Annotated in this window: 49 protein-coding genes and 1 pseudogene (1 of these 50 running past the window's edge); 7 read left to right on the forward strand and 43 right to left on the reverse strand. The window is 49.9% G+C overall.

The genetic code is table 11. From position 1 onward, the window contains the following. The 3 genes in view from NST96_RS26955 to NST96_RS26965 are tightly spaced (at most 4 nt apart) and all read right to left on the reverse strand, a layout consistent with a single transcriptional unit that may run on beyond the window. Positions 1 to 3889, reverse strand: partial view of a TIGR02680 family protein gene (locus tag NST96_RS26955; RefSeq protein WP_171506849.1) — the 5' portion only. It extends 377 nt beyond the left edge of the window; the window shows 3889 of its 4266 coding nt (coding positions 1–3889); its start codon is at positions 3887 to 3889; the stop codon falls past the left edge of the window. Between the two features lie 4 nt (positions 3890 to 3893). Continuing rightward, positions 3894 to 5093, reverse strand: coding sequence for a TIGR02678 family protein (locus NST96_RS26960; protein ID WP_024985534.1), 1200 nt, complete (start codon positions 5091 to 5093; stop codon positions 3894 to 3896). Then, positions 5090 to 6655, reverse strand: coding sequence for a TIGR02677 family protein (locus tag NST96_RS26965; protein WP_024985535.1), 1566 nt, complete (start codon positions 6653 to 6655; stop codon positions 5090 to 5092). Before NST96_RS26965 ends, NST96_RS26960 begins: the two co-directional genes overlap by 4 nt. A gap of 237 nt (positions 6656 to 6892) precedes the next feature. On the opposite strand from NST96_RS26965, the gene NST96_RS26970 reads away from it, so the two are divergent. Beyond that, on the forward strand, positions 6893 to 7099 hold the full coding sequence (locus NST96_RS26970) for a YjzC family protein (protein WP_171506850.1): 207 nt from the start codon (positions 6893 to 6895) through the stop codon (positions 7097 to 7099). A gap of 240 nt (positions 7100 to 7339) precedes the next feature. Here NST96_RS26970 and NST96_RS26975 read toward each other — a convergent pair. The 4 genes and pseudogenes from NST96_RS26975 to NST96_RS26990 all read right to left on the reverse strand — a co-directional run. Then, positions 7340 to 8254, reverse strand: a pseudogene (locus NST96_RS26975) (IS256 family transposase); the annotation flags it as partial. Between the two features lie 201 nt (positions 8255 to 8455). Continuing rightward, positions 8456 to 10498, reverse strand: a complete 2043-nt coding sequence (locus NST96_RS26980; RefSeq protein ID WP_342405117.1) for an AAA family ATPase — start codon at positions 10496 to 10498, stop codon at positions 8456 to 8458. An 82-nt stretch (positions 10499 to 10580) separates the two neighbouring features. Further along, a complete protein-coding gene (gene rlmH / locus NST96_RS26985; RefSeq protein ID WP_122957868.1) occupies positions 10581 to 11060 on the reverse strand; it encodes a 23S rRNA (pseudouridine(1915)-N(3))-methyltransferase RlmH in 480 nt (159 codons plus the stop codon). A gap of 4 nt (positions 11061 to 11064) precedes the next feature. Continuing rightward, entirely contained in the window at positions 11065 to 11307 is a 243-nt protein-coding gene (locus NST96_RS26990; protein WP_031932442.1) for a CxxH/CxxC protein, read from the reverse strand. A gap of 231 nt (positions 11308 to 11538) precedes the next feature. Here NST96_RS26990 and NST96_RS26995 point away from each other — a divergent pair, with 231 nt between their 5' ends. Beyond that, on the forward strand, positions 11539 to 11721 hold the full coding sequence (locus NST96_RS26995) for a small acid-soluble spore protein H (RefSeq protein WP_003388806.1): 183 nt from the start codon (positions 11539 to 11541) through the stop codon (positions 11719 to 11721). A gap of 67 nt (positions 11722 to 11788) precedes the next feature. Here the strand turns inward: NST96_RS26995 and NST96_RS27000 are convergent, their stop codons facing one another. From NST96_RS27000 to cls, 4 genes are all read right to left on the reverse strand, one after another. Continuing rightward, positions 11789 to 12943 carry a DUF4179 domain-containing protein gene (locus NST96_RS27000; protein WP_342405118.1) on the reverse strand — a complete coding sequence of 385 codons (1155 nt, stop codon included), beginning with the start codon at positions 12941 to 12943 and terminating at the stop codon, positions 11789 to 11791. A gap of 18 nt (positions 12944 to 12961) precedes the next feature. Further along, positions 12962 to 14122, reverse strand: coding sequence for a DUF4179 domain-containing protein (locus NST96_RS27005; RefSeq protein ID WP_342405119.1), 1161 nt, complete (start codon positions 14120 to 14122; stop codon positions 12962 to 12964). After that, positions 14088 to 14663, reverse strand: a complete 576-nt coding sequence (locus NST96_RS27010; RefSeq protein ID WP_031932439.1) for a sigma-70 family RNA polymerase sigma factor — start codon at positions 14661 to 14663, stop codon at positions 14088 to 14090. The genes NST96_RS27005 and NST96_RS27010 overlap by 35 nt, the downstream gene beginning before the upstream one ends. A gap of 405 nt (positions 14664 to 15068) precedes the next feature. Next, positions 15069 to 16520: a cardiolipin synthase gene (gene cls, locus NST96_RS27015; RefSeq protein WP_122957871.1), complete on the reverse strand. Its 1452-nt coding sequence runs from the start codon at positions 16518 to 16520 to the stop codon at positions 15069 to 15071. Positions 16521 to 16746: 226 nt separating this feature from the next. Here cls and NST96_RS27020 point away from each other — a divergent pair, with 226 nt between their 5' ends. Further along, positions 16747 to 18171 carry a methyl-accepting chemotaxis protein gene (locus NST96_RS27020; protein WP_170208404.1) on the forward strand — a complete coding sequence of 475 codons (1425 nt, stop codon included), beginning with the start codon at positions 16747 to 16749 and terminating at the stop codon, positions 18169 to 18171. Positions 18172 to 18249: 78 nt separating this feature from the next. On the opposite strand, the gene ltrA is transcribed toward NST96_RS27020, so the two are convergent. The 8 genes from ltrA to NST96_RS27060 all read right to left on the reverse strand — a co-directional run bounded on the left by ltrA (position 18250) and on the right by NST96_RS27060 (position 28961). Next, entirely contained in the window at positions 18250 to 19515 is a 1266-nt protein-coding gene (ltrA, locus tag NST96_RS27025) for a group II intron reverse transcriptase/maturase (protein ID WP_024985202.1), read from the reverse strand. A gap of 638 nt (positions 19516 to 20153) precedes the next feature. Beyond that, positions 20154 to 21374, reverse strand: coding sequence for a trypsin-like peptidase domain-containing protein (locus NST96_RS27030; RefSeq protein WP_342405120.1), 1221 nt, complete (start codon positions 21372 to 21374; stop codon positions 20154 to 20156). Positions 21375 to 21530: 156 nt separating this feature from the next. Beyond that, positions 21531 to 22319: an MBL fold metallo-hydrolase gene (locus tag NST96_RS27035; RefSeq protein WP_003388813.1), complete on the reverse strand. Its 789-nt coding sequence runs from the start codon at positions 22317 to 22319 to the stop codon at positions 21531 to 21533. Between the two features lie 217 nt (positions 22320 to 22536). Next, the gene (yycI, locus tag NST96_RS27040; RefSeq protein ID WP_024984460.1) at positions 22537 to 23322 is read right to left on the reverse strand and encodes a two-component system regulatory protein YycI; all 786 of its coding nucleotides are present in this window, start codon (positions 23320 to 23322) and stop codon (positions 22537 to 22539) included. Then, a complete protein-coding gene (gene yycH / locus NST96_RS27045; protein ID WP_003388817.1) occupies positions 23309 to 24688 on the reverse strand; it encodes a two-component system activity regulator YycH in 1380 nt (459 codons plus the stop codon). Before yycH ends, yycI begins: the two co-directional genes overlap by 14 nt. After that, positions 24685 to 26532: a cell wall metabolism sensor histidine kinase WalK gene (gene walK, locus NST96_RS27050; RefSeq protein WP_052259670.1), complete on the reverse strand. Its 1848-nt coding sequence runs from the start codon at positions 26530 to 26532 to the stop codon at positions 24685 to 24687. The genes yycH and walK overlap by 4 nt, the downstream gene beginning before the upstream one ends. After that, entirely contained in the window at positions 26529 to 27236 is a 708-nt protein-coding gene (yycF, locus tag NST96_RS27055) for a response regulator YycF (protein ID WP_003388820.1), read from the reverse strand. Before yycF ends, walK begins: the two co-directional genes overlap by 4 nt. A 228-nt stretch (positions 27237 to 27464) precedes the next feature. Next, positions 27465 to 28961 carry a M23 family metallopeptidase gene (locus tag NST96_RS27060; RefSeq protein ID WP_338463057.1) on the reverse strand — a complete coding sequence of 499 codons (1497 nt, stop codon included), beginning with the start codon at positions 28959 to 28961 and terminating at the stop codon, positions 27465 to 27467. Positions 28962 to 29231: 270 nt separating this feature from the next. Here NST96_RS27060 and NST96_RS27065 point away from each other — a divergent pair, with 270 nt between their 5' ends. Then, the gene (locus NST96_RS27065; protein WP_003388822.1) at positions 29232 to 29600 is read left to right on the forward strand and encodes a hypothetical protein; all 369 of its coding nucleotides are present in this window, start codon (positions 29232 to 29234) and stop codon (positions 29598 to 29600) included. 96 nt (positions 29601 to 29696) lie between these two features. Here the strand turns inward: NST96_RS27065 and NST96_RS27070 are convergent, their stop codons facing one another. The 10 genes from NST96_RS27070 to ychF all read right to left on the reverse strand — a co-directional run bounded on the left by NST96_RS27070 (position 29697) and on the right by ychF (position 38771). Continuing rightward, positions 29697 to 29903 carry a hypothetical protein gene (locus NST96_RS27070; protein WP_031932433.1) on the reverse strand — a complete coding sequence of 69 codons (207 nt, stop codon included), beginning with the start codon at positions 29901 to 29903 and terminating at the stop codon, positions 29697 to 29699. Between the two features lie 232 nt (positions 29904 to 30135). Beyond that, positions 30136 to 31422 carry an adenylosuccinate synthase gene (locus NST96_RS27075; protein ID WP_003388824.1) on the reverse strand — a complete coding sequence of 429 codons (1287 nt, stop codon included), beginning with the start codon at positions 31420 to 31422 and terminating at the stop codon, positions 30136 to 30138. Positions 31423 to 31642: 220 nt separating this feature from the next. Continuing rightward, positions 31643 to 32992: a replicative DNA helicase gene (gene dnaB / locus NST96_RS27080; RefSeq protein ID WP_003388825.1), complete on the reverse strand. Its 1350-nt coding sequence runs from the start codon at positions 32990 to 32992 to the stop codon at positions 31643 to 31645. A 45-nt stretch (positions 32993 to 33037) separates the two neighbouring features. Further along, the gene (rplI, locus tag NST96_RS27085; protein ID WP_003388826.1) at positions 33038 to 33481 is read right to left on the reverse strand and encodes a 50S ribosomal protein L9; all 444 of its coding nucleotides are present in this window, start codon (positions 33479 to 33481) and stop codon (positions 33038 to 33040) included. A 30-nt stretch (positions 33482 to 33511) separates the two neighbouring features. Beyond that, positions 33512 to 35449 carry a DHH family phosphoesterase gene (locus NST96_RS27090; RefSeq protein WP_003388827.1) on the reverse strand — a complete coding sequence of 646 codons (1938 nt, stop codon included), beginning with the start codon at positions 35447 to 35449 and terminating at the stop codon, positions 33512 to 33514. Positions 35450 to 35453: 4 nt separating this feature from the next. After that, positions 35454 to 36362, reverse strand: coding sequence for a DUF2232 domain-containing protein (locus NST96_RS27095; RefSeq protein WP_031932432.1), 909 nt, complete (start codon positions 36360 to 36362; stop codon positions 35454 to 35456). A 106-nt stretch (positions 36363 to 36468) separates the two neighbouring features. Further along, a complete protein-coding gene (gene rpsR / locus NST96_RS27100; protein WP_003388829.1) occupies positions 36469 to 36699 on the reverse strand; it encodes a 30S ribosomal protein S18 in 231 nt (76 codons plus the stop codon). A 56-nt stretch (positions 36700 to 36755) separates the two neighbouring features. Further along, a complete protein-coding gene (gene ssb / locus NST96_RS27105; RefSeq protein WP_003388831.1) occupies positions 36756 to 37214 on the reverse strand; it encodes a single-stranded DNA-binding protein in 459 nt (152 codons plus the stop codon). 29 nt (positions 37215 to 37243) lie between these two features. Further along, entirely contained in the window at positions 37244 to 37531 is a 288-nt protein-coding gene (gene rpsF / locus NST96_RS27110) for a 30S ribosomal protein S6 (RefSeq protein WP_003388833.1), read from the reverse strand. 139 nt (positions 37532 to 37670) lie between these two features. Beyond that, positions 37671 to 38771, reverse strand: a complete 1101-nt coding sequence (gene ychF, locus NST96_RS27115) for a redox-regulated ATPase YchF (protein ID WP_003388835.1) — start codon at positions 38769 to 38771, stop codon at positions 37671 to 37673. 387 nt (positions 38772 to 39158) lie between these two features. Between ychF and NST96_RS27120 the strand changes: the two genes are divergently transcribed. Continuing rightward, positions 39159 to 39695 (forward strand): GNAT family protein, encoded by a 537-nt coding sequence (locus NST96_RS27120; RefSeq protein ID WP_024983209.1) that lies wholly within the window; start codon positions 39159 to 39161, stop codon positions 39693 to 39695. A 53-nt stretch (positions 39696 to 39748) separates the two neighbouring features. Here the strand turns inward: NST96_RS27120 and pepF are convergent, their stop codons facing one another. After that, complete coding sequence (gene pepF, locus NST96_RS27125; protein WP_003388837.1) at positions 39749 to 41659, reverse strand: oligoendopeptidase F; 1911 nt, start codon at positions 41657 to 41659, stop codon at positions 39749 to 39751. 350 nt (positions 41660 to 42009) lie between these two features. Here pepF and NST96_RS27130 point away from each other — a divergent pair, with 350 nt between their 5' ends. Next, positions 42010 to 42099 (forward strand): YjcZ family sporulation protein, encoded by a 90-nt coding sequence (locus NST96_RS27130; RefSeq protein ID WP_031932431.1) that lies wholly within the window; start codon positions 42010 to 42012, stop codon positions 42097 to 42099. Between the two features lie 125 nt (positions 42100 to 42224). On the opposite strand, the gene NST96_RS27135 is transcribed toward NST96_RS27130, so the two are convergent. From NST96_RS27135 to NST96_RS27145, 3 genes are all read right to left on the reverse strand, one after another. Then, positions 42225 to 42434, reverse strand: a complete 210-nt coding sequence (locus tag NST96_RS27135) for a DUF951 domain-containing protein (RefSeq protein ID WP_003388838.1) — start codon at positions 42432 to 42434, stop codon at positions 42225 to 42227. Between the two features lie 72 nt (positions 42435 to 42506). Then, positions 42507 to 43424: a mechanosensitive ion channel family protein gene (locus NST96_RS27140; protein WP_003388839.1), complete on the reverse strand. Its 918-nt coding sequence runs from the start codon at positions 43422 to 43424 to the stop codon at positions 42507 to 42509. Then, the gene (locus NST96_RS27145; protein ID WP_003388840.1) at positions 43421 to 43702 is read right to left on the reverse strand and encodes a DUF3343 domain-containing protein; all 282 of its coding nucleotides are present in this window, start codon (positions 43700 to 43702) and stop codon (positions 43421 to 43423) included. The genes NST96_RS27140 and NST96_RS27145 overlap by 4 nt, the downstream gene beginning before the upstream one ends. 377 nt (positions 43703 to 44079) lie before the next feature. On the opposite strand from NST96_RS27145, the gene yyaC reads away from it, so the two are divergent. Then, entirely contained in the window at positions 44080 to 44688 is a 609-nt protein-coding gene (yyaC, locus tag NST96_RS27150) for a spore protease YyaC (RefSeq protein WP_031932430.1), read from the forward strand. 164 nt (positions 44689 to 44852) lie between these two features. On the opposite strand, the gene NST96_RS27155 is transcribed toward yyaC, so the two are convergent. The 10 genes from NST96_RS27155 to mnmE all read right to left on the reverse strand — a co-directional run bounded on the left by NST96_RS27155 (position 44853) and on the right by mnmE (position 57229). Beyond that, the gene (locus tag NST96_RS27155) at positions 44853 to 45752 is read right to left on the reverse strand and encodes a diacylglycerol kinase family protein (RefSeq protein WP_003388843.1); all 900 of its coding nucleotides are present in this window, start codon (positions 45750 to 45752) and stop codon (positions 44853 to 44855) included. A gap of 163 nt (positions 45753 to 45915) precedes the next feature. Next, the gene (locus NST96_RS27160; protein WP_003388844.1) at positions 45916 to 46632 is read right to left on the reverse strand and encodes a DUF554 domain-containing protein; all 717 of its coding nucleotides are present in this window, start codon (positions 46630 to 46632) and stop codon (positions 45916 to 45918) included. Between the two features lie 20 nt (positions 46633 to 46652). Next, positions 46653 to 47813, reverse strand: a complete 1161-nt coding sequence (locus NST96_RS27165) for an aminotransferase class V-fold PLP-dependent enzyme (protein ID WP_024983208.1) — start codon at positions 47811 to 47813, stop codon at positions 46653 to 46655. An 18-nt stretch (positions 47814 to 47831) separates the two neighbouring features. Next, complete coding sequence (locus NST96_RS27170) at positions 47832 to 48674, reverse strand: ParB/RepB/Spo0J family partition protein (RefSeq protein ID WP_122958765.1); 843 nt, start codon at positions 48672 to 48674, stop codon at positions 47832 to 47834. Beyond that, on the reverse strand, positions 48671 to 49429 hold the full coding sequence (locus NST96_RS27175; RefSeq protein ID WP_003388847.1) for an AAA family ATPase: 759 nt from the start codon (positions 49427 to 49429) through the stop codon (positions 48671 to 48673). Before NST96_RS27175 ends, NST96_RS27170 begins: the two co-directional genes overlap by 4 nt. 562 nt (positions 49430 to 49991) lie before the next feature. After that, positions 49992 to 50843, reverse strand: coding sequence for a nucleoid occlusion protein (noc, locus tag NST96_RS27180; protein ID WP_003388850.1), 852 nt, complete (start codon positions 50841 to 50843; stop codon positions 49992 to 49994). Positions 50844 to 51878: 1035 nt separating this feature from the next. Further along, the gene (locus tag NST96_RS27185) at positions 51879 to 52442 is read right to left on the reverse strand and encodes an MgtC/SapB family protein (protein WP_003388852.1); all 564 of its coding nucleotides are present in this window, start codon (positions 52440 to 52442) and stop codon (positions 51879 to 51881) included. Positions 52443 to 52998: 556 nt separating this feature from the next. Then, positions 52999 to 53715, reverse strand: coding sequence for a 16S rRNA (guanine(527)-N(7))-methyltransferase RsmG (rsmG, locus tag NST96_RS27190; RefSeq protein WP_003388853.1), 717 nt, complete (start codon positions 53713 to 53715; stop codon positions 52999 to 53001). 197 nt (positions 53716 to 53912) lie between these two features. Then, entirely contained in the window at positions 53913 to 55811 is a 1899-nt protein-coding gene (mnmG, locus tag NST96_RS27195; RefSeq protein WP_003388856.1) for a tRNA uridine-5-carboxymethylaminomethyl(34) synthesis enzyme MnmG, read from the reverse strand. A gap of 41 nt (positions 55812 to 55852) precedes the next feature. Continuing rightward, positions 55853 to 57229, reverse strand: a complete 1377-nt coding sequence (gene mnmE, locus NST96_RS27200) for a tRNA uridine-5-carboxymethylaminomethyl(34) synthesis GTPase MnmE (protein WP_003388858.1) — start codon at positions 57227 to 57229, stop codon at positions 55853 to 55855. Between the last annotated feature and the right edge of the window lie 442 nt (positions 57230 to 57671).

Here is a 57671-nt window from a genome sequence, read left to right on the forward strand (position 1 = left end):
TGGCCATTGCCTTTTCTCCGCCGCTAAATGTGAAAAAGATGCGATCTGTCAGCTCTTTGTTTGCTTCTCCTTCCCGCTTATGGAACAGTTTAAAGGTGAACCAGTGGCGATAATCCAGAATCCTCCTCATGATTTGGTGGAGGGTTTGTCCGCCACCTTCCGCAGAGTCTGCCAGATCTCGCTTGGCCCGCTCGATACGGGAACGGAAATGGTTGGTGATTCGCTCGATGTCTTGATCCCTCATCAAGGCTGGGTCTTTTCGCAAATACTCGACCAGCTCAGCCGTGTCTATCTGAGACTCGTCTTCCGCAGTTCGGGGTATCCATTTTAAGGAGAAGGTGAGGCCGCTCGAACTGTTCCGCTGTCTCATCAGTTCATTCATTCTTTCAACCCATTTTTCCGCACGGTGAATTCGATGTTTGATCACCCGTCCAACACTCTGCAGGATTACCTCTTCAAAGATTTTCCGATCCTCTGCGGTCAGATACAGGCGGTGCAAGTCAATCTCGTGATCCAGCCTTTCCAGCAGCATGTACGGGTGGCATCTCTTTCCTTCATACTCTAACAGCACCGTGCGACGTCTTGCTCTTGTTTTCAGCTCGGTCCAAAGATGGGACAGCGACAGCGCTTCCGCTTGTTCCTCCCATCCTTCTTCCACCTTGAACTGTAGCGCGTAATCGAGTGATGGCTGATACTCAAGCAAGTTGATTTGCCGTTCTGTTTCAAAGATCCTTTGCAGTTGATTGTTAAAAGTTTCTCGCTCACGACTAGTCATTACTGCTTGCAACTTTTTCAGTACGCGAAATGCCACGTCATCCAGCCTGTGCATTTCACCTTCTGCCGGATCACCATCTTCCTTAAAGCCGTCGAGATAACCCCAGAGCCCAAGCGCATATTCGTCAGAGAAAACTTTCCACCAAGCGGTCTGAAGTTGTTCTCGCACTTCTGCGACCTTTTCCGCTTCGAGCAGATTTTCCTGAAGTTGCTTACTGCTGTTGTCGGCTTCCCCGATTGCCCTCGATGTGGCTTGCAACTCGTCGGGCAGCCTGTGTAGTCTATTCTTACAATAGCGGATTCTTTCCCGGATCTCTTCGGCTCCCTGAGTGGCCAGCATGCGGTCAATCGCTTGCAAGCGTTGCTTCTGCTTTTCCACTTCCCCCTCAGCGACATTAACCTCTCCGCGCAACCGATCCCATTCATAGTTCGTATCTTCCAGCATCTCCTCGGTCTCTCGCTGCCGTAGGAGCAGGTTACACTTTTCGCGGTAGGCGGTTTCCAGTTTGCGCAGATCGTCCATGTAGTCCTGCATGGACAGAAGGGCATGGCGAAGCGTATCTACATCCAACGGGATCGTCAGCCCCTCTGCTGTTTGTTTCAGGAGATCACGTTCCTTATAAAGCATTTCGATCGCTTCTCGCACTCTTTGGTTGCGTCTGTGTACTTCCTCCTGCCATACTGTCAACCGCTGTTTTGATTGTTCCACCGCTTGCAAAGCGTCCAACAAATCCTTTTCGGAGGGAATGCCCTGAAATTCTTCGGCAAGAATCTGGAGACGTTTTTCTATATCACTCATTTTTTCCTGAAGGCTTTCCAGTTCCTTGTCCAAATCCTCCAAACGCTGTTTCCAGAGCGCCAATTGCTCCTCACGATACCTGCGTCTCGCTTCGCGTCCCACATATACCGACTTCTCAATGACAGGAGCATGTCCGCTCAAGACGCCCACTCCAAAGCTTCCGCTTGCTGTAACAAACGCAGGTAAGGATGACCCGGTAGTTCTTTCCGCCAAAATTGTATGCAGTACCGCTTCAATCTCCTCTTGAATAATTCCTGTCCCTTCCGTAGGGGTTGGTATCAACCATTCGCTGATCGTATACGAAAGTAGTTGAGGATCCGGCACGATCACTTTGTCTTTTACATATTCGGCCCAAACATCTATGTGATCCAGATATGACGTGGGAATGATCAATGCGTCCAGCAGTCCCGCTTCCGACAAAGCAGATTCTATTGCAGCGCGTACCATCTCCGGCACTTCCTGTCGAAACTCCACTGCAGCATAGAGCGGCACATGTGGAATTCCCTGCTCACTCAGCCACTCTCTCGCTCTGGTTGTTTGCTCATGGCGGGGTGGTTCTGGATCTTTTCTAGTTTGCCACATGCGATACTCTTCTTCGGCTTGCTCACGCTCCCGTTGCTTTTCCTGCACCTGCCTTTGCACATTCCCATGGAGATCGCGCAAATCCTGGCGCAGTAGCTGATAGGCGTAAACGATCGGATCTCTAACCGTTTCAAAGCGAACTGACGATTCGAACTGAGCAATCTGCCGAATCGTTTCACGCACCGTCTCGGGTGATAGCAGAAGCTCGCTCACCTCTCCCTGCCATTGGTGCATACGGGCGATCAATTTCTCTTTTTCCTCCTCTACCACAAGTTCCCATTTTTCTTTTTCCCGTTGATATTCATCCACCTGCTTTTGAGCGTCACCCAGCGCACGCTCCGCTTCCATGCGAATCCGTTCCGCCTCTGCTGTCTTTACGGCCTGATGATGAGTCAGCTGTAGTTGGTTCCGATATTCCCGCGACTCCTTTTGCCACAGTTCCATCGAATATCCTGGCTGCGCCTTTTCAAACTCCCTGCGGGCCATCTCATGCGCAGGAAATTCGTTTTCCTCCACCGCCTGCTCCATATCTTCGAGCAGATCGGCCATTTGATCTTCGGCGTTTTTGATATTCACACCGATATCTTCAATGGTCAGTCGCAACTGATTGACCTTTACCCGTTTGCCATCGCTTTCTTTCTGCTTATCCTCCAAGCGACGCTGTTCCTGCTGTAGCTGCTGCTTAACCTTGATCCGTTCTTCTTCCGCCTTTGAGATGTCGTGATCCTGTAAACGCTCATGTTCTTCTGTAAGGGTTTGCTGTTCTATTCTGAAGGTATCCAGTTGGGATTGCAATCGAATTCTTTCATCATCCTTTTGGACTAGCAGGTGCCGGTACTCCTCCACCTTGTTTTGCGCAGCCCGAGCTGCGTTGACAGCATCGGCCAACCCCTTCGCTTTATCGTACCAGATATACCGGTTGTATTCGGTGTACTCCCTAGCAATCCTCGAGAGCGCCTTCTGGTCCCGCTCCAATTGTTCCAGTTGCAGTTTCGTACGGTCCATTGATTCAATCGCCTCGGACAAAGGGCGCAGCTCTTCATCAGAGAGACCCGGCAACGAATTTTCCAGGATATTGTAGATCACAGTCGGTTTAAAGTCTTTGGACAGTTTGGGACTCCGCAAATGAATCAGAAGCTTGATCAAATCTTCATAAGCTTCCAGTGAAGGGAACCCAAAAAGAAGTTTGTTCACCATCTCCGCGTAATCGCTTTGCGAGAAAACGACCCTGCCCCCGGGGCCGATCTCCTTCTCCAGTTCCCGTTTACCCAGCGGAATGCGCTCTTGCTCCTGCTTTTCCGCATTGTATACCAGCCGGTACAAAAACAGGTCATGCCCAATCCTTCTGTTGTCCTGAACGGAAAAGCCCCAGAAGTCCATCTGCGCATTGCGCTTGGCTCTTAAACCGATCCCGATCGTCATGAATTGATTCGTGTACGGTTTGCAAAATTCCAAATACAGATAGCCGGTTCTCTCATCACGGCCGGTTACTTCCTTTTCCCCCAGCAAGTAGTCTTCCATCCGCCTTGCCTTGGAACCAAAAGGGTCCAGGCGATCCGGACTTTTTTTGCCGTCCAGTACTACCGGCAGCAAACTTTGCATCGTTACCGACTTTCCAGAGCCGTTGGTTCCACGCAGCAACAGCTTGCCATTGGCAAATTCAAAACACTCGTCATCGTAATACCAGAAATTGACCAAACCCGCTCTGGACAACTGCCATCTATTCGCTTCCATCCTGCTACTCCTCCCCTTCCTTTCGCTTCTTCAGGTAATCTTTCGGATATTGGGACATAATTCTCCCCAATCGTGGCATGATCGCGATCAATTGTTCCATTTCATCCCGATAAGCCAATCTCCATGCCTCCATCTCTTCCAGTAACTGATGCGCCAACTGCCTGGTCGACATCTCACGCAACGCTTTTCCCCAGCCATGGCCATATTCAGCCTGGCATTGATCCAAAAGCATCTCATAATCCACTTGTGTCAAGAGCAGACGGCCGTCGTTCTGCAGGGGAAAAGAGCCTGCTTCAACCGCTGCGCGAACAGTCCCGGCAAAAAAGAAAACCACATCGCTGATCGCTCTGGTATCAGGATAAAGTGTGCTTCCCAGGCTTCTCCCATGATGCACCAGCATTGCATCTTGTCCATAGATCTCCAAATCAAGTCCCACTGTCTCTTCAAAGTCTCGCATTATTACATTTCGCTGGTTGCGAAGATACGTCCAATCCCCATCCGCCATCTCTTCCTCCCGTATTCCGGGAGTTAGCAACAATTGGCGGTAAACACGATGCCTCCGCGCCAATGTTTCGTTTTCGGTGTCAACGATTTTCAAAAGATCCTCTGTCGTCTGGAATTGCATCAAGTCACGCGGATATGCTCGTAGAAAATATTTCACCAAAGGGGTAGACTCATACAAGACATCCGATTGTTCTGAAGCCGCAAACCCTTGATCGTCGCCATCCACAACAACCAGTAGCTTCCATTCACGGGCAAGCTGCAGGACGCGGACTAGCGACTTGCGATGGTTGTAATTGGTCCAATCCACCGTACCGGGGCCCGAGTAGGTGACTTTTATTTCCTCGCATATATCGGAAAGCAAGAATTGATCGTCGATGCTTTTTGCCTCCAAATACGCCATCAACAAAGAAAAAAACGTATAATCCCGGACTTCCACAAACCCAGGCAATCCCATGCACGGTTCTATTTGCCTGCTCACAAACTTTTCCAATTTGACAAATTCGTAATGTATCAGCAGACGAAACCCCAGCTTTTCATTAAAAAAGGGTCTTAGCACATGCTCGCGATCTCGAACCGCCTGATACCAAACCATGTCGCTGCGTGGAATCCAGAATCTCTCCAGCAATTCCCACGCCGCTTGCTGAGCCAACTCATCAAAACGAGGTGTATACTTCGCGTCGGTTCGCTCAACCTGGCTCATCTCTTCACCTTGCTTTCATCAAGAAAGTAAAGCACATAATCGGGCATTTCCAGAATGCCGTCTGTGCACCGCAAACGCACCCGTTCTCCTGTACCAGACTCGACCACTTTGAACCGTCTGCCGTCGTCTGTCTTTCCTTCTCTTCCTGGTGACGCCATACTTTTACCGATCCATCCAAGCAAGGTTTGCCGTACAAATGGTTCGATGACCGGAAGCTCCCGCACACTCACCCGATACCCTGCAAATATCTGATTCAATCTGGCTTGCCGCTCCGCCTTCTGTTTCAAATATTCAGCCAACATCGCTTTTTTCTCCTCTTCTTTCGAGTCGATTTTGCTTGGTCTCGTTCTCTCGCGGTATTCTTGCACGCGCGGCTTCACCACATATTCGGCTGGCTTCATGTCCCAGATGGTGGAGTAGATGTCTTCCGTAACCTTCGGTGTATCTACCCACATATGCCTCATCCGGGAAATACCGAATACTGCTGCCGATAAACAATGGGCCTCTTTCACATCTTCTAAAGAGGCAAACCATTTTGCGAGATACAGGTAGTCTGCCCTGCGGCTCCGCATGCTGGATTGCCGTTCCCCCATGCGCTGAGCATAACGGGTGATGCGGCGTATCGCTTCAGTAGTCTCCCGCTGCAAGTCTTCCAGATCACTGCCCCGACCGCTTCCGTCTCCCAGAAACCATTGCCAGATTCCTTCCCACTGATCGTAATAGCGCTTCACAAGATCCTCTTTTACCAGGGGTGTCGTTTCAAAACGAGGGATAGAGACTTCGTAATCTGCTATCCTATGGAAAATGTCATTCAATAAGGCCCGATTCACTTGTTCGAGCAAGCCTTCTATCTGGTAAGAGCTTCGCTGCAATCCCATCATGAAGCGTCTCAGGTAGTCGGTCACTTTATCTTTGTAAAGAAGAAACTGTTCCGTCATCATTACATCTTCAACTTGAACGCTATCTAGGTTCGCCATATAGTCCCGGGCGTTATTGGTCACCTTACGAAACAATTCGTACAATTCCGTCCACCAATGGTACATTTTCTCATCTGTCCAATCTTCTATCTCAAAACGCGGACGCTCTCCCGGTTTGTGAAAGGAGGTACGAGCCAGTCGTGTCAAGAATCTCAAGGTTTCTACCAGTTTATCAAACTGGGTAGACTCCAGAGAGCCACCGTATGTATCTCCCATTTCTTCCAACTCTTCGATCAAACGCTCGAACTTAATTGTGTACGGGCTCGCTTGATAGCGATACCTTTTTTTCTTGAAATCTTCTATTTTGTTCACCTTGCCCGATTGTTTTCGCTGCAAGTTTCCCCAATCGTGCAACTGTTGTAAATCCAACTGAAGCAAGTCTTCGGTGTATACGGATGCCTCGCTTGGCTCCATCCGTTCTTTTACCGCTTGCAAAATTTCTTCCGGTCTTAGCCAGTAGCGAAGTCGCTGTTGTTGCTCGTAGAAATAGCGCAAGATTGGTCGGTAGCGGTATGCGTTTTCTACTGACAGGTATTTGGCTTCGGTTATGGCTTTATAGTTGGCAAGGGAATGATTATTCGACAAAAGAGTACCTCCCCCATGAATGTCTATATGAAGTAACCTATTTGGTTGGCAAGCTTTCTTTTATTATCTCGCCGTTGGTTATGTATATCTCTTTTGGTTACATAGCTCATTCTTATCTTACCATCTTTGCTAAAAATTGTTTGATAGTTTTGCGAGGAAATGCTTGAAATAATTGAATAGGAATTTTACAATATCACAGGAACGTATGTTCTATATTATCTAAGGAGTATTTCTACCATGGCAATTGGGGATCGTTACAAAACCGGACAAAAATCCTCGGCAAATGGGTATTATGCATGGGATGGTTACACCGATGGGACTTATTCACCGAGACCTATAGATGAGGAAATAAAGATTAAACTGGAGAATGATGAAGTTTTTCCACCTATCAATTCTGCAGATATAGGTGCTTATTGGAAGATGACGTTGTATGCTAAGTGGTAACAAATGGAAACAGGAACAGCCTTCAGGTTGTCCTTGTTGTGTTAAAGTCGTGTATTTTTGGGGGTCTGTCAAGATTTTTGTGTAAACTCAGTCAACCGAGATATGAAAAGATTTCATCCCCCTAATTGGGGCGTCTTTTTCGAAACCAATAGAGTCAAGGGCGTAAGGCGAAGTGAACCCTTGACGTTTTGGTGGGGAGAAAGATCACCCCTTCGGGGATGAAGCCTTTTATTTGTTAACTGGAGGATATCTAAAGAAGGTGGCAATCTCGTCCCAGTTATCCCCACCAGAAACGAACCATCAAGGGATATTTACTGCCCCAGATTTGTTCAAACTGCTCGAGTTCTTCCAACGCGGCTTGCTACGTTGGAGCTTTATAGATGAGTTTTAGCTCGGACGTGACCTTTTTGAGATCCTTATTGGAAACATACTTGATGGAGCTTCGGATTTGATGGATGGGATTACATATTTCTGAATCTCCGTTGTCGGATAACATTCTAAAATGGCTTCTGTAAAGCTGCGAAGGTTATCGACCCTTGTAATGAGAATATCCTGGACCCCACGATTTTTCAGTTCATTGGGAACATTCATCCAGAATTTTGCCCATTCATTCTCCCCAATCCAGATCCCAAGTACACCTTTATGACCGTCAAGGTCAATACCCATTACCATAAGGGCTGCTTTGTTGACGATAGCTCCGTCCTGCTTTACCTTAAAGTGAATGGCGTCGAGGAAAACAACAGCATAAACCGCTTGCAAGGGGCGATTTTGCCACTCTTTGATCAACGGTACAATCTTATTAGTTACATTCAACATGAGCGTTGGTGAGACTTCGATGCCATAGAGCTGCTGCAGATGGTCTTGGATAGCGCGAGTGGGTACGCCTTTGGTATAGAAGGCAAGAATTTGATCTTCGATCCCTGTAACATTGGATTGATGTTTCTTTACAATGTTCGGTTCAAAAATGTCAACATCCCCGTTCTCAGAACGGACGGTTTTCTTGCCATACCCTTTGCGGCTGTTGGTTGTCGGCTTGTTTTTCATGTCATGCTTGGCGTATCTAAGAGAGGACTCTATTTCAGCTTCCAGCATTTCTTAGATTGTGTCTCCGAATAGATCCTTTAACGCTGACTGTACATCGTCCACTGACTTCATGTTTTTCTCTTTGATCCACTGCTTGATCTGCTCTTTGACATAATAAAAATCTCCCAACCTTTCTATTTCCTAAATGTAGTTTAGAGGTTGAGAGTTTACACAAAATATTTTACAGACTCCAAAAAAAGAACACTATTATAACTATTCTCCTTTAATTTTTTCCTGCAGGAACAACACGCGGTTTTTTGGAGGGGTTTGTCGCTAATTAACAACCCCCACAGACATCTCGGTCGTTGGAGTTAGTTTCTTGAGTACATCTTCTTTAAAAAAGTCATTAAGACTTTCAAAAACAGGAGGCGGCTGAATTACTTCTTTGGATAATGAAGTATTAAACTCCTCTACATATAGATAAGATATCTCTGATTTCTTAGATTCAATAAATGAAACTAAATTATTCTTCCCTTCACTAGCTTTATGTGACTTACAAAATAAAAACTTTGTTTCTCCTCGAAGATTGGTAAAAAAAGATGTTTCTATAAATTCGTATTCATCAAATAATATGTCCTGATACTCTCCCCTGTACTTATCTATAATGAGTTCAATTACTTTCTTGTATATCTTCGGGATTAGGACATCTTCAATTCTTGTAACCGTATAAACCATACTTGGATTATAACTGTCAAAGCTAACCAAATCTACTTTATTACTCTCATGATTTATTTGTATACGTTTCAACTGTATTTTTCCAGAAGGATCTTTGCCAAAGTCTGTGCTGTCCGTAAGATTCGGATCAGTATCAGTCAAACAAAGAACTCTCTTAACACTATTCGCTCTCTTGTCAATTTTAAGGGGCATAACTAATAAATTGTAAAGGTTCCTTACATTGTTAACTCCCCCGACCGGTAAAACCCTAACTTTCTCCACGTTTAGAAATGTTTCTAAATATCTCTTATCTGTTCCTCCTTCACACAAAATTAAATGTTTTGAAGATTCTTTTCTAATATATGCTGAGAGACTTATCGCCAAATCATAGACACTTTTTAATTTTATCTCATCGGGGAAATACTCTTGATTATCAAGATAATTATAAAAGTCGAAAATTGAAAACTTCCCCTCATAATTTGACTCTTCAGTATCAGCTAAATGCAATAAAGTTCCATTCTCTATTACTGGTAACACACCGTACCAGTGAGTTGTTACCAAAACTTGATTTCCAAGTACATTCGAAAGCTTTTCTAGCCTTTCAAATTGTTCAAAGCAGTGAGTAAGGTCTTGTGAAACCTCAGGTTCATCAATAGCTAATATTACATTCCTACCCTTTGACTCTTCTTCTTTTCCTCTATTACTTAAAAATGCATATATTACATCAATAAGTGCTCTCCGCTGTTCTCCCGAACTCAATTCTTCAATTTCTTTTTGAGAACTTTTTAGTGTTCTCTTAGAGAAGTATCCTTCTAATATATTATCAACAATATCAGAAGGAGTTATATTTTGTTTTCTATTTCTTACTGCTTTAAATTCATACTCAGGGTTTACCGACTTTATGACACTATTAATATCATTAATAAACACCGACAATTGACTATTTATATGATCAATTAATGATTGATTTTTATCGTCTACATTCATCTTTTCCCTTAGAAGCTGTTCGATTTTTAGAATAACATTTTGATTCATTATTTTTTGCATTTGTATATTCTCAATTCGAAGGGTTGAATTTGCCTGCTGTTCTACGGGAATATAAATATAGTTATAGTACCCCTCTATGAGATTGTTAACCTGGTCTAACGAAACTGAACCTAAATCCTTAGCTATATTTGAGAACGGCTTGCTTGTGCTTTTAGAATCAACGTCCCGACCTACTACTAACAAATAGTGGGATTCAGAATAGCTTACTTTAAGTTTTTCAATTTGACTAAAAAACTCAACTATATTTGCCCTCCGTGTAGCGCCTTTAAACGAATCATTTGCTTCTTTCCAAAGATAATTACTCACACGTTCTAAAGCAGCCTTAATTTCCTCAGCTTTTGATTTAAAATCGGAATTCTCTAACCACTGCTCTAAGGATTTTTTTTCCATGAGGAATACAGGGGATATAAATAAATCCTCTCTGTTTTTACTTTCTCTATTAATATTCCATATTCCCTGTTTAAAATAGTAGTTTAAAGCCTCCAATATTGCGCTCTTACCTGTTCCATTTTTCCCAACAATAGTTGTAAATTTATAATTTTCATTTATGCACAGGTGAATATATGCTGTTTGAGCATAAGATTTGAATCCATTAATAAATACGCCCAATATCATTCTTTGACCATTCCCTTAGTTATAATTCACTCTATATTAACATAATTCTAAATCACTTGTATTTCTGGGATATTTTTCGCCCTCACTTATGATACGGTTCCCCCCGCCCAATCCGAAACGCCCGATAAACCTGCTCCACCAGCACCAGCCTCACCAACTGATGCGGAAACGTCATCTTCGAAAACGACAACTGCACATCCCCCCGCTTCAGCACCTCAGCCGACAGCCCCAGCGACCCGCCAATGACAAACGCCACCTGGCTGCGCCCGTGCAAAGCCAGCTTGTCCAGCTCGCTGGACAGCTTCTCCGACGACCACATCTGCCCGTCGATGGCGAGCGCGATCACGTAATGATCCGGCTTGATCTGGGCCAGGATGCGCTCGCCCTCCTTGCGCTTGACCTGCTCCATTTCGCTTGCACTCAGCTCTTCCGGTGCTTTCTCGTCGCTGACCTCCACGATCTGCAGCTTGCAATACGCCGACAGGCGCTTGGTGTACTCCGCGATCCCTTCCCGCAAGTATTTCTCCTTCAGCTTGCCCACCGTTACGATCGTAATCTGCACGCCCTTACATTCCCTTCTCGCGCAACAACGCAAAATCAGCCGGCGCTCCGCACTCACGGCAACGCTTGTCCAGCTTATCGTCTTCAATAGAAGCGGCGCGGTACGTATCCGGCGCAGCCTCGAATTCATCCACATACTCATCTATCTGCGTATCCGCATGCTCCATGCAGGCAAAGCGCACCGGATGCTCCGGGTGCAGCACTACGTCCTTGCCCTCGATGCGAATCGTTTTTTCTTTCTTGTCCATCCGTAAATCGTCCTTTCCGTTCCTGTTTGTCGTCCTTATTCTACCCCAGAATGCCTCGTTTTCAAATGGGGCCGGTCTGCTGCCTCACATGTCGTTTCCCCATTGGAAAAAATGAGCGTTCCCCGGCATATGCTACCCGAGAATCTCATCCCCATAAAAACACGTCTCGGAATGCTCTCCCACCCCTCCAGCAAATACTAGTGGGGACAACATCACGAGGAGGTCTGTAAAATGAACAAGCAGCGCGCCAAGGAAATCGCGGCTTCCCCCGTCATGGCGAATGTCACCTTGAATAAGGTGCCGGTCTATATCCAGCACGTTGATGAAGAAACCGACATGGCCAGAGTCTATCCGCTGGACGAGCCGGAGCGCGAACAAAGCGTTCCCGTAGACAGCCTGGTAGAGCATCACTAAAAAACATCCCGTTCCACTGCAAAATAGTGGGTCGGGATGTTTTTTACGTTGTTATTCTTTTTGTCCATTACCGCTGTTTCAGCAAGTGGGACAGCGGTATGCGATTGTACGTGTGCAGGTAGCCGTTGACATCCACAACGATCTGAAAACGTTCGCCTTTGTAATCAAATTGGGCAGTACCCGTTTGTCTTTCCACGGTCTTATTGTAGGTTCTCATGCTTATTTCCAATGTTCCGCTCTTCTGATACTGCTTCACATGCTCATCGCCGAGCAGCTTCTGAAAAAATTCGGCTGCTTTTTGTCTGTAAAAAGCCTCCGTTTGCGTGCTTTTTTTCGGCTCTTCCCTGAAGGTGGGAGAACCAAAGGAGCCATAATCCAATAGCTCTCCTGTCGTACTGTCAAACTGCATCGAGGCAAACATTTTCCCCTTGTCGTCAAAATTCCCGGTTTCATGGAGCACGATTCCCCATACTCCGCGAATTTGCCTGTTGTCTGTCATCGGGCTTTTGGAATACCCCGTCATTTTCAGGCCTTTCAGCAGCGGTTCAGCCTCCAATAATTTTTGATAGTTTTGCTGAACATGCTTGGGCAAAGGCTCCTTTGCTTCGTCAGGCGCTGGCGTTGCCGAGCCCCCTGCACCGCTTTGCCCGGACGGAGACCCTTTGGGAGAAAGCCCTGCGCCAACTCCCGACTTCTGCTGTTTTGCCACCGGAATGTCCAGCTCGCCCGTTGTCTTTGGATCTGTCACATCATTGCCAAATGCCACCTTCGCATGCAAGGTAAACTTGTCTGGCAACGGCTCCGTGATTTCGATATTCCTGATCCCTTTAAACTGGTTTCCGTTTACCCGCTCCACTTCTTGACTGCCTTTGTAAGGAACGGGCTTGTCGGAATTGTCCACGGTAAATTGCCAAAGCTTGATTGTTTGGGCCATTTTGAGAGCTTCTGCTTCATTCTGGGTTTTGGGCATCTGGATGGCATAACCGATATCCATACGCGAGCCGTCATAGAAGACTTCGTTCACCGTCACTGTCATTCCGTTCACCGTCACACTTGGACTGGCCTGTGCGGCTTTTGTCTGTGCTCCGGTTGCGGTTTTCGCAAGTGCCGCTTGCACGGTTGATGTCTCCCCCGGAAGCGCTGCCGTTATGCCCGCGACTGTGACCACGCCGGCCAAAACTAGACCGCCGATTGTTTGCGGTGTCCGTTTGTTTCCCATCATGATCTCTCCTCTTTTCATTTATTTGTTTTGACTGTCCGCTTTGAGCGGAATGACTACGGCCTTCTCCGTTTCCTCGACGCCGTTCATGCTCGGGATGAGCTTCACGGACTCCGGTCTTTCCCGGAGTGGAATGACAAACCTTCTCCAGATTCCCTTTTCGTCCCAAGTGAGGGTTTCTTCCGCCTCTTCGATGGCTTCTCCCTTGTCGTTCAGCAGCCTGTACGCAGGGTCATACGGTTTATCGTCCGGCGGAATCTCTTTCAGCAAAATGGTCGTCGACGCCGGAGTAAGCGTTACGGATTCCACTTCAAATACATAGCCGCTTTCCATGGTCTGGGAAATGTCCGGGGACAGCTTTGCGCCGTCTCCCGGCTTCATCTGTTTTACCACCGGAATGTCCAGCTGCCCCGTTGTCTTCGGATCTGACAAGTCGTCACCAACCGATACCTTTGCATGAAAAGTAAACTTGTCAGGCAACGGCACTGTCACTTCCATATGCTTCATCCCTGCAAACAGGTTTTTGTCCACCCGCTCCACATCTTGACTGCCTTTGTAAGGAACAGGCTTGTCGGAATCGTCCACGGTAAATTCCCATATCTTGATATTGCGGGCGATTTCAAGGGCTTCTGTTTCGCTTGCGGCTTCGGGCACCTGGATGGCATACCCGATATCGATACGCGAGCCGTCATAGAAGACTTCGTTCACTGTCACGGTAATTCCGTTCACCGTCACGCTTTGACTGGCCGGTGTGACAAGCCCCTTTTCCCTGGCGATATGCAAGGTTTCATCCTTGAACAGGGAAAACACGGATCGGATTAGCGGAATGCTTTTCAGCTTTTCGGCCATCGTCGGCGATGAGAAACCGGCAGCAATCAAGATGACAAAGAAAAAGCATGCAGCGGTTGCTGCAAACATCCATTTTCTCGCGACCCTTCGCTGGCGAACGGGAGCTTTCGTGGTCCCTGCCGTTTCAAACAATGTTTGTCTGATTCTCTCTCGCGTGCCTGAACCGGGGGAAAGCGCCTCTCTCTCTCGTTCAAGCCCCTGTACGACCTCGATGAAGCCGGGAAATTCTCGTTCAAGATCATCGCTTTGCAAATCCGTCCGGGGTTTCATCATCTGCTTGGCAAGCTGCTCCGTCTGCTCAAACGAAGCTGTTTTTCTCCTGTCGCCGTTCATTCATATCCCCCCATCCGCGTAATTTGCCTTTCAGCTTTTCCAGAGCCCGGTAGAGCCGGTTTTTCACTGCGCTTTCGCCCATCTCCAGAATTTGTGCAACCTCGACGAGCGTACAGTCCGCGAAAAATCTCAGCATGATGATCTCCCGCTCAGTCTCGGGCAACTGCTGCAAAGCGGATAACAGATCAAGCTGAATCGCTGTCCGCTCGGCGTGCCCCTCTGTTAGCTCGGTCTGTATAATATCCAGCTCCGTCTCCTTCGGCCGCCGTCGAACCCTCCGGTTTTCGTCCAGCAGCACACGCTTTGCAATCTGAAACAGCCAGGTGGAAAAAAGCGATTCTTCCCGGTAGCTCGACAGTCCATTCAGGGCTTTCATAAAAGTGAGCTGTGTCAAATCTTCTGCATGCGACCTCCCCACCTTGAATGCAAAATAGCGGTAAATTCGCTCAAAATAAAAATCGTACAGCGGAGCAAAATCCTCGCGCTTCCGTTTGGCTCGCGAAACCCAGTAGGCCGGATCAAAAGGCGTCGATTCTTCCACTTCCCTCCCTCACTCCCTTCACATGAATTAGACGCCATCCTTTCGGGGATCGACACATCATTTTTTGAAAATCGAAAAGAATGCTGAAAACAAAAAAAGCGGCCGATGAAACGGTCGCTTTTTCCTGTCAATTCCTGCTGTGTACTTTGCTGCCTGCTACTGTTCGCCCGCTCTGCCTATCTTCTCTGTCTACCTGCTACTGCTCGCAGGCTCTGCTTATTTTCTCTGCCTACCAGCTGCTGCTCGCCTGCTCTCTATGGCATGCGGTCAGCTCCGTTTATCTGCTATCTGACATTACAGTCCCTCATACCGGCTCACCAACACACCGGCTGCCCCGACATGCAGTCCGATCCACCACAGCCAGCCGCTTTGCTTTCCCCCTTCAACGCCCCATCCATTTGTGCCCTACAAAATCGGCGACAACAGCCTCGTCAGCGACTCCTGCAACCGCGCCTTCAGCGGCCTGCTCTCATACTCCTCCCGTGTCACCTCATGACACTCAGCCAAATCCTCAAGGAAAATCTGCTCCAGCCGCTCCGCCGTAGCCGAGTCAAACAAAAAGGCGTTCGTCTCAAAGTTGATCTTGAAACTCCGTATATCCAGATTGGCCGTGCCCACGGAAGCGATCTGTCCGTCCACGACCATCGTTTTGGCGTGCAGGAATCCTTTCTCGTAGCGGAAGCAGCGCACGCCGCTCTTCAACAGCTCGCCCAGATACGACTGGGACGCCCAGTAGACGAGCTTGTGATCGGCCCGGCCGGGTATCATGACCCGGACATCGACGCCGGACATGGCGGCCATTTTCAGTGCCGTCAGCAGGCTGTCGTCGGGGATTAGATAAGGCGACTGCAAATAAATGCGCTCTTTTGCCTTGTAAATCATTTTCAAATAGCCGTGCTTGATCTGCTGCTTCTCGGAGTTGGGGCCGCTGGAAACGATCTGGATGCCGACGTTTCCGGTCCTCTGACTCGGCGGGAAATAGCGCGGCTCGTCCTCCATCCTCCGCTGTACCTGGGCCGACAGATTCCAGTCCAGGTAAAAGCGCGCCTGCAGCAGATGGACGGCGCTGCCGGTAATCCGCAGATGGGTGTCCCGCCAGTACCCGAGCTTCCGATCCATCCCCAAATACTCGTTTCCGATGTTAAAGCCGCCGATATAGCCGACCTCGCCGTCGATGATCACCAGCTTGCGGTGATTGCGGAAGTTGACCCACATGTTTACATATGGAATCGGCGATGAGAAAAACGCGGCCACTTCTCCCCCCGCTTCCACCAGCGGGCGGAAAAAGCGCGGCGTCAGCTCGGACGAACCGATCGCGTCGTACAGCAGCCTCACCTTTACGCCCGCCGCCGCCCGCTCGGTCAAAGCGCGGATCAGCCTCTCTCCCAGCTCGTCTTTGCGGATGATGTAATAGAGCAGGTGGACATGGTCTTCTGCCTTGGCAATGTCGGCAAACAGCGCTTCAAATTTTGCCTGCCCCTCGGTATATATGTCAATGTGATTATCCTGCGTATACAGCGCGGCATCACTGACGAGATTCATGTGGATCATATCGCGGTGGTCGACGATGGCTGGATCGTGGAAGCGGATGGTCCCGCTTTCCATCTTCCTGATTTGCTCCTCCAGCACCACCTGATAACGGGAAAATTCCCCTTCCCTCAGCTTGTAGAGCTTGCGGCGCGACAGCCTTTGGCCAAACACCAGGTAGATGACAAAGCCAATCCCCGGCAAAAACAGCAAGACCATGAGCCACGCCCAGGTAGAAGCGATGTTTCGCCTCTCCATGAATATTAAAACCGCTGCCAACAGCAAATTGACTATCGACAGGCCGGTATAGATTTGTTGAAACAGCTCCATTTCGCTGAACCACCCCTGCCCCTGAGCGTTGATCTCTCCTGTATGTTGACGTCCCGTCACAGAGTTTCTCCTTATCCCGTTTGATCTCATTGTACACGATGCCGCAGCACTTACCTAATCCTTTGTAAAAGTAAAAATCGGCGACATCTCATCCAAGCATGTTTCAATCCCGTTATCCAGTGGGTACTTACTATGTATGACACCGCAGATGGAGAGGGGAACAACGATGACCATACGGAAAAAGGTTTTAGTCGGTTTTATCGTGTTATTATGTTTATTGCTGCTCGCTTCCACAATATCGTTATTTCTGATGGGGAAAATCGGAAATAAGGCAGAAGAGATAAATACAAACTGGATGCCAAGCGTTTTGGTGCTCGGCGATCTGGATGAAGACATCACCAACCTGCCGATGATTATCTCACAGATCGGCCTTGAAACCGATCTCGATAAAATCAATGCCCTTGAAGTACAGGTAAACAATGCTCTGAAGGACATCGAGCAAAAACGGGCGGAATACGAAAAGCTCATTTCTTCCGATGAAGAAAAAGAAATCTACAGCAGTTTTTCAACCCACTGGGAAGCCTATGCCCAGCAAATTCCGGCCGTACTGCAAGTAGCCAGAAACACGGATACCGCAAAAACCGTAGCGGCCATTAACCGCACGCAAGCTCAATGGACTGATGCGAAAAAGGTTATCTCATCGCTCGTCGAATTAAACGGAAATGGTGCCAATGCAGCGACATCGAATGCTGTCTCGCTCAATAACACCGGATTTATTACGGTGATCGCGATCAGCGTGATTGCAATCGTCATCGGCATTCTCCTGATCCTCATCATTATGCGTGACATTCAAAAGGTCACGCAGCAGATCCAGCAATCCTCCGAGAGCGTTGCCAGCTCCTCGGAAGAAATCTCGGCGAGCGTCGAAGAAATCGCTTCCGGCAGCCAATTCCAGGCCAGCACCGTAACGAATGTCTCGGAAATGATCGAGCAGATGAATCAGGCAATTACCCAGGTTGCCGTAAACATCGAGCAGACCAATGAGTTCGTCAACAAAACGGTCGATGTCGCGCACAGCGGCGTACAGATGATGGCAAACTCTATCGAGGGCATGAAAGACATCACGCTCAAGGTAGACGAGCTGCTGGCGAACTCCCAAAAGATCGACAGCATCATCAGCTCGATCCAGGATATCGCCAACCAAACCAACCTGCTGGCCCTTAACGCTTCGATCGAGGCGGCACGGGCCGGCGAGCACGGCCGCGGCTTTGCCGTCGTAGCCAGTGAAGTAGGCAAACTGGCTAAGCAAAGCAGTATCGCCACGAAAGAAATCATCGAACTGATCGGCCAAATGCAGACGAGCACACAAAAAACAGTCGATACGGTCAACAACGGCAGCGCCCTCGTATCGCAAGCGTATCAATCCTTTGATGAAATCGTCAGCTACGTAAGAGAGACGTCGACCCGGATTGCGGAAATAGCCGCGAGCTGCGAGGAGCAAAGCGCCCAGACCTCGGAAGTTCTCAAGGCCGCGCAAAACATCGCGGCCGTGACCGAGGAAACGTCAGCAAGCACCGAAGAAACCTCCAATGCCGTCGTTGATCTGGCTAGAATGGCGGAAAACCTCAATCAGCTTGTTGTCAAAATTTAAAGCCGAAAATCGAGTAGGAGGGGGCGACTAACCCCCGTCCTCTCACACCACCGTACGTACCGTTCGGTATACGGCGGTTCACCAAGCTTGACGAATTTGAGAATATCGTTGCACTAAGCTTTTCAGCCCTTGTTGTTGCCAGTAGGCAATGCCGAGGGCTTTGTGTATATGCGGAGATTTTGTGGTACGCCATGCACCCTTGCGGGTATTTGCAATTTCAATGGCTTTTACGTGAGATATGCCAAGAGAACGAAGTTCTCGATATCTGGTTCTCACGCGTTTCCACTGCATCCACAAACAAAGACGGAGCCTGCGCCTTGTCCATTCCTCAATGGATTGTAGAATGCCCTTCGCGTCTGCAAGGGCGAAATATCCAATCCAGCCCATGAGGTACTGATTTATTCTTTCAATCCGCTTCTCCATCGAGATGCTCCACACCGGATTCGTGATCGTGCGGATTTTCTCTTTTAGCTTGAGGAGGGATTTGGGGTGGATGCGAATCCTTGTCTGTTTTGCAAAGGTAAAACTAAAGCCCAAGAATTTTCGTTTCCATGGTCGGTCTATCGCGCTTTTCTCCTCATTTACTTTTAGCCTTAGTACCTTCTCCAAGTGGTTTTGAATACTCTTCTTTACTCGTTCCCCTGCCCGTTTTGTTTTCACGTAGATATTACAATCGTCTGCGTAGCGGCAGAAACGGTGGCCTCTCTTTTCGAGTTCCTTGTCCAAATCATCAAGTAGGATATTTGCCAAAAGTGGGCTTAACGGCCCACCTTGCGGTGTTCCTTCACTTGATGTTGTACAGACGCCATTTATCATGATCCCCGCATTCAAGTAGGAACGAATCAGTCTTAAAATTCTCTTGTCCTGAACTTTTCGAGCCACACGGCTCATTAGAATATCATGATTTACGCGATCAAAGAATTTCTCTAGATCGATGTCCACCACGAAACGATATCCTTCGGAGATATACGCTTGCGCTTTCCTTACTGCCATGTGAGCGCTACGTTTTGGACGGAACCCATAGCTAGATTCCGAGAAGGTGGGGTCGAAGATCGGCGTTAACACTTGGAGGATGGCCTGCTGAATAAAGCGGTCTACCACGGTGGGAATGCCTAATAACCTTACACCACCGTCAGGTTTCGGGATTTCGACTCTGCGAACAGGTGAAGGTCTATAGGTTCCCCTTTCCATCTTCTCGCGGATGGCTTGCCAGTGTTCACGTAGATAATCGCGTAGTTGTTCGGTTGAAACACCATCGACTCCACCGACACCTTTGTTTTCCTCCACTCGTTGGAGTGCCATCCGTAAGTTTTCCCGTGATAAGACTTTTTCCAGCAAATCCATAATGATGTTCCTTCCTTCGCACATGCGGACTCCGTGCTTGCTGTACGATACTCAGCCCTCTTTTGTACCCTCGGGGCTTCACCCCTGCTCTTCAAAAGTAGTTCCTTGACAGAATTCTGCTTCGACGTACCGTATCAAAAGACATGGATCGCATGCTGGCTTGATGTTCGGCCCTTCCCCATTCAAGCGTCCTCTACTCGGGTACTATGGCCTCTGCTGACTTCTGCATGTTCAGCGTCTCCTTACGGAGACGGTTACCAACAGTTGAAGGCGTTTCATGCAGACCTCCCCAGGTAAGAACGATAACTTTCATCCCATGTACCTGCCCAAGTTTACTACTGTATCCCTTGGCTGTATGGGGCTTTGTCTTGTTTGGCAGACTCGCCCGGATACAACAGCCTCAAATTGGGTTCGTGTACCTCAGGTCGGGATTTTGCCGCCGGCTTCCTTCAGATTCGACCTCGCGGTCGACACCCTTGCCTTGAGCTAACGGTTGGTACAGCCAACCCCCGTTCGGGACTTTCACCCTATAGCTATCGCCCATGCTGGGCGCACCAAAAAACGGAGGTCCCGCAAAGGGTGCCTCCGTCTTTCATTTGCTTTTGCTCTTGCCAGTATGGATAACCGGTGTTCCCGCTTTAATTGCTGGAAGGTTGATTTTCCAGTGTCACCGTCGTGGTTTTCATAAATCCATCGCGGTAGAAGGTAACTTCCATTTTTTCTCCCGGCTTTTTGTTCAGCGTCAAGTATTTGCGCAATTGCGCGCCGTTGTCGATGTCTTTGCCATCCAGCTTGACGATGACGTCGTATTGCCTCAGATCAGCCTTGCCTGCTGGCGAAAATCTGCCCGGCTGTTTGCTGATCACGACGCCCGCTTTCACATCGTTTGGCAGGTTCAGCGTCTCTTTCCAGTGGTAGCGCGGCACACTGGTCAAATTGTACGGCTCGATGCCCAGATAAGCCCGTTTCAGCTCTCCATACTGCATCAGGTCGCCGACGATTTTTTTCACGTCGTTGATCGGAATGGCAAAGCCGAGCCCTTCCACACCTGTCTTGGAGATTTTCATCGTATTGATGCCGATTACCTGTCCCTTGATATTGACCAGAGCGCCCCCGCTATTCCCCGGGTTGATCGCCGCATCCGTTTGCAGCACGTCCAGCTCCCAGTCATCCTGGCCGTCTTCGTTGATATCCACCGGCATCGAACGATTCAGCGAGCTGATGATCCCTTGCGTTACCGTACGGGAAAATTCCAGTCCGAGCGGGTTGCCGATGGCGATCGCCGGCTCTCCTACCTTCAGCGTACCGGAGTCGCCCAGCTCGGCTACCTTTTTCACCTTGCTGCCGTCGATTTCCAGAACGGCCAGATCGGTAAACGGATCGGCTCCCAGTACTTTGGCGTCGACAGTGTCGCCGTTTGGCAGTGCTACCTGGATCTTGCTTCCTCCGGAAATAACGTGATTATTGGTAATAATGTGCGCTTTGCCGTTTTTGTTTTCAAAGATGACGCCAGAACCCTCGCCGCGCTGAACCTGTTCTTCATTAAACCAGTTCACGACCCGGCGCGTATTGATGATCCCCACGACCGCATCTTCCGTTTTTTCCACCGCATCCACCGTAGCCGAAGTAACCTCGACCGATACAGGCTGGGCGAACAGATTGGCGGCCGGATTGCTCATGGCATTGGCCGTACCCGGCTCTACCATGGAAATGTATCCTGATTTGGAGAGAGACGGCAGCATCAAGAGAACTACCATCCCTCCAATCGCCGCGGAAGTAATGGAGGTCATCACCAAGCGCCCGATTCCATTCGAACGCTTTTTCCGTTCCACTTGTGCCATGTCATCGTAAAAACCCATGGTTCACGCTCTCCTTTCTCTATTACCTAGCTTTGCAGATTTTGCTATCGCGTATACCATTTCACATCCTCAGTATACGACCTGTTTTCGGCAAAATGGCGTGAGAAATATGGAAAGGTTGTGGAACTGGCGGCAGGAAATCCATACGGGTGCCGTCTATAAAAACTCCAGCTTGGTCGGGCGGTCCGGGTACGTTTCCCGCAGATGGACGTCATCTCCGACCTTGAGACCGCTCTCCTCCAAAATCCCTTTTACGGTCAGACGCGCCAGATCGATCATGTTATTCTCTTTGCTCAGATGCGCGAGGTATACCCTCTCTGCCCGTCCGCCTAAAACGTCAATCATCGCTTCGCCAGCCGCTTCGTTCGACAGATGGCCGACGTCGCTCAAAATACGCCGCTTGATGCTCCACGGATACTGCGACATGCGAAGCAATTCGACATCGTGATTGGATTCAAACACATAGGCATCCGCACCGCGAATCGTCTCCTTGATCCGGTCGCTGACGTAGCCGAGGTCGGTCGCCACACTCAGCTTCTTGTTATTGTGGTAAAAGCAAAAGCCCATCGGCTCGACGGCGTCGTGAGAAATGCCAAAAGACTCGATTCCCAAATCCTCCAGCTCTTTTTTCTCGCCTACCTCAAACAGCTGCTTCTGGTCCTCCCGAATCGTACCGATCTGGCCATCCAATTCAGACCACGTTTTTTGATTGGCATAAATTGGGAGATTGTACCTGCGGGCCATGACGCCAATTCCTTTAATATGGTCGACGTGCTCGTGCGTTACCAAAATGGCGCTCAGCTCTGTCGGGTCCACGCCGATCTCGCGCAGAGCCGCCTCTGCCTGTTTGCCGGTAATCCCCACATCGATCAACACCGAGATGCGATCCGTTGCCACGTAGATCGCATTGCCGGTACTCCCGCTTGCCAATACACTAAATCTCACTACAAATCCCTCTTCTCTCGCTTGCACGCACACAAGGGAGCCGCAGTGGAGCAGTTTTGTCCCTTCCATCTCCCCACACCGCGGCCGTGTACCTGCTTCCCTTGCAAAATGTTGTCTATATCTAACATGCTGTCTATAGCTGTGAAACTGCTGCCCTTTTAACGATGGCTTTTCGGTCTGTCTTCCAACACCTGCTTGTCCGCTACTTTCGCCATCCCTATTTCCCCGGGAAATAATTCGTGACCAAAGGGCGTTCCTGGGCTCCTGTAAATCCGTTGACAAAATGCTGCTTCCCATCGTGAATGATCCGCCATACCGGAGCCAGCCCCTGAATTTCCGCGTCATAGGAACCGTAGTAGCCCAGCGTTACATTTTCGATACGCTCGCCCTGATGGATCACCTGTTTTTCCACCAGCGAACGGATCGCTTTATATGCAGAAATGATCGGGCGGCTCGTACCCTGGCTGCGTATATTCAGATAGGTTTGCCGATACCCGAGAATCGAGCCATCGGCCAAGTAGACTTCGAGCGGCGCGATGAATATCGGCACCTTATCGTACACCTGCCAATACAAAAGTCTTCCCTGATTCGATTGGTACAGGTCAGCCGTGTACTGATCGGAATACATCATGCGCGGTCCGATTTGGCGCAACAGCTCGTTGGGGGTGATCTGGCCATTTATGGCGATCGGCGGCTTCAGTCTGGCCGCCAGGGCCATTTTTTCCAGGGTAGCGTCAATGCCTGCCATCCCCTGCAGCTCCAACGCTCCGATCCCTACATACTCTGCATTGAGATAGGTCATGTCCGGCGTGTCCGACGGCACCTCTGCGTCAAGTGTGACGTTGTGCTGTCTGAGATAGTCATCCATTTCCCACTTTTCGCTCTGGGACGCCTCGGGATTTTGCCAGTAGCCGCCCCTCGTCGCGTATACCTGATAGCCGAGAAACACGTCCAGCAGGAGAAAGGCCCAGATCAAGATCGTTTTCGTTTTACTCCAATCCATGCTCCGGCCCTCCTCCCTGATTCAATTGGGCAGGAATGTACAGGTTGGGATAATTGTTCACTTCCACTACCCAGATCGGGATCAGCTCCACATAATCCTCGTGTGTAACCGTCTGATACGACAGATATGCGTTTCTGATCTGCTCTGTATTCGCCAATCCCTTTTCGCGGATGTATTGAAACAATTCCGGTCCCGACATCGCCGTCCACCCTTTGTTCTGGATGTAGCGGTCCAGATCGATCAGTGAGCGGTCCATCGTCACTACCTGGCCCGCCTCCATCGTCACCCGGATGGTGTCGATCGGATAGCCTTCCTTGCTGTAGAGCGGATACGCTCCGACATACTGGCGGAAGGTAACAACGTCTTTGTCGTTATAGCTTTTTCTGATTGTCTCGAAATGAAAATCATCCGTCCATCCCAAATGTTTGTTAATAAATGAAATGGCTGCCTTTACCTTCTCCTCATCCGTCAGCTCCGGTGCGACTGACAGGATGGCCGGGTCCGTAAACGTAATGGCCTGCTGATCCGAACGCAACTGGATGGAGCGGCTGCCATCGGTGTAGATGATCGTCTTGTCCCGCTCCACGATTTGGCGGACCAGTGTCCGATCGAGAAAATACGCATCCAGTAGCTGATCGTTGTCGATCGTCCGGAATGTAAAGCGAAAGGCCTGCATTTTCACCGGGTTTTTCGGCAAATAGTAAATCGTCCCTGCCGCCCTCCCCTGCTCTATGATCGGGGGGACAGGATTCGGCTTGACGACCTTCATGATTTGTTCCGGCATCAGGTTGCCCGTCGGCAGATAAGACTGCCGCAAATCCTTTGGACTGATCGAGGTACGGCTGCGAAGCACCATTTCCTCGCCGGAGAGGATAAACAAGGCATAGACCACGTCTTCCTCTTCCTCGTAATAAAGCACCAGGCGGTCGATTCCCTTTCCTTTGTCGCTGACCTCATCGCGAAATGTCACAAGCCGTCCAACGACAGAAAGAGGGACACTGTTGCGAAAGCGTATTTCAATTCCTTGCTTCTCCCGGGAGATTTTCTCCCACTTCTCAATCGGCAAGGAAAATGGCGCGAAATCGAGGAAGATCCATTTCTTCATCTCTTCTTTGACGATGCGATACTGGCCGTCTGTCGCTGTCGCCTTTGTATGCCGGTCCTCCCCGTAGTGAAAGATGACCGATTCCGGTGCGATCAAGTCCTCCAGTTGCCTTTCCTGTACCGGCTTTGATTCCTTGTACTGAGCAGGCTCGATCAGTTGAAATTGGGGCTGGTTTGTCCACAAAAGCGCGGTCAACAGAAAGCTGGACAGAACCAGCAAGGTGAGCAGCAAGGTTTTGGCCGGCTCCTTCCACCGTATCATCCCGCCGTCCCTCCTTTTGCAAATGGCACCCAAAAGGTGACCGTCGTGCCCACATTCAATTCGCTGGAGATCTCGATTTCCGCGCCGTGAGCCTGTACCAATTCCCGGGCGATGGCGAGGCCGAGACCGGTTCCGCCTTGCCCGCGCGAACGAGCCTTGTCCACCCGGTAAAAGCGTTCAAAGATGCGCTTTAAATCCCGGCTGGGAATCCCGATCCCGGTATCGGAAATGGAGATGTGGAGACGCTTTTGGTGCCGGTTGACCTGTGCCATGAGGACGACCGTGCCTCCCTCGGGCGTATACTTGACTGCATTGGACAGCAGATTGTCCAGCACCTGGTTGATCGCATCCTTGTCCACGTATATAGGAGGCAGATTTTCCGGCACCTCCAGCTTTAGCTGGACGCCCTGCTGTTCCCCGAACATGGAAAAGCGGTCTGCCGCATAACGAAGCAGCTGATCGGCGTCTACCTCTTTGTAGTGGAGGTGAATGCCCTGCGAGTCAAAACGGGACAGCTGAAGCAGGTCGTTTACGAGACGGATCATCCGCTCTGTCTCTGACATGGTCACCTTTAAAAAGCGGTTGGACAGCTCCGGTTCCTCTACTGCGCCGTCCAACAGCGCTTCCACATAGCTTTTGATCGTCGTCAACGGCGTCCGCAGCTCATGCGATACGTTGGCGACGAACTCCTTGCGCTGCTGGTCCAGCCGCTGCTGCTCCGTCACGTCCTGCAGCACCGTAATAATGCCGCCCCGCTTCCCGCTGTCATGCTGAAGCGGTGTAAATGTCACACGCAGGATCAGGACTTCGCGGTTCGGCAGCACCATTTCAATGATCAACGGCTCCACCTGCGAATACAGCGGCATTTCTTCCTCCGGCGGCAGCTTCAAGAGATCGTACAGCGTCAATCCTTTGGCCATGCAGTCGTCCATGGTGACCTGCAGCATCTCTTCCGCCGACCGGTTCATCAAAATGATCTGACCGTTGCGGTTGGAGGCGACTACCCCATCAGACATGTTGCGCAGGATACCGGCCAGCTTCTCCCGCTCTTCCTCCTGCTGCATGATCGCCTCTTGCAGCCTGAAAGTCATATGGTTGAAGGCCATCCCGAGCTGCCCAATTTCATCATCACTATACACACGTACATTTCTATTAAAATCTCCATCGGCAACCGCCCGGGCCTGACGAGTCATTTCCTTCACCGGCGTCGTAATCGTCCGGGCCAGCACGACACCCAAGGCTGCGGTGAAAAGCAGTGCGATCATCGTCCCGGAAGCGAGAATCCCGTTCATCTTGCGGATCGTCGTATAGGTCGCCTCCATGGAAGCAGCCATGTATACTGCCCCGTAGACGATGTTGTCTCCTTTCACCGGCAGCACGAGCACCTTGACCCGATCGCCTGTCCGCGGATCGATCCGGGTCGACTCGCTGCGTGTCCCCAAAAGCGCAATCGTTACCTCTGGCTGAGTGTTTCGCTGCCCGATCGTACGCTTGTCTTCCGTCGTGCTGATAACCGTCCCGTTCGAGTCGATGACGCGGACATTGGCCCCGTTCAGCTTCACCAGATGGGTGATCAGATTGTCGATTCCCTGCCGGACCTCATCCTGGCTTTGCTCCTTGCCTTCGTTTGGCCGCAGGTATCCTTGGGAAAGCGTCGCCAAAAGGCTCGCCTGCGCATTCAACGTCTCCGAGAAGTTATTGATGTAGTAGCTTTCCACTTCCCGGGCAAAGTACGCCCCGATAAACTGCATCGCCATCAGGATCAGGAGCATGTAAATGACGACCATTTTCCACTGGACCGTCTTGAACAGGCGAAACAGACGAAAAAGGCGAAACGGACTCATCCGGGAGTTCCTCCCGCTCCCGGATTACGCATGGTATAGCCAAGTCCGCGCCTCGTGATGATATACTTCGGCTGGCTCGGATCGTCTTCGATTTTTTCACGCAACCGGCGGATCGTCACATCGACTGTCCGCACATCCCCGAAGTAATCAAATCCCCAGACGGATTGGAGCAGATGCTCCCTCGTCATGACCTGTCCCTGGTGGCGAGCCAGATAGACAAGCAGCTCAAATTCCCGATGGGTCAGCTCAAGCTGCTCCCCGATCTTCTCGACGGTATAGGAATTCAGATCGATCTCCAGTTCATGAATCCGCAGCAGATGATTGTCCTGCTCTTCGCTCTTGGGCTGCTGGCGGCGGAGCTGCGCTTTGACTCTGGCCACCAGCTCCCGTGCGCTGAATGGCTTGGTCACGTAATCATCCGCACCCAGCTCCAGGCCGAGCACCTTGTCCACCTCGGAATCCTTGGCCGTCAGCATGATGATCGGCACATCGCAGCTTTTCCGAACGGAGCGGCAGACATCCATGCCATCCCGGCCCGGAAGCATCACATCCAATAAAATAAGGTCCGGTTTTTCATTCTGCACGAGAAGAAGAGCTTCCTCTCCGTCATAGGCGCAGACTACCTGGTACCCTTCCTTTTCAAAGGTAAACTTCAAGATATCGGCAATTGGTTTTTCATCGTCCACAACCAGGAGTTTTGCCATAGCGCTCTCCCCCTTCTGTACGTAATGGATTCCACGAAACGTCCGTGTTTTCCTCCACATCTGATGCTTGGTAATGTTTCCTGCCATCTCCACATGCTCTTATTGTATCAGACAGCCGCCTTGGACGCTTCCCTCGATCCAATAGGAAAAGGGCCCCCTCATTTGAGAGAACCCTTTATTGTAAGAATCAAAGAAAATCATTATTTTGATTTTCCTATACTTTCCTGCTTATTTTAGGAAACGAACCGGGTTTTGCAGTCGTCCATTTTGTATAACCTCAAAATGCAGGTGGACACCGGTAGAGTCTCCGGTAGAACCCATGACCCCAATTGCTTTTCCTTGGGAGACGACATCTCCTACTTTGACGCTGATGGAGCGAAGATGCCCATAACGGGTCTTCATGCCGTTTCCATGGTCGATCAAAATGGAATTTCCGTAATCGCCATCCCATCCAGCTTGTACGACGCGGCCGTTGTCGGCAGCACGAACAGATCCGGAACCGGCAATGTCGATTCCTTTGTGCAAACGGCCCCAGCGCATGCCAAAACCGCTGCTGATAGAGCCTCTGGCCGGCCACGAAAGACGGCCTGTCCCGCGAGACGGAATGACTTTGGTTCCGCGCTCGACGATTTTGACCAGCGGCTGGTCAATGACTTGCTGATCCAGGATGCTTTTGTCGACAACTTGTCCATTTTCTTTCACAACGAGATAACGGACGGTTTTGCTGCCCTCTTTTCCTTCCTGGACAACCTTTGTTTCGCCTTTTGGCAGCTTGTCGTTATTCCTTACCTGCGTGGCAAACGGAATGGTTTCTTTTTGACTGACCTCTTCTTTCACCTGTACAGTCACCAACGGGCGAAGCGCCGTTACATTAATCTTTTGTCCCAATTGCAGCAATGTATTTTCCGTTATGCCAGGGTTATTGGCATAAATATCTTTCGACGTAATGCCGTACTTTTTGGCGATGCAGCCTACGCAGTCGCCCTCGACTACGGTATGGGTTACTTGCTTGAACGTACCCTTGGCCAAGAGTTCCTCCAGCTTGTCCACCGGAAGAACCTGAGCAGCGGTTACCGAATCGCTTTCCAGCTTCACGTCTTCCTTGATCGACACTTGCACCGCAGGAGGAGCTTTCGGCTGGTCTATGGATGCGGCTGCTACCGCCTGTTTCTTCACGTTGTTTGCGGGTATTCCGGAGAACTTCTCCTTCACAGATTCCAACGCTTTCTCGGCTGCCTCTGCATTCTCGGCATAACCGACCACTTTTCCGTCAACGACCAATTTGACAGCCTCTACCTTGATGTCGGCAATATCCGACAGAGCTTTGATGGCTGCCTCGTTATCGTAGTGTCCCTTATACAGTTTTTCTTCAGTAAATGTGATATAGTCGGACAACGTCAGGTTCAAGCCGTGCTTTGCCTTTTCCTCGTCCAGCTTGGCCTTTGTCCACGAATGGACAACCTCCGGATTGTTGACGACACCAATCTCCTGTCCATTCACTGCTACATGATAAATCGAAATAATGTTGCTCTTGTAATAGAAGTAGGCGGATGCCCCGATTGCTGTTGAGAGTACGAGTCCTGCTGTGATCGTTGCCGTTTGCTTTTTGTGAGTGCGGACAAACGTGCTTGCTCTCTCGACCGCCCGCTGTGTAGCTCGGCTGCTATTCTCGACGATGTGCTTCGTCTTGTTTTGCAGCTTGGCCATCCATTCGGCCCATTGCATACCTTGTCCCTCCTGAAAACAGATACATCTCCTTCATGAACGTAACTATTTTGAATTTTTTTGCGATATGTACTAGGTCTAATAACCCGGATATTCAGTTTCAATTATCTGCCAAATTGCCTAAAGAAACCAACTATGTCGACTTTACCACAAAAATAACGACAACATCAAGTGTAAAATGCTGTCGAATGGATTTTGGGTTTCTTGCTCATAATAGGTACACCATATTTGACGGTTATTAACAAAAGGGTACGAGAGGAGCGGCAGGCAGTGAAGGAACGCAACATTTTGGCTGGTTTTAAAACGATTGAAGCGGCAGAGAAAGCGGCACAATCCCTTCGTCAGGCAGGCTTTGAAACCATTCAGATCGCCCATATTGGACAATACCCGGGCGACGGACTGGAAGAGATCACAAATCCGATTACAAGCGATTTCCCCAGCCTGGCCACACTGACCCAGGCCGGTGACTTTCCGAATGGCCGGGATGCCAGCGTCCTGGCAGCCGCAGGTCCGGATGCCAGCGGGATGGCTGATCGCGGAGTAGAAAACATCGGAAACATTCTACTGACAGCAGTCGTACCGGAAGAACGAGGCGATGAAGCCGTACAGATCATCGAATCGTTCGGAGGCACCATCTAAACGATTGCTTCCTGCAGGCAGCAGCAAAGGAAACCAAACACAACAACAGAGCCACCTCCCCTCTTTCGGGACAGGTGGCTATATGCCGTTACACATCTACACCTCTACCATCGACGTGATGTCTTTGACCGCCAAACGGCGAATCGTCGTTTTTTGGTCGTCCCGCTGTTTGTACGTGGTAATAAAACAAAGATAGCCGTTGTTAAAATGAGTCATGGTTCCTTTGATGACGACGCCGTTAAACATCTTAACCTGAACATTCTTGCCCAGAAGCTTCATCGCCTTCTGATCAAATCCCATCATCGTGACCACCTCATTTTTCCTTGATATGCCTTACCATATGCCCAGAAGTCTGCTTTTCGTGTCTGTCCTTGCAAAAAAAGAAGAAGCCCTGTCGTCCATTTTTGCTTCCTGATCGTTTTCGACCACTGCCATGCAGCGCCGCAACGTGCGCCGGGAGAGGTGCATCCTTCCTACTTTCAATAAAAAAGCTGCCGAACCAGGTTCGACAGCTTTTTCGCATAGAGCCAATTGTTTATCCGTAGATACCGCGAACAACCACGGTTTGTTCGCGATCCGGTCCAACCGAGAAGATGGAGAGCGGAATGCCGGTCAGTTGCGTGATGCGCTCGATGTAGTGACGTGCGTTTTCAGGCAGCTCGTGAAGGCTGCGAACGCCAGTGATGTCTTCCTTCCAGCCTGGGAGCTCCTCGTATACCGGCTCGCACTTGGCGAGCTGGTTCAGATTCGCCGGGAAGGACTCGATCACTTCGCCGTTGTATTTGTAGGCTGTGCAAATGCGCAGCGTGTCAATGCCGCTCAGCGTGTCCAGCTTGGTGATCGCCAGTCCCGTAATGCCGCTCACACGGCGTGCATGGCGGACAACTACGCTGTCAAACCAGCCGACACGGCGCGGACGGCCTGTCGTCGTACCGTACTCAAATCCTACTTCGCGGATATGATCGCCTGTCGCATCAGTCAATTCGGTCAGGAACGGACCATCCCCTACGCGAGTGGTGTACGATTTTGCCACACCGATAACCTGGTTGATCTTGGTCGGTCCTACACCGGAACCGATAGTGACCCCACCGGCAATCGGGTTGGAAGAAGTCACGAACGGATACGTACCTTGATCGATGTCCAGCAGAACGCCTTGGGCGCCTTCAAACAGCACGCGGCTGCCCTGATCGATGGCATCGTTCAAGACGACAGACGTATCGGTGACATAAGGGCGAATGATCTCGGCATAGCCCAGGTATTCTTCCAGCACTTCGTTCAGTTCAAAGCCGCTGGTATTGTACATTTTCTCCAGCAGAAGATTTTTCTCAGCGAGGTTGCGCTCAAGCTTGCGGGCGAACTCTTCTTTGTCCATCAGATCGGCAATGCGAATACCGATACGGGCAGCTTTGTCCATATAAGCCGGTCCGATCCCTTTGCGGGTCGTACCGATCTTGTTTGCGCCGCGGCTGTCTTCTTCCACAGCATCCAGCTTGATGTGGTAAGGCAGAATCACATGCGCGCGATCGCTGATTTTCAAGTTGTGCGTCTTGAAACCAAAGCTGTGAATGTAATCCAGCTCCGCCACCAGCGCTTTCGGATCGATAACCATGCCGTTGCCGATGACGCAAGTTTTATCTGTATAAAAAATTCCGGATGGAATCAAGTGCAGCTTGTATTTGTTGCCACCAAAAATAATCGTGTGTCCAGCATTGTTGCCACCCTGATATCTGGCCACCACTTCGGCGCTTTCCGCCAGATAATCGGTAATTTTCCCTTTACCTTCATCGCCCCATTGGGTTCCGACGACAACTACAGTTGACATCGAAAAACACCTCCTGATTTCATCATTGCCTTACTGGGCCTGAAACAATCTAAGTGTACTAAACGATTTTGTTGCTGTCAATGAAAATACGAACGTTAACAATTTAGAAAGTTTATACGTTCGGTATTTTCATAATAGAAAAAAAGCCGGAGTATGTTCCGGCTTTTCCGTAAAAACAGGCGATTTTTACCTGGGTAGAACTTATTTTTATTATTGCTTTTTACCCCGCTGCATCGCGATAGCGATTGTCCAGGCTGACAAACTTGTTGTATTCCTTCAAAAATGCCAGCTCCACCGTTCCGGTCGGGCCGTTACGCTGCTTGGCAATGATGATTTCGATGACGTTTTTGTTCTCTGTTTCTTTGTCGTAGTAGTCATCGCGATAAAGGAACGCAACAATATCGGCGTCCTGCTCGATCGAACCGGATTCACGGATGTCCGACATCATCGGCCGCTTGTCCTGACGCTGCTCCACCGAACGGCTTAGCTGGGACAAGGCGATCACAGGCACGTTCAATTCCCTGGCGATCCCCTTCAAGGTCCGGGAAATTTCCGATACCTCCTGTTGGCGGTTGTCGCCTTTTCCCCGTCCGTGAATCAACTGCAGGTAGTCGATCAGAATCATGCCCAAACCGCGCTCCGCTTGCAGACGGCGGCATTTCGCCCTGATGTCCTGTACCGTCACACCCGGCGTATCGTCGATGTAGATCGGCGCTTTCGCCAATGTCCCGATGGCCATCGTCAGCTTTTGCCAGTCATCCTCTTCCAGCCAACCCGAACGCATGCGGGAGGCATCCAAATTGCCCTCCGCACAAATCATCCGCTGTACCAACTGAGAAGCGGCCATCTCCAGCGAGAAGATGGCCACTGTCTCGCCGGCGCGAGCAGCTACGTTCTGGGCTACATTCAAGGCAAAGGCCGTTTTCCCTACAGACGGACGGGCTGCCAGGATAATCAGGTCGCTTCGTTGGAAGCCGGCTGTCATCTTGTCCAAATCCGGGTATCCCGAAGGAATCCCCGTCACATCCCCGCGCCGCTGACTGAGAAACTCAATCCGTTCATACGTCTCCAGCAGTACGTCGCGGATCGGCGTAAAGCCGCCGCTGTTCCGGTTCTGGGCAATTTCGAGGATGTATTTCTCTGCATCCGCGATGATCTCCCCGACCTCGTCTTCACGGGAGTACCCTTCATTGGCAATTTTCGTCGCCGTCAGGATCAACCGCCGCAAGAGCGACTTTTCCTCGACGATCTTCGCGTAATACTCAATGTTGGCCGCAGTCGGAACCGAGCTGGCAATCTCCGTGAGATAGGGAACGCCGCCCACCTCATCCAGCAGCTTGTGGTCCTGCAGCTCTGCCGTCACCGTTACGAGGTCGACCGGCTCCCCCTTGTCGTAGAGGTCCTGCATCGTTTTAAAGATGCGCTGATGGGCGGTTTTATAAAAATCTTCAGGTCGAAGAATTTCAATTGCCGTGATGAGAGCTTCCTTCGATAAGAACACGGCCCCCAGAACTGACTGTTCCGCTTCGTTGTTTTGCGGCGGCACACGGTCCAAAAACAGGTCGCTCACGTCACACCCCTCGCTTATCCCGTATTAGCATGAATTACTGCTTCATTATTCTTCCACTACATGAACCTTGAGCGTTGCCGTCACTTCATTATGCAGCTTCACTTTCACCTGGGTAACGCCCAGTGCGCGGATCGCTTCCATTTCCAGCTTGCGTTTGTCCAGTTTGATTTGGAACTGGTCTTCCAAAGCCTGCGCGACCTGCTTGCTGGAAATAGCCCCGAACAAGCGGCCGCCTTCCCCTGCTTTTCCCGATACCTTTACGGTGATCTCGTTCATCTTTTCAGCTAGCTGCTGAGCTTCAATCTTTTCCTGCTCTTTACGCTTGGCTTCGCTGCGCTGCTGCGCGTCCAGCGTCTTCATATTGGCTTCGGTGGCTTCCTTGACCAATCCCCGCGGCAGCAGGAAGTTGCGTACGTAGCCTTCCGACAAATCCTTGACTTCGCCTTTTTTCCCTTGACCCTTTACGTCTTTCAGAAAAATAACTTTCATCTGTGCTTCCTCCTCCTCTAGACGGCTGTTCTAGACGACTGCATCGATAGCTTCCTTCAGACGTCTGACGGCCTCTTTTAAGGAAATTCCTTCGATCTGGTTGGCTGCTGCGGTCAAATGGCCGCCTCCGCCCATGTGTTCCATGATCGACTGGACATTGATGTCGCCCAGTGAGCGGGCACTGATCAGCACCGTATCGTCAGCTCTTCTGGCAACGACAAAGGACGCCTGAATGCCCGAGAGCGTCAACAGCTGCTCGGCTGCCTGGGCCACCTGTACCTGCGTGTACTCCTCACTGGGGTCGCCCACGGCAATCGCCATGTTATCCCGATAGGTCTCGGTATTCATGATCACCCGAGCACGTTTTACATATTGCGTCAAATCCTCTTTCAGCAAGCGCTGGACGGCCGCAGTATCCGCGCCATTCCGGCGAAGAAACGAAGCTGCCTCAAAGGTTCGCGAGCCTGTGCGGAAAGCAAAGCTTTTCGTATCGACCACAATCCCCGCCAACAAGGCCGTAGCGATCAGATTGTCGATGTTCAGACGGTCGCTTTGATATTGCAGAAGCTCTGTAACCAGCTCGCTTGTAGAAGAAGCATACGGCTCCAGATACAAAAGCACCGGCTCGATAAATTCTTCCGAGCGCCTGTGGTGGTCGATCACCACAATCCGGCTTGTTTCGCTGAGCAGGCGCGGCTCGATTACCAGCGACGGGCGATGCGTGTCGACGATTACCAAGAGCGTCCGCCCGGTAATCAGACGTATCGCTTGCTCCGGTGTTATGAAAGCCTCGGCCAGTTCCTCATGCGCGTAAATTTCCTTCATCAGACGCTCCACAGACGAATTGCCTTCATCCATCACGATATATGCGTCTTTTTTATGAAGCTGTACGGCTTTCAGTACGCCCAGGGAGGCGCCGATCGAATCCATGTCAGGCTGCTTGTGTCCCATGACGATGACGTGCTCCGCTTCGTGAATCAGATCGCGCAGCGCATGGGCGATCACGCGGGCACGTACACGAGTCCGCTTTTCCACGGCATTGGACTTGCCGCCGAAAAACGTCAGCTTGTTTCCGATCTTGACCGCTGCCTGGTCTCCGCCGCGGCCCAAAGCAATGTCCAAACTCGATTGGGCCATTTGTCCCAGCTCGATATAGGAATTGGCTGCAGCTCCGGCTCCGATGCTAAGCGTGATCGGTATCTTGTTGTCTGCAGTCATCTCCCTGACCACATCCAGAATGTCAAAGCGGCTTTCTTCCAGTTTGTCCAGCGTCTCCCGCTCCATCAACGCCAGGAATTTATCTGCGGAAATGCGGCGCAGATAGATGCCGTGCCTGTTTGCCCATTCGGTAATGACCCCTGCCACACTCGTAGAAAGCAGTGTCCGGCTTTGATCGTCCATCACTTGTCCGACCTCGTCCAGGTTGTCGAGGTGGATGATGGCAAGCACAGCCTTTTCACGGTGGTAGCGAAGCGTCAATTCTTTGAAATTCGTGATGTCCGTAAAGTAAAGCAGACGCTCCTCTGCTCGGACAAGCACTTCATAGGTCCGCTCGTTGTAAACAAACTCCAGCCGTTTCTGGTCCGGTTTCAGAACGAGCTGCGGGAATACATCAGGCAGTGTTTTCCCGATCAACATTTCATCACCGGACATATTGGTCATAAAGGGATTTACCCATTCGATGGTCTTTTCTTCGTTGAACAACAAAATCCCGATCGGCATTTCCTGGATGACGCCTTCGCCCGCCTTCTTCACCCGGTGGGTAACCGTAGCCAAGTACAGACGAAGATCCCGCTGGAAGCCTTTTTCGGCCTGCAGCGCGTAAACCACGAGCCCGATCAGGCAAATGATCCCGATCGCCCCGTACATCCAGTGATGAAGCGTCAAAATTCCCAACAGCAACAAGCTAAAGCTTAGAGCCAAGACCATGTGTAGCCCGTACCAACGCTTTAACAGGAATTTGGGCATTTCCTCAGCCCCTCTTCACTCTTGTTTCCAGTCTCTTTCGCAAGCCTAAACCCAAATCAAAGATGCCTAATAAACTAAGTATAGTGGTTAGCGGGGGAAAAATAAATAGAGAGACAATAAGCACGGGGGCCAATCCCTTCCTGTTGTACAAATGAATGGCAAACAGACAGAAAGCAAGGCCCTGCAACGTCAGGATCACATCCAGGATCACCTTTACGTTGAGTACGGCGCTTGTCCAAAATGTTCCCTGCAATTCTTCTCCCATCAAAAGAATACTTACCATGGAAATAAAATAGTAGTAGAGGATCGAACGCGGAAAAGACCACTCTCTGGCAGGAGGCAAGGCCGGAACCGACAATCTCATCCGTTTGCCCACCAGTCGGGCTATCCAGTGCGTAATCCCGCTTTGTATAAAACTCATCATGACTAAAAAGGCCGGCATGACCATTTTGATGAGCTGCATTCCCTGTTCAAATTGCTCTTTGGGCACGAAATCAGGCCTTAGCTTCGTTGCCTCCTGAATCATTTCATTCAAGCCCATCCCGATGACGTACGTGGAGAGAGCGAGCATCGCCACATACCCGAGGAAAACGACTGCAGCTCCCGCGACAATCGCGGACATAGCTGTCCCTCTTTTGGCGTACATGTGACCCATTACTGTTCCCCAGAGCGCGATCATCAAAGCCATCATAGCCGAGAATATCCCGGTTAGCACTCCAGCTAAAAACGTGAACACGACGACAATCCATATGGAGGATGAAATCGGCCGCCGCATCCCGAGGATGACAAACGGCAACGGCAAAAGCAGGCTGGTGACCATCCCTGCAATTGTGTATGTACTGATAAACAGCAGCACTAGTGCAATTCCCAGCAAAAGGGCGTTTTCCGCCAATTGTTTTGTTTTTGAAGGCATGGCGACACCTCATCGTGTATCTTCAAAGTAAAAGCAATACGACCAATAAAAAATATGGAAAAAAGAGGGCCACGCGATTGTGTCCCCCTTTTTTTGCTTGTAACAATTATTCAGTGGTGTACGGCAGCAGTGCTACTTGACGAGCGCGTTTGATCGCTACTGTCAAAGCACGTTGATACTTCGCAGAAGTACCAGTTACACGACGAGGCAGGATTTTGCCGCGCTCGCTGATAAATTTCTTCAGCAGATCGGTATCTTTGTAATCGATATGCTTGATTTTATTAACCTTAAAGAAACATACCTTGCGGCGTTTATTTGGACGTCCTTTACGTGCCATGAAAGTCCCTCCTTTTATCAGGAAATGTGAACGTTATACGATCGAGTGTCCTTCAATCAAAACGGCAAGTCATCATCCGAGATGTTGATCGGCTTGCCTGTATTCGCAAAGGGATCCCCAAACGCATCCATCTCATCTCTCTGACCGCCCGACGGCTTCATGCCGCCAAAGCCTGGATCGTAACCGCCGCCTTCTCCGCCTTTTCCGCCCAAGAACTGGACGTTTTCAGCGACGACTTCCGTTACGTAAACCTTTTTTCCTTCTTTATTATCATAAGAGCGCGTTTGAATACGGCCCTCCACAGCCGCTTGTCTGCCTTTGCGCAGATAGGTAGCGCACAAGTCAGCCAGCTTCTGCCATGCGACGATGTTAATAAAGTCGGCTTCGCGTTCGCCTGCCTGGTTGGTACGCGGACGGTTGATCGCCAGGGTAAAGGTAGTAACGGCCACGCCGTTTGGCGTATAGCGCAGCTCCGGATCTTTTGTCAGGTTGCCGATGAGAATGACTTTATTCATCTTGGGTCCCCCTCTGCCCGAGACGACAATTACTTCTCTTCACGTACGAACAAGAAGCGGATAATGTCGTCGTTGATTTTCATGAGACGATCTGCTTCCGCAACAGCGTCAGCATTCGCTTTGAAGTTCATCAAAACGTAGTAACCTTCACGGAACTTTTGAATCTCATACGCAAGACGACGCTTGCCCATTTCTTGAAGCTTGGTTACTTCTCCGCCAAAGCTGGTTACAACTTCGCTGTAACGTGCAACGTTAGCTTTGATTTTCTCCTCTTCAAGGTCTGGACGCAATACGTACATCACTTCGTATTGACGCATACCTTTTCACCTCCTTATGGACTTAGCGGCCCGCAAGCGGGCAAGGAGCGAGTGCTGCGAAACGCATGAAACATGCACTCCATAAATACTCGCATTATCGTATTATAGCAAAATGCCTAGTTCGAAGCAAGGTTGAGTTCTATACGTTGAACCGGAAATGCATGACATCTCCGTCTTTGACGAGGTATTCCTTGCCCTCCAGACGGTATTTTCCTTTTTCCCTCGCTGCTGCTACAGATCCGGCCTCAACCAGGTCGTCGTAAGCGATCACCTCGGCACGGATAAAGCCGCGCTCAAAGTCGGTGTGGATAACGCCTGCAGCCTGGGGAGCCTTCGTTCCCTGACGGATGGTCCACGCACGCACCTCTTGCACGCCAGCCGTAAAGTAAGTGATCAGGCCAAGCAGTTCATACGCAGCCCGGATGAGGCGGTCGAGACCGGATTCCTGCAGTCCCAGCTCTTCCAAAAACATCTGCTTGTCCTCGCCCTCCAGCTCGGCGATCTCGGCTTCGACCTTGGCGCTGATGACGACTACCTGTGCGCCTTCTTCCGCAGCGTGCTTGCGGACAGCCTGTACATGAGGATTGTTGTCGGCATCGTGAATCCCGTCCTCGGCCACGTTGCAAACGTAAAGTACCGGCTTGATTGTGAGCAGGTGAAGCTCGCGGATCAGCTTGAATTCGTCATCGCTGATCTCGACGCTGCGCGCGGACTGTCCCGCTTCAAACGCAGCCTTCAGCCGCTCCAGCACGTCAAGCTCCAGCTTGGCTTCCTTGTCTCCCGCTTTTACCTTGCGGCCAATCCGGTCGATCCGGCGCTCTACCGAGTCCAGGTCGGCAAAGATCAGCTCCAGATTAATCGTTTCAATATCGCTTAACGGATCTACCCGTCCCGCTACGTGTGTGATGTTTTCATCCTCAAAGCAGCGAACGACGTGAGCAATTGCGTCCACTTCCCGGATGTGTCCGAGAAACTGGTTGCCCAAGCCCTCTCCTTTGCTGGCTCCTTTTACGAGACCGGCTATATCCACGAACTCAAACGCCGTCGGAACCACTTTATTCGGAACGACGATCTCCGTCAGTTTGTTCAGGCGCGGGTCCGGCACCTCGACAATCCCCACGTTGGGATCGATGGTACAGAACGGATAGTTGGCCGATTCTGCGCCCGCCTGCGTAATCGCGTTAAACAGAGTCGACTTGCCTACGTTGGGAAGTCCTACAATGCCACAAGATGCACCCATCTATATACAACTCCTTGTACCTTTTTTCATTCACATCCTTTCTAGTATAAAAACTTGCGACGCGGATTACAATCGAATCCATGTGGAAACTCGTTCTTCTTTCCTCTTTCTTCTATTATTTATATCTTTTCGAAAGACAGAGCTCTTGTCAAAAATTTCTCGGCTCCGCCAAAATTCGTGCTCCCGCTTGATTTTTCCGGCAATGAAAGGCATGTACGCAAACGAGTTGCACCTTCTCCTTATTTACGAGAGGGCATTGGCGGTTTATTTGTGATATTATGGGAATTGCTTGTCATCCCTCTTTTTGAAAGGACTGAATTATGCCCAGGTAGAGACTGCAGTTTTTCAATTTAGTTGCATCAATAGATGGGAGGACACGCAATGAATATGAATAAGGTAACAACCGACCGCCTGGAATTGAAGCCAATGGAGCTGACGGATGCTCCCGCGCTGTTTTCGTTTTGGTCTGATCCTGCTGTGACAAAGCACATGAACATTGAAGCTTTTACAGATGTGGCGCAAGCGGAACAGATGATTTCGCTTCTGCAAGAACTCAGTCAGGAAGGAAAAGCGTGCAGGTGGACGATTACGCTGCGGCAGCCATTTGAAATTATCGGCTCTTGCGGATTCAATTACCTGGATCACGAAAATAAACGGGCGGAAATCGGCTATGACCTCGGACGTTTCTTTTGGGGCAGCGGCTATGCCTCGGAGGCCATCCGCGCTATGCTCGGCTTTGGGTTTGAACAGTTGGGTTTGAACCGGATCGAGGCCAAGGTCGAACCGGAGAACGTCTCTTCGATCAAGCTGTTGAAGCGGCTGCAGTTTACGGAAGAAGGACGACTGCGGGAATACGAAATGTCGAAAGGAAAACTCGTTGATGTCATCATGTTCTCCCTGCTGAGGAGCGAATGGCACGGGTGAATACAAAAAAGCAGGAGAGATTACTCTCCTGCTTTCCTGCTTTTGCCCGCTCTCTACTTCTCATTCACCAGTTTTTCCAGCTCGTTCAATGTCTCTTCAAAGATTTGCATAGCCTGTTCGATCGGCTGAGAGGTAGACATATCTACGCCCGCTGCTTTCAACACTTCGATCGGCGGCGCGGAGTTGCCTGCTTCGAGGAAGTTTTTCTGAATGCGCTCTACGGCTGTTTCTCCCTCGTCCATCACTTGCTTGGCCAGCGCCTGTGATGCGGCAAAGCTGGTCGCGTATTGATAGACGTAGTATTTGTAATTGAAGAAATGAGAAACGCGTGCCCACTCCATCGAGATTTCTTCGTCAGAAACCATATCCTTGCCATAGTACTTTTTGTTGATGTCCAGGTAGATCTTCTTGATCGCTTCCGCGTTGAGGGACTCTCCCGCCTGCTCCTTCTCGTGGATCGCCCGCTCGAATTCGGCAAACTGCGTTTGTCGGAACAGGGTCGAACGGAAGTTTTCCAGATAGTGATTCAAGAGATACATTTTTTCTTCCTTCGTTTTGGCCTGAGCGTACATGCTCTTGAACAAAAGCGTCTCATTCATCGTGGAAGCGACTTCCGCGGTAAATGTCGGATAGTTGGACGTAATATACGGTTGGTTTTTGTTCGTGTAATAAGACTGCATGGCATGCCCCATCTCATGAGCGATGGTGTAAACATCGTCGAGCGTGCCCTGGTAGTTCAACAGCACGTAAGGATGAGTATCGTACGTTCCCCACTGATACGCGCCGTTCCGCTTGTCATCTGTGGAATAGACATCCACCCAGCCGCTCTCCAATCCCTCGGCCAGCACTTTGACGTATTCGTCCCCCATTGCTTTGAGGCCATCCACGACCATTTTCTTGCCTTCCTCATACGGGATGTACTTGTCGTCGGACGGTACGATCGGCACATAGATGTCGTACATGTGCAATTCGGGAACGCCAAGCATTTTCTTTTTCAAGGAAATATAGCGGTGCAAAAGCGGCAAATTGTCATTGACAGTCTCGATCAGTTCATCGTACACCTTGGTCGGGATATTGTTCGGATTCAGGCTCGCCTCCAGAGCCGAGTCGTAATTGCGGACATCCGCGTAAAAATTGTCCGCCTTTACCTTGGCTGCCAGCGTCTGAGCGAACGAGTCCTGAAAATCGATCAAGGACTTGTAGTAAGCCTGATACGCATCCCTGCGCACCCGCTGGTCCTTGCTTTCCAGATACGAAACGAAATTGGCTCTCGTCAGCTGCACTTCTTTTCCGTTTTCATCCTTGATTTTCGGAAAACGGACGTCCTTGGAAAGCATGCCGTAAATGTTGGTCGGCGAGCTGCCCAGTGGCGACGATTTGGCCAGCAGCTCTTCGATTTCTTTTGACAAGGAGTGCGGCTTTGTACGAATCATATCCTCCAACATCATTTTGTAAGCAGCAAGATCCTTTGCCTCAAGCAGGTTCTTCATTTTGCCATCCGGTATCGCGACAATTTCCGGCTGCATCCAGGCTGTCTTTTCCGAGACCAGAGTGTACATTTTTTCTGCGCGGTCTGCCAGCTTTTGCAGATCGGCATTCGCGGAGTTTACATCCAGCGCCATATTGGCGTATACATAGGCCTTCTCAGTGACACGCATGAGATCGCTGTAGTCGTCGAGCGCCTTTTTCAAAGAATCGGCAGACTGGCCCAGCTTGCCTTGATGCTTGGTAAAGGCATTTGCGAGGTCTTCCGCTTTCTTCACATCATTTTCCCAATCCTTCACATTCGCATAAATGTGGTCGAGCTTCCACTTGTAGGCGTCCGGTATTTCGGAGCGGTCTTTGTAGACGGGTGCTTTCTCTGCTGCCGCAACCACTTGTGTACTGTAAGGGATAAACGGTGTGCTGACGGTTGACAGCGCAATTGCCATCGCTGTCAGTGTGATAAATGCTTGCTTTTTCAACAAAATCGCCCCTTTACTCTCTTTTCTACCGTTTGCTATATAGTCTAATTATATCCATCTCCAAAAATCCCTTCTTATTAATAAAAATTTTTTAAATATTACGGAAAAGGGGTTGATTTATCCAAAGAATTTTCTGTTTTGTGAATAATTTTGTGGATAACTTTTCATCGAACAAACTATTATCCACAGTTGATTGTTGGATTAGCCCAATTCAGCATCAAGTTGTCCACATTTTCTGTGGATAGCATGTGCATAACTTATTTTTACCCAGACCCGTGACAAACGCCCATACCGCTTTTGCCTCTGCGACATAGCATAGGTATTGAATCCATGGTAGGAGGTGTCAGCTAGTGGGTCTCTTCAACGGCAACTTCGACGATTTCGCGCTCGTGCTGGTTCTCTTTATCCTGCTTGTTATCGTTGGTTGTGATTGCGACTAACCATCCCTCTGCCATCCAGCCAGTCGAAGGGGTGTAAGGTTACCTTTCATCACCGACTAGATGAAAAAGGATGCACGCCCAGTATAGTGGCTGCATCCTCTTTTCGTCTCGCTATTCGGTTCTCTTTACTCTTCCGGGGTCCCTTCGGCGTGGATCAGCACTTTTTTCATCTTGCGCTCAAATTCCAGCCGCGGAATCATTACACTGTGCTCACATCCTGTACATTTGATCCGGACGTCCATCCCCATCCGGATCACCTTCCAGGCGTTCGTGCCACAGGGATGGGCCTTTTTCATCTGGACCACATCCCCCAATGTAAATTGCTTTCTCTGCATGTTGGTGCCCCCTTGTTTCTCTTTATCTGCCGCTCCAGCTGCCTCGCCGGCTGCTTGTTCTTTCCTTGTTTTTTACGACTGCGACTGCTTTTGTTGCCCCTGTTCAAATCCTCTCCCCGGCATGGTCACCACACGCGGATAAGGAATCTCTATTCCCTGCTTGCTCAGGTCCTGTCTAATCATCGCTCGCAGCTTCCGGTTTACGCCGTGATGCGTATTTGGTTTGCATTCGGCAGTAATCCGCATCGTAACCTCGGACGGACCCAATGCGTGAACGCCCAAAAACTGTGGTTCGGCCACGATGTCTTCCAATTCCTCCTGTGCCTTTTTCAATGTCCCCTTGATGATTTCTTCTACCCGATTCAGGTCTTCCTCATAAGCGACAGACACATCGACCACAGACAACGTGTTCTGCAGGGAAAAGTTTGTGACCTGATTGATGGTACCGTTGGGGAAAATATGCACCTCGCCTGTCCAGCTTCGAATCCGCGTAATGCGCAATCCGATCTCCTGAACGGTTCCCGTCATATTGTTAATAGTCACCACGTCACCGACCGCAAACTGGTCTTCAAAAATAATGAAAAATCCGGTAATGACATCCCTCACCAGGCTCTGTGCACCAAAGCCTACCGCCAGCCCCAGCACGCCCGCGCTGACCAATACTGGCCTCAGATCCACTCCTAGCTGCTGAAGGACAAGCAGTATCGCCAAAAAGTAAATCCCGTAGCGTACAACATTGTTTACCAGTACACGCAAAGTATCCACACGGCGCTGCTCCATCTGGAGCTTGCTTCCCTGCCGGTGCTGAAACACTTTGTTGACCGCCGCATTGACGATCGACACAACAATCCTTGATACAACCACAATCAGCAATATTTTCAACAGGATCAGCCCGATCCGAACCCACATCTCCGGGTCCGTCACATAGGCCACGGTTTTCTCATATACCGATTCCAACCAGCTTCCCTGTTTTGCGATTTCTTCGTTCATCTATCCTGCTCCTTCCTGTTTCCGCATTCGTCAATTTCATGGTAGCAGTCGGAAAACAAGCGAAAGTAGCCGCGTATCTCAACATGCTGCTCAGAAATGATTTCCCGGGCCTGTTGGTAATTGTCCACGGGAAATTCGATGGAAAGGGCACAACCGGCCGTGATCTCTTTCGGGGTCGGACGGGTATCAATGTCGATATCGGCATACTCCAGCAGCATTTCCGCCCGCAAAGCCTGCTGAGTCGAATCAAATGCGATCAAGACCGTATCCTGCTCCACGCCTTTCCCTCCCTCTTTTTGCTTGGCCGACAGGAAAACACGATGTGATATCGGCAATAGGGTACCGCTGCGAGACTTTGATCGCAAAGTGAGCAAGCAAGACTTCTGTCGTCGGTTACCAAGCCCCCGCCAAAAAAGCTCTGTGGAGCCCGCATGTGCTACTCCTTATTTTACTTGTTCAGCCCTGTTCGCGCCAGTTCTCTTCCCCTCTGCATCATCCGTTCTGTTTCCATTGTTCATGCTAATGAGAGTCGCGATAGTTGGCAAACTGTTCGAAACCTGCCCAACGTTGGCATTTGCGGGTATAAAAAAGCTCTCTCGGTACTATACTGTGAATACTCTTTTGATTTCGGCCGTGGCCAGGATTGGGGGTAGTCATGAATCTCTCTGATAACTGCAAGGAACAATTGCTTCCGCCGCTGAAAGTGGATTATCGCAATGAGACTGCTGTCGACCAACTGGCTCAACATCTTGTCCAGCGATTTCATTCGCATATGTACAGCGATGAGATTGTCATTGTTTGTATAGGTACCGACCGTTCGACCGGAGACGCGCTCGGCCCCCTCGTGGGCAGCAAGCTGTTGTCATACAAGCCCCTTCCGTTGCATGTCTACGGTACCCTGGAGGATCCCGTGCATGCCATGAATCTGAGCGAGAAGCTGGAGGCAATCCGCCAGGAGCATCCGCACTCCTTGATCATTGCCATCGATGCCTGTCTCGGGCAATTCAGCAATGTCGGAAATATCAACGTGATCGATGGCCCGCTCAAGCCCGGTGCCGGTGTCAAAAAAGAGCTTCCTGCCGTCGGGACCTTTCACATCACAGGAATCGTCAATGTCGGCGGGTTTATGGAATACTTTGTCCTGCAAAATACCCGGCTGTACGTGGTCATGCGGATGGCTGAAATCATTGCGGCCGGTCTGTTTAAAGCTTCCTTGCTTCACTCGTCGGGCGACTCCCAGCGGGTGAGCGCTTTTCCTGAGTAAGGCACAGAACGACAGCTCCGCCACGTCTTTTAACGGTGCTTGCAAAATTATGATCAAACCGAAATGAAATCATGGCGATCAAAGAAGACTTGCCTCCCGTACCGCGGGATTTCCAAGTCTTTCTTCTTTTTGCGCTTATAAAAATGAACGGGTGACTTGGAGCTCTATCCACATATCAACTGGCTTCTTGGCTCTACTTCTACCGTAATCGGCGTTGATGCCGATACTTCTCCGTCTACGTGCACCTTCAATTCTCTATCCGCCTCTATCACAATCTGTTTTCCCCGGAAAAACCGAACGCCAGGGTGGCGTACATGGGAACCGTTAAAAATCATCGGAAAGGCCCTAATCAGTGACCATTTTGATACATTGCTCACTACACATACTTCTGCCATCCCGTCATCAGGTACAGCTTTCGGACAAATCAGCATCCCCCCGCCGTAATTCGGAATGTTTGCCACCGCCACCAGCCAGACCTTCTCCAATCTTGTCTCTTTTCCGTCAACCGTCAGCTTTACCCGACTCGTCCGATAAGACAAAAATACCCGAATTACAGAAATGATGTAGGACATCCTTCCAAGCCGCCAACGATTCAACCAGTTTTTATAAGCAGCTTCATTGGTTACCCGGGCTACCTCTCCGTCGAAACCGGCTCCTACCGCGTTTACGGCGATTTCTCCGTTTACCCGGAACAGGTCAATCGCTTTGCCCTCCATGCCGGACAAGATATGTTCAAGTGCGGCAACCGGGTCACCCGGCAACGAATGTCCGCGGGCAAAATCGTTTCCCGAGCCAGCCGGAATATGACCAAATATGCAAGGAATGTTGGCTTTTTTCATCCCGCTGATGACTTCGTTTACTGTGCCGTCCCCCCCGACCGCAATAATTTTGCTTACTTCCTCTTTTTGCAGCAGCTCGACAGCCAACTTTTTGGCTTCCCCCTGCTTTGTTGTCATTTTTACTCGAAAAATGGCTCTGCGCCTCTCCAGTTCCTTCTCAAGGCGCTTCCACACCAGCAGCCCTCTTCCATTTCCCGACACTGGATTTACGATAAATCCGAGCATCTGCACTCTCCCCGCGATCTGTGCTGTTTTTTCTGTATTATTACATGCTGCTTTTTCTTTGCCTAGCAAAATCCTTCTAATAAAAACGGACTCCTTTTTCAGGGAATCCGTCTGCTTTTGGCTTCACGCCTTTTCTTTTAAGGAATTTCTTTCTCTCTGCCCCTCACCCAAACCACACTGCCAACCAACGTACGATGGGCACTCCTATGGCTGCAATAACCAAAGCCGGCAGCATATTGGCTACATTGATTTTTTTCAGCTCCAAAATATTGATGCCGATCGCGATGATCATCAAGCCCCCAACGGCTGTCACTTCAACCAGCATGGCATCGAGTGTTTCCTGACTGACAAAGTTATAAATCTGTGTGGATAAAAGCGCAATCGCGCCCTGGTACAAGAAAACGGGCACTGCAGAGAACAAAACGCCAATTCCAAGCGTCGATGAAAAAATAATCGCAGAGAAGCCGTCCAGCATTGCCTTTGTGTACAATATTTCGTGGTTGTTTCTGAGTCCGCTGTCCATCGCCCCAAGCACCGCCATGGCGCCAATGCAATAAACCAGTGTCGTAGTGACAAAGCCAGTCGCAATGCTTCCCTGGCTCCTTCCCCCCATTTTGCTCTCCAGCCACTGTCCCAGCTTGTTTAAGCCTGACTCAATGCCAATGAGTTCTCCCAGAATCGAACCGATCACGATACTCAGGATAACGAGCAAGAAATTTTGTGTTTCCAGACTCATTTTGATTCCCAGCAAGACAATCGCAAGCCCAATTCCTTGCATGACGGTTTTCCGAATTGATTCTGGTATGCCTGACAGCAGGCGTCCCAACAACGCTCCTGCGATAATGGCAATCGCATTAACCAGAGTCCCCAACAAAATCACTTACTCCACTCCCCTGCGAATCATGAAGACTGAAAGGCGGATGCGATTTCCCGTACCGCGTTCAACAGTGCTTCCACGTCCTGTTCAGTGTTAAATACGCCAAAGCTGGCCCGCACTGCTCCACGTTGCTCTGTTCCGGCTGTCCGATGTCCCAGAGGTGTGCAATGATATCCTGCACGAGTCGCAATTCCGTACTGCTGATCGAGGATAAACGATGCTTCTGACGCATCGACACCCTCGATGTTAAACGAAATCACACCGACTCTTTCGACCTCTTCTCCCGGTCCGTAAACTTCTACGCCTTTTATTTGGCGCAAGCCTTTGATTGTTTGTTTTGTCAGCTTCCATTCATGGGCATGGATGTTCTCTACCCCTTTTTCCAGGACAAACGATACACCTGCTTGCAATCCGGCCAGTCCCACTGTATTCGCTGTACCGCTCTCATAGCGATCCGGTCTCGTCGTCGGTTGATCGATGGCCTCTGACTGACTCCCGGTGCCGCCGTGAATCAACGGTTCCAAATCGACAGAAGGATGGACGTACAGTCCGCCAGTTCCCTGCGGCCCATACAATCCTTTGTGCCCGGGGAAAGCAAGCATGTCAATCTTCATCTCTCCTACATGAATGGGCAAAACGCCTGCCGTCTGCGAAGCATCCACGAGAAACAAAGCCTGATGCCGTTTTGCCAGTTCTCCCAGCTCTGCAATCGGAAGAATAACTCCGGTCAGATTCGATGCGTGACTGACTGCCAACAGTCTCGTATTCGGCTTCATCGCCCGTTCAAAGTCTTCTGTGTAATACAGTTGATCTTCACGCGGTTCTACAAACGTAATCTCGACCTTTTTTGTACGTGCCATATATTCCAATGGACGCCGCACCGAGTTATGCTCGATTGAAGAGGAAACGACATGGTCTCCCTCTTTCAGCAGCCCTTTGATCGCCTGATTTAGGGCTTGGGTTGCGTTCATATAAAAAAAGAGGTCATTCGGGTTTTGAATCCCAAACAACCGTGAAAGCTCGACCCGCGTTCGGAACACAGCCTTGCTCGCTTTCATTGCCAACGCATGACCGCCCCGTCCCGGATTGGCTGCAAAATGCTCGATTACCTCTGCCATGTTTTCCTTTACTGCCGGCGGTTTAGGCCACGTTGATGCAGCATTGTCCAAGTAAATCACTCGCATGGCTTCCTCCTTGTGATCTTACTCCTGCTCCAATATTTCCAGGATCCTCTGCAAATCTTCTTGGGAGTAAAAGTCGATTTCGATTTTTCCTCTTTTGGTCCCTTTTTTGATTTTTACCGAGGTACCCAGTCTGCTTCTTAATCTTTCTTCGAATTGAATAAGCTGGGGCTCCTTTTTCAGCGGCTTCTTTTTCGATGTTTCACGTGAAACATTTGCCTGTTTCACCAGCTCTTCCAGTTGCCGTACGCTGATCCCCTTCTTTACTGCCTCTTTGGCGAGTTGAAGCTGAAGCTCTTCCTTTTCTACCCCAAGCAAAGCACGCGCGTGTCCCATGCTTAAGTCTGATGCCGAGACCATCTTCCTGATTTGCTCGGGCAGCTGCAGCAAACGAAGCATATTGGCGACATGCGGTCTGCTTTTGCCGATTTTTTTGGCCAGCTGCTCCTGCGTATAAGAGTGATGGCTGATCAATTTCTCATAGGCTTCCGCTTCTTCCAGCGGATTCAGATTTTCACGCTGCAGGTTTTCAATCAGCGCAATTTCCATCAACTGCTGGTCAGAGTAATCCTTTACAACAGCCGCAACCTTCTTCAGCCCTAGTGATTTGGCTGCACGAAGCCGTCTTTCCCCTGCAACCAATTCATATCCTTTTATGCTCTTTCTGACGATTAGCGGCTGAATGATGCCATGCTCCTTGATCGATTGAGCCAATTCCTCGATCGCCGACGATTCGAACTCCTTTCGAGGCTGATACGGATTGGGCCGAATATCTGCGACAGGAATTTCCAAAACATGCTCTTCTTCTTCAATCATGTTGGACGTAATCAGTGCATTCAGACCTTTTCCAAGCCCTCTGCTCATACACCTACCACTTCCTTCGCCAAGTCAGTATATACCTCCGCCCCTCTGGAACGCGGATCGTACGTAATAATGGCCTGTCCATGCGAAGGAGCTTCACTTAACCGTACATTGCGAGGGATGATTGTCTTGTATACCTTGTCTTGAAAGTACTTTTTCACTTCCTCGATGACCTGCAATCCGAGATTGGTCCGTGCGTCCAGCATGGTCAAAACGACACCTTCAATAGCCAACTGAGAATTCAGATGTTTTTGAACCAGACGAATCGTATTGAGCAGTTGGCTCAAGCCCTCCAACGCATAGTATTCACATTGAATCGGGATCAGTACCGAGTCGGATGCGGTTAGAGAGTTTACCGTTAAAATCCCCAATGAAGGCGGACAATCAATAATAATATAGTCGTATTTATCTTTTACAACTTCCAGTGCTTTTTTCAAGCGAACCTCACGCGAGATGGTTGGGACTAACTCGATTTCCGCACCGGCCAATTGAATGGTAGCAGGAATGATCTTGAGACCATCGATTTCAGTAGGCAAAGTAGCATCCACAGGACTGATGTCGTTAATCAGCACGTCGTAGATGCAATAACGCACGTCTGCTTTGTTCACGCCAACTCCGCTTGTAGCATTTCCCTGGGGGTCTATATCCACCAGCAGTACCTTTTTCCCCAGGGAGGCCAAACATGCGCTCAGATTGACAGATGTGGTTGTCTTTCCTACGCCACCTTTCTGGTTTGCTACCGCAATGATTTTACCCAACTTCTCCACCTCATTTTTACACCAATCTACTAAACATGTTACCAGATTTATTGTTGACATACCCTGTTTTTTGGAAGAGAAATATTTCCCAAAGTGCTTCTATCGTCATCCAATCGGGACTCAGGCTGGCTGCAGGTTGCCAAAAAACACTGCATCTGCGGTAGACGATGCTTGAAACGTATCGTTTGTACAAACGTTTTTTCATGTGAGTCAGCCTGTTGATTAAAGCGGAAAAAAGGCACCTCTCCCAGCGCCTCTTTTCTCTATCCATCCCACTTACTTCTCTTGAATTGAGCATTTTTCCTCATGACAGCAAACCTCTTGGACAAATGTCCCGCCAGATAGAAACACTCCCTGCGAGCTTCGGCTGACGCTTGAAGAAGGCTTCCGCGAAAGCTCGGCCAAAAAGAAAGGCGGCCTGCTGTGCCACCATCTTCTCCTTTTTTACAGCCCCTGCTCCCCACTATAGCTCCTTTTTTTGGTCCTGCTTCCTATCAATTATTTTCCAGCTTGCTGCTATGCCAATGGTTGATTGTCTTGTCATTCCGGATCAAAACAATCGTTACTTGCCGTCCCTGCGTTTGGGAATGCGGATCGTAAATTGGTAAAACTCCTCGTGGTCTTCCTCGTCTGTTTCTACAGGAAGACCCGTTTGCATGACCATATCGATCGACTGTCTCACCGTATTGATTGCAATCCGCGTATCTCTGGAAAAAGCTTTCCACTTTGGTTTCGGTTCTTTTTCCGGCTTCGGGTTTTCCGATGCTTCCAACAGCTGCTTCACTCTCGTCTCAGTCTGCTTAACGTTCCAATCCCGCTCCAGAATCTCTTGCAGAACTTTCAACTGAAGCTCGCTGTCCTTCAATGGGATTAACGCGCGAGCATGCCTCTCCGTCACATGTCGAGCCAACAGCGCATCCTGAATTTCCTGAGGGAGATTAAGCAAACGAAGCTTGTTGGCAATCGTGGATTGCCCTTTTCCCAAACGCTGTGCCAGGCTTTCCTGGGTCAGATCATGCAAATCGATCAACTTCTGGTAAGCTACCGCTTCTTCAATCGCCGTTAATCCTTCCCGCTGCAGGTTCTCGATCAGCGCGATCGAAGCTGTTTGCGTATCGTTAAACTCTTTAACAATCGCAGGTATTCGTTCCAATCCCAGCTTCTTTGTCGCACGCCAGCGACGTTCACCGGCTATCAACTCGTATCGGTTATCTCTCATCCGTACAACGATAGGTTGAATTAAGCCGTGCGTCCGAATCGTCTGGCAAAGCTCATCAAGCTTTTCATCGTCAAACACCGTACGAGGCTGATACGGATTGGGAACAATCTCATCTACCGGTATTTGCCTGATCTCCTCATTTTCTGTCTTGTCCGTCAACCCGAAGATACGAGAAAACGAATCCTTTACTGCCATGGTAAAATCCCCCACTTCCAACCGTTCCATCAGCCGTTGCGTTCATTAGCTTTCTATGGCAAAAATCGCGACAACTTTTCTGTTTATATTCGTAATGAAATACTTCTGCATCAAAGGGCCAATTCCTGCTGTGAAAAGCGTGTTTCACGTGAAACATGTGCTACTTTCACCCTAGTGCCACAATTGCGGGGATGGTTGGATTTGGAAGTCAGTTGAAAGTAACGTCACCAGTACGGAGATCCTTTTTAGGCGATTATTTTTTACCGAGAAGGTGCTGATAGGGAGTTTTGGAATGGCCATTGGTTTGGGAGAAATTATATGACACAGTCAATTATAGAAGTAGGAATCTGCCCCTGTTACTGCTATAGTTGGGTATAGCTTAGCTATGGCTACTGTCTATGAGTTACTGTCTTTGTCTTTGTCTTTGTCTTTGTCTTTGTCTTTGTCTTTGTCTTTGTCTTTGTCTTTGCCTCTGTGTCTGCTTCTATTTCTGTGACTGTCTCTTATTCTTACAATTCTCCGCCCCTACCTCTTTCACTTTCACTGTCTTTATTACTATCAATGCCTCTGTCTTCTGTCCCCTGCCTTCTGTCTCTCAGCCAAGCCTTGGCTATTGACTTGTCGCAAAGTCGCATTCGATACAATAGAAAGAGACTAATGATAGATGTATCATAGGAAAATCTCCATCCACCAAAAAAGGTAGTCTCCCCAAGACCTGTCGGTTATGTCATCATTCTGGATAGAAATGGAACGACACTTTGGAAAATCACCGACATTAAAACCAAATCATCTGTCATCCCCCCGAAAATCGTCCTTTTAAAAAGAAATGGGCCATGATGATAACACCATAGCCCCTTCAACGTACATTTGTACGGAAACACCTTTCTCCCTTTGTGGCTTATCTCTTGCATTCCCATATCGGTATCCCCGAATCAGCAGCCTCCTAGCCTTTTTTACATGCTCCAATTTCTCCAGCTAAATCGAAAATAGCACAAGAGAATGAGTTCCTATGTTTCACGTGAAACAAATCGCATATCAACTATCCTCATCCGGATGCCTGGCTCGATCCTCTCCTTTATGCCTTCGTTCATCTTCCGAAAAAACATCATCATCAGCGTCATGCGCATCATTTGAAAAAAGAAACAGATGCGGGAACAGACGATGAAAGTCCAGTGTGAGGTAAGCAAAAAAAGCAGCGACGATAGCCGTAATGTACATTCCAGCGCTGAACAGCAAGCCAATCGCAGAAGCGACCCACATGCCGGCGGCCGTTGTCAGCCCTTTTACATTTCCATTTAGCTTGATAATGGCCCCCGCTCCCAGAAAGCCCATTCCAGTGACCACTTGGGCTGCTACACGTCCCGGATCGTTATTTACTCCGCTTGACGAAAATCCGTAGATGGATGCCAAACCGAACAGGCAGGAGCCGAAACAGACCAGACTATACGTCCGAAAGCCAGCCCCGCGTTGCCTGTTGACCCCTTTCATAAAACGCTCCCGCTCCAATCCCATTACAGCACCGGCAATAAAAGCCAGAAACAGTCGCAATAGTATGGTCGGCAATTCCGGTGGAAAAAATGTCGTCAAGGCAGTATTCATTCCTATTCCCCCTCTCCAACATTCCTTCATTCCTGTATGCTCCATTACGAATCCTGCCTTAGTTACATGTATGCAGACAAGACTCCATTTATCAGTTCTCCGAATAAAACAAGCGTTTGCCCACAGCTCTCCTTCCGGGTTACAAAGGGGACGTTTTGCTCGATTTGCCTGCGGCTTACTTCCATTTTGCCAACGGACAGCCGTTTGATTTACCTGAGCTTACCTCCCAGTTTGCAAAGCGACAGCTTATTCGATTTGCTTGCAGTATTTCCTCCATTTTGTTAAAGGATCACTTGTTCAACTTAAAAAATTGGGCATACGGCCTTTTGAACGATGCCTTTCGCCTGAAGAACCACGCGTTCCGGTGCTCTGAGGCGGTTCAGCCCACATTCATTCTGCAGTTGGCTGCATCAGACATTTGCCCAAAAGGCCACTATTTCCATACAAAAGACCAGCATTTCCATACAAAAAAGAGCTGCGGCAAAAATGCCACAGCCCTTGAACGTACATATATAACGGGATCAGCCCTTACAAGATGGCGTATCCCTGTCACCAATCAAATCAGAGGTTTTTTTGCCGGGGTTCCGGCTTTGCGCGGATATCCCTTTGGCGTATTCTCTACCTTTTCCATGATGACAATGTTCCGCTCTCCCGCATCCTCCATAAGCTGGAATGTCTCTACCTGCTTGGTCTTGCCTCCGAGCGTTTTGATCGCTTTTTTGGCTTCATTTAGCTCTGGGGAAATGTCCGCTCCTTTCAAAGCGATGAAGTGCCCTCCGACACGGGCAAAAGGAAGGCAGTATTCGGACAATACGTTTAACCTGGCGACCGCACGGGCAACGACCAGGTCGAACGCCTGCCGGTACTGGGGCTCCTGTCCCCGATCCTCGGCCCTTCCGTGTACGGGGTAGAGGTTTTCCAATCCCAGTTCGTCCGCTACATGCTGCAAAAAGTTCATCCGCTTGTTCAGGGAGTCAATGATGGTCATATGCAGGTGGGGAAAGACAATCTTCAGCGGAATGCTGGGAAAGCCCGCTCCTCCCCCGATATCTGCCACCTTTTCTACCTGATCAAAGGGAAAGTAGAAAGCCGGTGTGATCGAATCGTAAAAATGCTTGTTGTACACCTGTTCTTCTTCGGTGATCGCCGTCAGGTTCATCTTCTCATTCCATTCCACCAACAAACGGTAGTATCCATCAAATTGCTCCCGTTGGCGTTCAGAAAGCTCGATTCCCCTGGCAGACAAAGCTTCGGCAAATTGCTCCTTGTTCATACGCTATACTCCCTTACCCACTGGCTTACTCGCAGGTTTATACGGCTAAGCACGTTTTGACTGGTTCAGACTGGTTCAAGCTGTTCCAAGTTGGTCCAGCCTGGTTCAAACTGAACAAAACGGATCCAATCTGATCCAAGCTGGTCCAAATTGACCAAATGAGGCCCAATCTGGCCAAATCAGACCCAGCCTGCGGCTTACTCCGCTGCCGTCCCTGCACGATTGTATTGCTCCAGATAGACCATCAGAACGGAAATGTCTGCCGGGTTTACGCCCGAGATACGAGAAGCCTGGCCGATGTTGAGCGGTCGGATTTTGCTCAGGTTTTCGCGAGATTCCTTGGACATGCCGGAAATCTGGTGATAGTCGAGCGATTCCGGTATGCGCCGCTCCTCCATCTTCTTCATCCGCTCGACTTGCTGCAATGACTTGCGGATATAGCCGTCGTACTTGATCTGGATTTCAACTTGTTCTGTCACATCCTCCGGCAGAGGCTCCGGCGACGGCGCCATTTGGGCGATATGCTGATACGTGATCTCTGGACGACGCAAAAGCTGCGCCAGCTCGATTACCTCTGTCAGTTCCGGAGAACCTGCCTGACGCAGGACTTCCTGCACTTCCGCCATGTCTGGGCGAACACGGGTATTGGTGATCCGCTCCTTCTCCTTTTCGATCAGCTCGCGTTTTGCACAGAACTTCTGGTACCGCTCTTCGCTGATCAAGCCGATCTCATGGCCAATATCGGTCAGACGCAAATCTGCGTTGTCGTGACGCAACAGCAGACGGTATTCCGCCCGGGAAGTGAGCAGACGATAAGGCTCACTGGTGCCTTTTGTGACCAGATCGTCAATCAGAACGCCGATATACGCTTGCTCGCGGCCGAGGATGACAGGAGTCTTGCCCTGGATCTTGCGGGCAGCGTTGATCCCCGCCATCAAGCCTTGTGCGGCAGCCTCTTCATACCCCGAGGTGCCATTGATCTGGCCTGCTGTAAACAATCCTTCAATTTTCTTTGTCTCCAAAGTCGGCCAAAGCTGTGTCGGAATGATCGCATCGTACTCGATGGCATATCCCGGACGCATCATGCGGACGTTCTCCATCCCAGACAAAGAGCGCAGCATTTGAACCTGCACTTCCTCCGGCAAGCTGGTAGACAAGCCCTGAACGTACATCTCTTCCGTATTGCGGCCTTCCGGTTCCAGGAAGATCTGATGGCGCGGCTTGTCGTTGAAGCGAACGATCTTGTCTTCAATGGACGGACAGTAACGCGGCCCTGTCCCTTCAATCGTGCCGGAATACATCGGCGCGCGGTGCAGGTTGTCGTTAATCAGGTGGTGCGTTTCTTCGTTCGTATACGTCAGCCAGCAAGGGAGCTGGTCCATGATGAACTCGGTTGTTTCATAGGAAAACGCACGCGGAACATCGTCCCCGGGCTGAATTTCCATTTTGGAAAAGTCAACGCTGCTCTTGTGGACGCGGGGCGGCGTTCCCGTCTTGAATCGCACCATGTCAAAGCCGAGCTCTTTCAAGTGGTAAGCGAGCCGGACAGAGGGGCGCATGTTATTCGGGCCGCTTTCGTACTGCAAATCACCCAAAATGATTTTTCCGCGCAAATAAGTCCCGGTCGTCAGAACGACAGCCTTTGCCTTGTAACGAGCCCCAGTCTGGGTAATAACTCCTTCGCAGACGCCGTTATTAATGATCAGCTCTTCTACCATCGCTTGGCGAAGAATCAGATTTGGCGTGTTTTCAATCGTCTTTTTCATCTCGTGCTGGTAGGCAATTTTGTCCGCTTGCGCTCGCAGAGCATGTACAGCCGGTCCTTTACCGGTATTGAGCAAACGCATTTGAATATGCGTTTTGTCTGTATTTTTCCCCATCTCACCGCCCAGGGCGTCGATCTCCCGGACTACATGTCCTTTCGCCGGACCGCCGACGGACGGGTTGCAGGGCATATACGCAACGGAATCGAGATTAATGGTCAACAGCAGCGTGCTGCACCCCATTCGCGCAGTTGCCAGAGCCGCCTCGCTTCCGGCATGCCCTGCTCCAATGACGATGACGTCATACGATTCCGCTTCATAGGTTGGGATCATGAATTCTCCTCCTCTTGGGTGAGTCAATTCTCTAAAGCTGTTTACTTGCCAAGACAAAATTGAGAGAAAATCTGGTCAATCAAATCCTCTCCTACGCTCTCTCCGATCACTTCACCGAGCAATTCCCAGGCTTTCTTGATATCGATCTGGACCATATCGACAGGCATTCTGTCTTCAATCCCGTTTACCGCATCATCAATGGCCTGCTCCGCTTGCCGCAGCAGCTGGATATGTCTCGCGTTGCTCACATAGGTCAGATCATCCTGCTGAACGCGACCGGAGAAAAACAGATCGGCGATCGCCTTCTCCAACAGGTCAATGCCGGTTTCCTCCTTGGCAGACGTCATGATTAACGGCTGGTTGGGGAAATGACGCTTAACCTCCTCCAGATCGATGCGCTGGGGCAAATCGAATTTATTGATGATCAGGATCACTTCAAAGCCTTTGGCGGCTTCAAAAATCCGATAGTCATCCTCTGTCAATTGTTCATTATAATTGAGTACAAGCAGGACGAGGTCGGCTTTTTGCAAAAGCTGACGAGATTTTTCCACGCCGATTTTCTCGACGATGTCCTCTGTTTCCCTGATCCCGGCAGTATCGATCAAGCGAAGCGGCACGCCACGGACATTTACGAATTCCTCGATGACATCCCTCGTAGTTCCCGCCACGTCTGTGACAATCGCTTTTTCCTCTTGAACGAGGCTGTTCAACAGCGATGATTTCCCTACGTTAGGACGCCCAATAATCGCTGTGGAGAGCCCTTCCCGCAAAATTTTCCCCTGTCTTGCCGTCTGCAGCAAGCGGCCGATCTCTGCTTTTACCTCCAGGCACTTGTCTCGAAGCAGCTTCTGGGTAACATCCTCTACATCATGCTCCGGATAGTCCAGCGTAACTTCAATATGGGCCATTGCTTCGATCAGATTTTGTCGCAGGCTCCGAATCAGTCTGGACAGCTTGCCTTCCACCTGGTTCAACGCTACCTTCATCGCCCTGTCCGTCTTTGCCCGGATCAAATCGATGACCGCCTCCGCCTGAGACAGATCGACGCGTCCGTTCAAAAACGCACGCTTCGTAAACTCGCCCGGCTCGGCCAGCCTTGCACCGTTTTCCAGAATCAGCTCGAGCACCCGCTCTACAGAAACAATTCCACCATGACAGTTGACCTCTACCACATCTTCTCGTGTAAACGTACGCGGCGCCCGCATGACCGACACCAGCACCTCTTCCACCAAATCCCCTGTCTGTGGATTTCGCAAATGTCCGTAGTTTATCGTATGGCTATCCACAGTGGACAGCGTTTTTTTCCCTCGATAAATTTTATCCACAACTTCAATCGCCTCCGGTCCACTGACCCGGATAATCGCGACCCCACCTTCTCCCATCGGAGTCGCAACTGCTGCGATCGTATCAAAATTCATGTTGTTCACCTCTAGCTTTCCAAACAAACGAGTCAGCCACTAACTTATTAGCATAACAGAACACCTAGAAAAATTCCAAGAAAAGAAACAATCCTGATGCACTTTTCCCGGAATTTATCCACAAGCTCGACTGATTGCCCTGTTTTTAGCGTTATCCACAGTATGTTCGATTTGATTTGACTCCAACCCATTATACTTTGGTTATCCACATTTACTAGCTCTTCAATGATTCGATTCTTTTATCATTGTTGTTCGTTGCCTCGACCCGGCGGGTTGACCTCTACCAGTTGATAAGAAAAAGGAAGCACGATAAGCGTGCTCCCTTCCTGACTATAGTCCCCTGAATAGAGACAGATATAGATCCATGTCTTTTGTGCGTTGACGCCTATTCCCATTGCCTTTTACTCGGTAGACTGTCCATTCCATTCCGCCGGTCTCTGGC

This window comes from Brevibacillus sp. FSL K6-2834, from assembly GCF_038592925.1.
GTDB lineage: Bacteria > Bacillota > Bacilli > Brevibacillales > Brevibacillaceae > Brevibacillus > Brevibacillus borstelensis.

What these genes read in the sequence shown, in the direction of transcription:
- NST96_RS27165 (WP_024983208.1), bottom strand. Translation starts at nt 47,813, where the DNA reads ATGCGAGTGATTTACTTGGACAATGCTGCATCAACGTGGCCTAAACCG.
- NST96_RS27120 (WP_024983209.1), top strand. Translation starts at nt 39,159, where the DNA reads ATGAATAAGGTAACAACCGACCGCCTGGAATTGAAGCCAATGGAGCTG.
- NST96_RS27070 (WP_031932433.1), bottom strand. Translation starts at nt 29,903, where the DNA reads ATGATGGGATTTGATCAGAAGGCGATGAAGCTTCTGGGCAAGAATGTT.
- walK (WP_052259670.1), bottom strand. Translation starts at nt 26,532, where the DNA reads ATGAGTCCGTTTCGCCTTTTTCGTCTGTTTCGCCTGTTCAAGACGGTC.
- NST96_RS27060 (WP_338463057.1), bottom strand. Translation starts at nt 28,961, where the DNA reads ATGCAATGGGCCGAATGGATGGCCAAGCTGCAAAACAAGACGAAGCAC.
- NST96_RS26960 (WP_024985534.1), bottom strand. Translation starts at nt 5,093, where the DNA reads ATGAGCCAGGTTGAGCGAACCGACGCGAAGTATACACCTCGTTTTGAT.
- cls (WP_122957871.1), bottom strand. Translation starts at nt 16,520, where the DNA reads ATGGAGCTGTTTCAACAAATCTATACCGGCCTGTCGATAGTCAATTTG.
- NST96_RS27005 (WP_342405119.1), bottom strand. Translation starts at nt 14,122, where the DNA reads ATGAACGGCGACAGGAGAAAAACAGCTTCGTTTGAGCAGACGGAGCAG.
- mnmE (WP_003388858.1), bottom strand. Translation starts at nt 57,229, where the DNA reads ATGAATTTTGATACGATCGCAGCAGTTGCGACTCCGATGGGAGAAGGT.
- rsmG (WP_003388853.1), bottom strand. Translation starts at nt 53,715, where the DNA reads ATGAACAAGGAGCAATTTGCCGAAGCTTTGTCTGCCAGGGGAATCGAG.
- ltrA (WP_024985202.1), bottom strand. Translation starts at nt 19,515, where the DNA reads ATGGATTTGCTGGAAAAAGTCTTATCACGGGAAAACTTACGGATGGCA.
- NST96_RS27185 (WP_003388852.1), bottom strand. Translation starts at nt 52,442, where the DNA reads ATGAATACTGCCTTGACGACATTTTTTCCACCGGAATTGCCGACCATA.
- NST96_RS26995 (WP_003388806.1), top strand. Translation starts at nt 11,539, where the DNA reads ATGAACAAGCAGCGCGCCAAGGAAATCGCGGCTTCCCCCGTCATGGCG.
- NST96_RS27075 (WP_003388824.1), bottom strand. Translation starts at nt 31,422, where the DNA reads ATGTCAACTGTAGTTGTCGTCGGAACCCAATGGGGCGATGAAGGTAAA.
- NST96_RS27020 (WP_170208404.1), top strand. Translation starts at nt 16,747, where the DNA reads ATGACCATACGGAAAAAGGTTTTAGTCGGTTTTATCGTGTTATTATGT.
- NST96_RS27095 (WP_031932432.1), bottom strand. Translation starts at nt 36,362, where the DNA reads ATGCCTTCAAAAACAAAACAATTGGCGGAAAACGCCCTTTTGCTGGGA.
- ssb (WP_003388831.1), bottom strand. Translation starts at nt 37,214, where the DNA reads ATGAATAAAGTCATTCTCATCGGCAACCTGACAAAAGATCCGGAGCTG.
- rplI (WP_003388826.1), bottom strand. Translation starts at nt 33,481, where the DNA reads ATGAAAGTTATTTTTCTGAAAGACGTAAAGGGTCAAGGGAAAAAAGGC.
- rpsF (WP_003388833.1), bottom strand. Translation starts at nt 37,531, where the DNA reads ATGCGTCAATACGAAGTGATGTACGTATTGCGTCCAGACCTTGAAGAG.
- yycI (WP_024984460.1), bottom strand. Translation starts at nt 23,322, where the DNA reads ATGGATTGGAGTAAAACGAAAACGATCTTGATCTGGGCCTTTCTCCTG.
- ychF (WP_003388835.1), bottom strand. Translation starts at nt 38,771, where the DNA reads ATGGGTGCATCTTGTGGCATTGTAGGACTTCCCAACGTAGGCAAGTCG.
- noc (WP_003388850.1), bottom strand. Translation starts at nt 50,843, where the DNA reads ATGGCAGTAAAGGATTCGTTTTCTCGTATCTTCGGGTTGACGGACAAG.
- NST96_RS27155 (WP_003388843.1), bottom strand. Translation starts at nt 45,752, where the DNA reads ATGCTCGGATTTATCGTAAATCCAGTGTCGGGAAATGGAAGAGGGCTG.
- NST96_RS26990 (WP_031932442.1), bottom strand. Translation starts at nt 11,307, where the DNA reads ATGGACAAGAAAGAAAAAACGATTCGCATCGAGGGCAAGGACGTAGTG.
- NST96_RS26980 (WP_342405117.1), bottom strand. Translation starts at nt 10,498, where the DNA reads ATGATATTGGGCGTATTTATTAATGGATTCAAATCTTATGCTCAAACA.
- NST96_RS27135 (WP_003388838.1), bottom strand. Translation starts at nt 42,434, where the DNA reads ATGCAGAGAAAGCAATTTACATTGGGGGATGTGGTCCAGATGAAAAAG.
- NST96_RS27140 (WP_003388839.1), bottom strand. Translation starts at nt 43,424, where the DNA reads ATGAACGAAGAAATCGCAAAACAGGGAAGCTGGTTGGAATCGGTATAT.
- yyaC (WP_031932430.1), top strand. Translation starts at nt 44,080, where the DNA reads ATGAATCTCTCTGATAACTGCAAGGAACAATTGCTTCCGCCGCTGAAA.
- NST96_RS27090 (WP_003388827.1), bottom strand. Translation starts at nt 35,449, where the DNA reads ATGCCCAAATTCCTGTTAAAGCGTTGGTACGGGCTACACATGGTCTTG.
- NST96_RS27030 (WP_342405120.1), bottom strand. Translation starts at nt 21,374, where the DNA reads ATGGGTTTTTACGATGACATGGCACAAGTGGAACGGAAAAAGCGTTCG.
- yycF (WP_003388820.1), bottom strand. Translation starts at nt 27,236, where the DNA reads ATGGCAAAACTCCTGGTTGTGGACGATGAAAAACCAATTGCCGATATC.
- NST96_RS27000 (WP_342405118.1), bottom strand. Translation starts at nt 12,943, where the DNA reads ATGATGGGAAACAAACGGACACCGCAAACAATCGGCGGTCTAGTTTTG.
- mnmG (WP_003388856.1), bottom strand. Translation starts at nt 55,811, where the DNA reads ATGATCCCAACCTATGAAGCGGAATCGTATGACGTCATCGTCATTGGA.
- rpsR (WP_003388829.1), bottom strand. Translation starts at nt 36,699, where the DNA reads ATGGCACGTAAAGGACGTCCAAATAAACGCCGCAAGGTATGTTTCTTT.
- NST96_RS26970 (WP_171506850.1), top strand. Translation starts at nt 6,893, where the DNA reads ATGGCAATTGGGGATCGTTACAAAACCGGACAAAAATCCTCGGCAAAT.
- yycH (WP_003388817.1), bottom strand. Translation starts at nt 24,688, where the DNA reads ATGATACGGTGGAAGGAGCCGGCCAAAACCTTGCTGCTCACCTTGCTG.
- NST96_RS27170 (WP_122958765.1), bottom strand. Translation starts at nt 48,674, where the DNA reads ATGAGCAGAGGGCTTGGAAAAGGTCTGAATGCACTGATTACGTCCAAC.